Origin of the sequence: Streptomyces sp. NPDC059875 (genome assembly GCF_042731085.1) — a bacterium.
Taxonomy (GTDB): domain Bacteria; phylum Actinomycetota; class Actinomycetes; order Streptomycetales; family Streptomycetaceae; genus Streptomyces.
In genome coordinates this window covers 1-45104 of record NZ_JBHWJZ010000052.1, presented here as the reverse complement: position 1 = coordinate 45104, position 45104 = coordinate 1, and the positions used below count along the sequence as shown (strand labels likewise).

General features: G+C 71.8%; 33 protein-coding genes and 1 pseudogene. 22 read left to right on the top strand and 12 right to left on the bottom strand.

Annotation, left to right across the window (positions count from 1 at the left end):
- Positions 1 to 117: 117 nt before the first annotated feature.
- From ACFV9D_RS36350 to ACFV9D_RS36330, 5 genes are all read right to left on the bottom strand, one after another.
- A complete protein-coding gene (locus ACFV9D_RS36350) occupies positions 118 to 1521 on the bottom strand; it encodes a serine hydrolase domain-containing protein (RefSeq protein ID WP_385156429.1) in 1404 nt (467 codons plus the stop codon).
- 161 nt (positions 1522 to 1682) lie between these two features.
- Complete coding sequence (locus ACFV9D_RS36345; RefSeq protein ID WP_385156426.1) at positions 1683 to 2456, bottom strand: hypothetical protein; 774 nt, start codon at positions 2454 to 2456, stop codon at positions 1683 to 1685.
- 209 nt (positions 2457 to 2665) lie between these two features.
- Complete coding sequence (locus tag ACFV9D_RS36340) at positions 2666 to 3007, bottom strand: hypothetical protein (protein ID WP_385156423.1); 342 nt, start codon at positions 3005 to 3007, stop codon at positions 2666 to 2668.
- Positions 3008 to 3069: 62 nt separating this feature from the next.
- Positions 3070 to 4584 carry a carboxylesterase/lipase family protein gene (locus ACFV9D_RS36335; protein ID WP_385156420.1) on the bottom strand — a complete coding sequence of 505 codons (1515 nt, stop codon included), beginning with the start codon at positions 4582 to 4584 and terminating at the stop codon, positions 3070 to 3072.
- A 90-nt stretch (positions 4585 to 4674) separates the two neighbouring features.
- Positions 4675 to 7317, bottom strand: coding sequence for a SpoIIE family protein phosphatase (locus ACFV9D_RS36330; protein WP_385156417.1), 2643 nt, complete (start codon positions 7315 to 7317; stop codon positions 4675 to 4677).
- 170 nt (positions 7318 to 7487) lie between these two features.
- On the opposite strand from ACFV9D_RS36330, the gene ACFV9D_RS36325 reads away from it, so the two are divergent.
- Positions 7488 to 8852: an NAD(P)/FAD-dependent oxidoreductase gene (locus tag ACFV9D_RS36325; protein WP_385156414.1), complete on the top strand. Its 1365-nt coding sequence runs from the start codon at positions 7488 to 7490 to the stop codon at positions 8850 to 8852.
- 135 nt (positions 8853 to 8987) lie between these two features.
- On the opposite strand, the gene ACFV9D_RS36320 is transcribed toward ACFV9D_RS36325, so the two are convergent.
- Entirely contained in the window at positions 8988 to 10070 is a 1083-nt protein-coding gene (locus tag ACFV9D_RS36320; RefSeq protein WP_385156432.1) for a magnesium and cobalt transport protein CorA, read from the bottom strand.
- Positions 10071 to 10249: 179 nt separating this feature from the next.
- On the opposite strand from ACFV9D_RS36320, the gene ACFV9D_RS36315 reads away from it, so the two are divergent.
- The gene (locus ACFV9D_RS36315) at positions 10250 to 11608 is read left to right on the top strand and encodes a serine hydrolase domain-containing protein (RefSeq protein ID WP_385156411.1); all 1359 of its coding nucleotides are present in this window, start codon (positions 10250 to 10252) and stop codon (positions 11606 to 11608) included.
- Positions 11609 to 11701: 93 nt separating this feature from the next.
- Entirely contained in the window at positions 11702 to 12295 is a 594-nt protein-coding gene (locus tag ACFV9D_RS36310; RefSeq protein ID WP_385156408.1) for a hypothetical protein, read from the top strand.
- A gap of 50 nt (positions 12296 to 12345) precedes the next feature.
- On the opposite strand, the gene ACFV9D_RS36305 is transcribed toward ACFV9D_RS36310, so the two are convergent.
- The 4 genes from ACFV9D_RS36305 to ACFV9D_RS36290 form a co-directional block, all read right to left on the bottom strand.
- Complete coding sequence (locus ACFV9D_RS36305; RefSeq protein WP_385156405.1) at positions 12346 to 12942, bottom strand: hypothetical protein; 597 nt, start codon at positions 12940 to 12942, stop codon at positions 12346 to 12348.
- Between the two features lie 120 nt (positions 12943 to 13062).
- On the bottom strand, positions 13063 to 14013 hold the full coding sequence (locus tag ACFV9D_RS36300; RefSeq protein WP_385156402.1) for a tellurite resistance/C4-dicarboxylate transporter family protein: 951 nt from the start codon (positions 14011 to 14013) through the stop codon (positions 13063 to 13065).
- Between the two features lie 172 nt (positions 14014 to 14185).
- Positions 14186 to 15097, bottom strand: a complete 912-nt coding sequence (locus ACFV9D_RS36295) for a carbohydrate kinase family protein (protein ID WP_385156399.1) — start codon at positions 15095 to 15097, stop codon at positions 14186 to 14188.
- An 82-nt stretch (positions 15098 to 15179) separates the two neighbouring features.
- Positions 15180 to 15920 carry an alpha/beta fold hydrolase gene (locus ACFV9D_RS36290; RefSeq protein ID WP_385156396.1) on the bottom strand — a complete coding sequence of 247 codons (741 nt, stop codon included), beginning with the start codon at positions 15918 to 15920 and terminating at the stop codon, positions 15180 to 15182.
- A 138-nt stretch (positions 15921 to 16058) separates the two neighbouring features.
- Between ACFV9D_RS36290 and ACFV9D_RS36285 the strand changes: the two genes are divergently transcribed.
- The 4 genes and pseudogenes from ACFV9D_RS36285 to ACFV9D_RS36270 all read left to right on the top strand — a co-directional run bounded on the left by ACFV9D_RS36285 (position 16059) and on the right by ACFV9D_RS36270 (position 21481).
- Positions 16059 to 16985 (top strand): universal stress protein, encoded by a 927-nt coding sequence (locus ACFV9D_RS36285; protein WP_385156393.1) that lies wholly within the window; start codon positions 16059 to 16061, stop codon positions 16983 to 16985.
- Positions 16986 to 17170: 185 nt separating this feature from the next.
- Positions 17171 to 17703, top strand: a pseudogene (locus ACFV9D_RS36280) (glycoside hydrolase family 3 C-terminal domain-containing protein); the annotation flags it as partial.
- A 395-nt stretch (positions 17704 to 18098) separates the two neighbouring features.
- Positions 18099 to 18539: a hypothetical protein gene (locus tag ACFV9D_RS36275; protein WP_385156390.1), complete on the top strand. Its 441-nt coding sequence runs from the start codon at positions 18099 to 18101 to the stop codon at positions 18537 to 18539.
- Positions 18536 to 21481: a hypothetical protein gene (locus ACFV9D_RS36270; RefSeq protein WP_385156387.1), complete on the top strand. Its 2946-nt coding sequence runs from the start codon at positions 18536 to 18538 to the stop codon at positions 21479 to 21481. Before ACFV9D_RS36275 ends, ACFV9D_RS36270 begins: the two co-directional genes overlap by 4 nt.
- A gap of 256 nt (positions 21482 to 21737) precedes the next feature.
- On the opposite strand, the gene xylB is transcribed toward ACFV9D_RS36270, so the two are convergent.
- Positions 21738 to 23225 carry a xylulokinase gene (gene xylB / locus ACFV9D_RS36265; protein ID WP_385156384.1) on the bottom strand — a complete coding sequence of 496 codons (1488 nt, stop codon included), beginning with the start codon at positions 23223 to 23225 and terminating at the stop codon, positions 21738 to 21740.
- Positions 23226 to 23367: 142 nt separating this feature from the next.
- On the opposite strand from xylB, the gene xylA reads away from it, so the two are divergent.
- The 13 genes from xylA (at position 23368) to ACFV9D_RS36200 (ending at position 38399) form a co-directional block, all read left to right on the top strand.
- Positions 23368 to 24537, top strand: coding sequence for a xylose isomerase (xylA, locus tag ACFV9D_RS36260; protein ID WP_385156381.1), 1170 nt, complete (start codon positions 23368 to 23370; stop codon positions 24535 to 24537).
- A 235-nt stretch (positions 24538 to 24772) separates the two neighbouring features.
- Positions 24773 to 25414 (top strand): GntR family transcriptional regulator, encoded by a 642-nt coding sequence (locus tag ACFV9D_RS36255; protein WP_385156377.1) that lies wholly within the window; start codon positions 24773 to 24775, stop codon positions 25412 to 25414.
- 4 nt (positions 25415 to 25418) lie between these two features.
- Positions 25419 to 26327, top strand: a complete 909-nt coding sequence (locus ACFV9D_RS36250) for a dihydrodipicolinate synthase family protein (protein ID WP_385156375.1) — start codon at positions 25419 to 25421, stop codon at positions 26325 to 26327.
- Positions 26324 to 28066 (top strand): L-arabinonate dehydratase, encoded by a 1743-nt coding sequence (araD, locus tag ACFV9D_RS36245; protein WP_385156372.1) that lies wholly within the window; start codon positions 26324 to 26326, stop codon positions 28064 to 28066. The genes ACFV9D_RS36250 and araD overlap by 4 nt, the downstream gene beginning before the upstream one ends.
- A 91-nt stretch (positions 28067 to 28157) precedes the next feature.
- The gene (locus tag ACFV9D_RS36240) at positions 28158 to 29117 is read left to right on the top strand and encodes a carbohydrate ABC transporter permease (RefSeq protein WP_385156370.1); all 960 of its coding nucleotides are present in this window, start codon (positions 28158 to 28160) and stop codon (positions 29115 to 29117) included.
- Entirely contained in the window at positions 29114 to 30040 is a 927-nt protein-coding gene (locus tag ACFV9D_RS36235; RefSeq protein WP_385156367.1) for a carbohydrate ABC transporter permease, read from the top strand. The genes ACFV9D_RS36240 and ACFV9D_RS36235 overlap by 4 nt, the downstream gene beginning before the upstream one ends.
- Entirely contained in the window at positions 30037 to 31212 is a 1176-nt protein-coding gene (locus ACFV9D_RS36230) for a Gfo/Idh/MocA family protein (protein ID WP_385156364.1), read from the top strand. The genes ACFV9D_RS36235 and ACFV9D_RS36230 overlap by 4 nt, the downstream gene beginning before the upstream one ends.
- Positions 31209 to 32048 (top strand): PmoA family protein, encoded by an 840-nt coding sequence (locus ACFV9D_RS36225; RefSeq protein ID WP_385156361.1) that lies wholly within the window; start codon positions 31209 to 31211, stop codon positions 32046 to 32048. Before ACFV9D_RS36230 ends, ACFV9D_RS36225 begins: the two co-directional genes overlap by 4 nt.
- Positions 32045 to 33637 carry a family 43 glycosylhydrolase gene (locus tag ACFV9D_RS36220; protein WP_385156358.1) on the top strand — a complete coding sequence of 531 codons (1593 nt, stop codon included), beginning with the start codon at positions 32045 to 32047 and terminating at the stop codon, positions 33635 to 33637. The genes ACFV9D_RS36225 and ACFV9D_RS36220 overlap by 4 nt, the downstream gene beginning before the upstream one ends.
- Positions 33634 to 34974 carry an ABC transporter substrate-binding protein gene (locus ACFV9D_RS36215; RefSeq protein WP_385156356.1) on the top strand — a complete coding sequence of 447 codons (1341 nt, stop codon included), beginning with the start codon at positions 33634 to 33636 and terminating at the stop codon, positions 34972 to 34974. The genes ACFV9D_RS36220 and ACFV9D_RS36215 overlap by 4 nt, the downstream gene beginning before the upstream one ends.
- Positions 34971 to 35804 carry a rhamnogalacturonan acetylesterase gene (locus tag ACFV9D_RS36210; protein WP_385156353.1) on the top strand — a complete coding sequence of 278 codons (834 nt, stop codon included), beginning with the start codon at positions 34971 to 34973 and terminating at the stop codon, positions 35802 to 35804. The genes ACFV9D_RS36215 and ACFV9D_RS36210 overlap by 4 nt, the downstream gene beginning before the upstream one ends.
- Complete coding sequence (locus tag ACFV9D_RS36205; protein ID WP_385156350.1) at positions 35801 to 37093, top strand: polysaccharide lyase family 1 protein; 1293 nt, start codon at positions 35801 to 35803, stop codon at positions 37091 to 37093. The genes ACFV9D_RS36210 and ACFV9D_RS36205 overlap by 4 nt, the downstream gene beginning before the upstream one ends.
- Before the next feature lie 181 nt (positions 37094 to 37274).
- Positions 37275 to 38399: a pectinesterase family protein gene (locus ACFV9D_RS36200; RefSeq protein WP_385156347.1), complete on the top strand. Its 1125-nt coding sequence runs from the start codon at positions 37275 to 37277 to the stop codon at positions 38397 to 38399.
- Between the two features lie 114 nt (positions 38400 to 38513).
- On the opposite strand, the gene ACFV9D_RS36195 is transcribed toward ACFV9D_RS36200, so the two are convergent.
- Positions 38514 to 41414: a glycoside hydrolase family 48 protein gene (locus tag ACFV9D_RS36195; RefSeq protein WP_385156344.1), complete on the bottom strand. Its 2901-nt coding sequence runs from the start codon at positions 41412 to 41414 to the stop codon at positions 38514 to 38516.
- 262 nt (positions 41415 to 41676) lie between these two features.
- Between ACFV9D_RS36195 and ACFV9D_RS36190 the strand changes: the two genes are divergently transcribed.
- Together ACFV9D_RS36190 and ACFV9D_RS36185 are read left to right on the top strand one after the other, a co-directional pair.
- Positions 41677 to 43212, top strand: coding sequence for a cellulase family glycosylhydrolase (locus ACFV9D_RS36190; RefSeq protein ID WP_385156341.1), 1536 nt, complete (start codon positions 41677 to 41679; stop codon positions 43210 to 43212).
- Positions 43213 to 43227: 15 nt separating this feature from the next.
- A complete protein-coding gene (locus ACFV9D_RS36185) occupies positions 43228 to 44979 on the top strand; it encodes a glycoside hydrolase family 6 protein (protein WP_385156338.1) in 1752 nt (583 codons plus the stop codon).
- Positions 44980 to 45104: the final 125 nt, after the last annotated feature.

The following is a 45104-nucleotide window of genomic DNA, read 5'->3' as shown; positions in this document are numbered from 1 at the left end:
CCCTGGGGCGTTCGCCTCCTCTTTTTTTTATCACCCCCCCCCCCCCGGGTGTTGGGTCCCCCCGGCGGCCCGCCCCCCCCCCCCCCCGCGGGCGAGGCCGGCCGCTCGGTCGTGCCGTCACGCGGAGGCGGTGGAGACCCGGTTGAAGAGGCGGCCGCCGAGGTCGATGCCGGCGACGGCACCGCTCGTGTCGCGGGAGAAGAAGCCTCGCTGTCCCTGCAGTCCACCGGCGGTGACCACGAACTCGTCGTCGGCGGGCAGCAGGCCCATGGCGGCCGGCTCGTAGTCCGCGGGCATCTCGAAGTCGGCCGCCTCACGGAGCTCCGGCTTGATCACGGCCGCGATGGTCAGCCCCGCCCCGTCGCTGCCGACGGTGAGCGTCATGGCGTCGTTCTCGTAGTCCCCGACGACCTCCTGGGCGCGCGCCTCGTCGTACGGCAGCGGCTCCGGGTCCTTGTCCACGACGCCGAGGTAGTGCTCCAGGGCCCAGCGGACGGCGGACCGGTTGAAGGGAATGCCGTCCGTGCCCGAGTTGGACATGGCGACGACGGCGAAGTTCCGCTCGGGCACGATCAGCAGCTCGACGAACTGCCCGTTGGTCGAACCACCGTGCTCGATCGTCCGCGCGCCGTCCACCTCGCGCAGGAACCAGCAGATGCCGAAGCCGTCGCCGAGATTGCTGCCGCGCAGCTCGACCGTCTGCTTCCGCATCCGGTGCAGCAGCTCGGCGGGCAGGAGCTCCTCGCCGTTCTCCGTGCGACCGTCACCGAGCTGGAACCGCGCCCAACCGAGGACGTCCGCCGCCGAGGCCGCGAGACCCCCTCCGGGGTTGTTGCCACGGGTGAGCGGCCACTCCTTCGCGACGGCCAGGTTGCCCTCCTCGTCCGGGTTGTGTCCCACGGCGAACCGCCGTGTCATCACGTCGGCAGTCCCGAAGAAGCTGTTCGACAGTCCCAGCGGCTCGAGCAGGAGCGAGGCGATGGCCCGCTCGTACGTCAGACCCGTGACGTTCTCCAGGACGCGCCCGAGCAGGTTGAACCCGGCCTGGCTGTACGAGGCGCGCGCTCCTGGCTCGCCGATGAACTCCAGGTCGGCCATCTTCTCCACGAAGGCGGCCAGGGCGTCGTCGCCGTCACCGGTGTCGACGATGAGGTTCCAGTCCAGGCCCGAGGTGTGGTTGAGCAGGTTGAGGACGGTGATCTCGGCCGCCGCCTTCTCGTCGGACAGCACGAGCTCGGGCACGTACCGGCGCACCGGAGCGTCCAGCTCGACCCGGCCGTCGGCGACCAGGCGCATCAGCGCGGTCGCCGTGAAGGTCTTGGTCGCGGAGCCCAGCTGGAACAGCGTGTCCTTGTCGACGGGCAGCGGGTTGTCGAGGCTGGTCACGCCGTTGAACGCGTAGACCTCGCGACCGTCCGCCCACACGGCGAGGGCTGCGCCGGGGACACCGAACTTCGTGGCGGTCTGCTCGATGAACTCGGCCTGCCGGGCCTGGGACTGCTCGGTGGTGTGGGCACTCATCGTGGGCATCTCCTGATCGGATGTCGTCGTTCTCGATGAACACGACGATGCCCGAGCCCGCTGACAGCACGCCGATCACGCACTGACAGCGGACCGCCCCGGCCGTCAGGGGTTCGCGCCGCCTGTCAGCGGTTCGCGCGCCTGTGGGACGCCGCGGCCGATCACCGCGCGATCTCGGCGGCCGGGCCCATGACGATCACGGGCTTCTTGGCCGGGTCCAGTGCGCGCAGCAGCTGCCGCATCCCGTCGGCCGTCAGGGAGATGCACGCCTGGGTGGGGCCGCCGTGGTCGACGTGGATCCAGACGCCGCCGCCGCGCTCCTGGCCGAGCGGCCGTTCCTTGTCCAGGGGGGTCATGCCGGGGATCCGGTTGTAGTCGATGGCGACCACGTAGTCGAACGACCCTTCCAGGGGTTCGCCGAGGAAGCCGGTGCCCGGAGAGACGAACTCCTCGTCGTGGTCGTAGGGCAGCTTCGCCCCGGGGTCGGGCAGCCTTCCGCCCGCGTCGCCGAGCCCGAACACCCCGATCGGCGTGCGGAGATCGCCGGCCCAGTGCTCCTCCGTCCAGCCGCGCAGCGCGTTGTGCGCGTTCCACGGCCCGGCGGCGCGCCGCCACTTCCCAGCCTTGTCCCGCTCGTAGAGCACCGCTGTGGCCACGTTGGTGTCGCGGGTCTCCCCCGTGACCACGAATGCCTGGCTCGTGTCGTCCGGCATTCTCGTACGGGTGACGGGGCCGACACCGGGAGGGGCGGCGGGCACGGCGGGTACGGCGGGCCGGGCCGCGGCCCCGGGGCCCGCGTTCTTGGCGGCGGCGCGGGGCACCGCGGGTGGCGCGGAGTCCTCGGGTGACACCGTCATGTAGCCGACGACGGCGAGTGTCGCGCAGAGGGCGGCGGTCAGCACACGCGGGCCGGGGCGGACCTTCCTGACAGGCATGGGACGGCATCCTCCGACGCTGGGGGGCGTAAACGCGGCGATACGTACCCGGTCCGCGTCCGTCCCTGTCGGAAGTGCGGCGCACTCACCCGACCGGGGCAGAGCCGGCGGATCGCCGCGTCCGGTTGGCGGAAGACCGTCAGTGCGGCCCCCGCTCCGTACGGAGGTGGCGATCCGTCAGGAGGCGCCTGTGTCAGGCGATGCTTCTGTCAGGCGGTGGCGGGGGTCTCGTCGAGCTCCCAGGCGTGGCGCTTGAACTCGCGGGCGAAGTCGGGGTGGTCCTCCCAGTTGCGGGCGACACCCCGCAGGACGTCCCAGTTGTGCTCGAGGGCCTGGTCGATGATGTTGCGCATCGCCGGGTCGGCCGCCGCCCGCTGCTCGGCGAGGCCCTTGACGGCCGCCGCGGCCTTCACGGTGCCGAGGAGGGCGCGCAGGGCGCGGGAGGTGTCGTCCATGCCGAAGCCGTGGTCGCTGCCGGTCTCGGGGTCGAACAGCGGGCGGAGGCGTGCCTCGATGAACGCGGTGATGCGCTCGAAGTGCTGGACGTCCATCGGGGTCTCCTCTTTCGCTTCCATTCGGTGCGGGTGAACCGACGTCACCACGGCCGCCGCCATTATCCCCGGAACGCAGGCGGGTCCATCCGCACGTCGCGGAAAAGGGCGTGCGTGGTGACGGCGCCCTCGGTGCGGTCCTCGGGGACGGCCCACACATGGACGGAGGGGGCCTCGGAGGCGTTCGTGAGCGGGGACCAGCCCGGTTCTCCGGTGCCCGCGAAGGCGGCCCAGGCCCGGATCATCCGCTGCGACAGGGCCCGGTCGTCCGCGTCGGCGGGGCCGCCGGTGAGGAAGTCGACACCGGTGGCGTCCAGGGTGCCGAGGCCGAAGGGCACGTCGGCGGCGTGCCAGGCGCGCACGGGGCTGCCGTCGGGGCGGGTGCGCCGGCGGTCGAAGCGCGACAGATAGGTGCGGCCGCCCGCGCGGGCGTGGGCCTCGGCGAGGCGGACGGTGTGTGCGGCGAACACGGTGTCGCCCGCGAGCGCGAGGAAGACGTCGAGTACGGGCGCCTCCGGCATGAGGGCGCGGTACTGGGCGAGGAGGTCCCTGGGCAGCCCGTATGCGGCGGCGAACCGGGCGAGGCCGTCCTCGGTGGTGACCGAGGGCATGGAGCCGACCGTGTGCATGAGCCGGTACTCCTCGGTGGTGTGGCACACCAGGAGGTCGATCTGCCGACCGGCGCCGTCGGCGAGGGCGTCGAGCGGGTCCCTCGTCACCGTCTCGCCATCGAGGACGGGGCCGTAGAGGACGGTGTCGTAGTGCAGGAACCCCGCGGAGGGGTCGTCCGCGTAGCGCGCCACCACCCGGTCCGAGGCCTCGACGAGAGCCTGCGGGGACGCGGAGACCAGGCCCTGCGCGGTGGGGGCGAAACCGGCGGCGTCCGCCACCTCACGGGCGATCGCCGCGGCGAACTGCGGCGGGAAGGTGGCGTCGGGGACGCTGTGTGCGACGGCGCGGCGGAAGAGCCCCTCGGCCCGGGGACTGGTCATCAGGCAGGCGATCGAGCCGCCGCCGGCGGACTGACCGGCGACCGTGACGTTGTCCGGGTCGCCGCCGAAGGCGGAGATGTTGTCGCGCACCCACTCCAGCGCGGCGATCTGATCGAGCAGTCCCCGGTTGTCGGGGAAGCCGGGGACGTGTCCGAACCCTTCGAAACCGAGCCGGTAGTTGCACGTGACCACGGTGAGTCCGGCCCGCGCGAGGGCCGCCCCGTCGTAGTCGGGCTGGGCCGAGGACCCGAAGGTGTAGGCGCCGCCGTGGATCCAGAACAGCACCGGGCGGGGGCGCGAAACGTCCACGGGAGACCAGATGTTGAGGGAGAGGACGTCCTCCTGGTCCGCGCGCCAGACCGGGGCGCCGGGCAGCTCCGCCGACTGCGGGGGCACCGGCCCGAAGCGGGTGCAGTCCCGTACGCCCTCCCAGTCTGCGACCGGCATGGGCGCCCGGAAGCGGCCGGCGCCGAAGGGCGGTGCGGCGTACGGGATTCCCAGCGCGACGCGCAGCCCGTCGACCACCGTGCCCCGTACCGAACCCTGCTTCGTCACCACGATGTCGTCGGCAGCACGCGCATGCACAGGTGGAACTCTCCTTCTCGTCCCCGCCGGTGTCTCCGGGCGGGCAGGACACCCTCGCACGGGGCCGTCGGCCGGGCAATCGAATAAAGATCATTCCGGGGCGGGGGCATCCCGGTCCAGGGGCTGTTCGGCCCAGATCACCTTGCCCTCGGCCGTGTAGCGGGTGCCCCAGCGCCGGGTGAACTGGGAGATCAGGAAGAGGCCGCGGCCGCCCTCGTCGGTCGTCCGCGCGTGCCGCAGATGGGGGGAGGTACTGCTGGCGTCGAAGACCTCGCAGATCAGGGTGCGTTCGAGGATGAGACGCAGCCTGATGGGCCCCGAGGCGTGCCGGATGGCGTTGGTGACCAGCTCACTGACGACGAGTTCGGTGGTGAAGGCCAGCTCCTGCAGTCCCCAGGCGGCGAGTTGGCGTGCGGCCATCACCCGAGCGCGGGCCACGACGGCCGGGTCGGCGGGCAGGTCCCACACGGCGACCTGCCCGGCCGCCAGGCTGCGGGTCCTGACCAGCAGCAGCGCCGCGTCGTCGGTGTACGGCCTGTTGGGCGCGAGTTCGTGGACGACGCTCCGGCACAGCTCGTCGAGGGGAAGGTCCCGGGACCGGAGGGCGCGGGACAGTCCCTCCTTGCCGGCGCCGGGCGCGGCGATGAGGCCGTCGGTGTAGAGGGCCAGCACGCTGCCCTCCTCCAGGGGCAGCTCGACCGACTCGAACGGCAGCCCCCCGATACCCAGGGCAGGGCCGGGCGGCAGCTCCGGGAAGCCGACCGTTCCGTCGGGGGCGACGACGGCGGGTGCGAGGTGGCCCGCGCTCGCGAGGTCGCAGCGCAGGCTCACCGGGTCGTAGACCGCGTACAAGCAACTGGTGCCGACGGCCCCGGGGTTGGCCACGCCGCCGAAACCGGCCTCCTGCCCCTCACGGGTCACCCGGACGACGAGGTCGTCGAGGTGGGCGAGGAGTTCCTCGGGCGACAGGTCGAGGTCGGCGAGGGTCCGCACGGCGGTGCGGAGCTGGCCCATGGTGGCGGCGGCCTCAATGCCGTGGCCGAGCACCTCGCCGACGACGAGGGCGACCCGCGCTCCGGAGAGGGGGATGACGTCGAACCAGTCGCCTCCGAGGCCGGAGAGTTCGTCGGCCGGACGGTAGAAGGAGGCCGCGTCGACGGCCTCCTGCCGTGGGACGCCGTGCGGGAGGAGGCTGCGCTGGAGGACGAGCGCTGCGGCGCGCTCGCGGGCGTAGCGGCGGGCGTTGTCCAGGCAGACGGCGGCGCGGGCGACGAGCTCCTCCGCGAGCCGCAGGTCGTCCTCGTCGAAGGCCTCGTCCCGCCGCGACCGGAAGAACGTGGCCACGCCGAGGGTGACCCCTCGGGCGAGGATCGGCACGACCATGGCCGTGTGCGCGACGGGCTCGGCGGGCGGCCGCGGGATGGGGTCGGCGGTCGTGGGCGGTACGGGCTGGGCGGGTGCGGGCGGGGTGGAGTCGGCCGGCGTGGGCGGTACGGGCCCGGTTGGCGCGGGCGATACGGACCCCGCGGCGCCCTCCCCGGATGCCGTGGCCTCGCCCTGCCCGGATGCCGTGCTCGTGACGCGGTCCGCTTCGTCGCTGCCTGCCGGGCCCCGGACGGGGAGGGCCGACTCCCTGGCGGCGGCGTCCAGCCGGGCGGCGCGCCAGGACCGGCCGCGGGCCAGACAGTCGATCTGGGGCGACGACGGCAGGTAGCCGGCCGCCTCCCCCGGCTCCACCACCGTCTCGGGTGCGCCCGCCCGCGCCATCTGTGCACCCGCGCGCACCAGCCGTACGGCGGTGGCGCCTGCGGTCGGCCCGGGGGACGGCTCCGCGCCCCGGATCACGGAGTCCAGCAGGTCGACCGCGACGAAGTCCGCGAGGCCGGGCACCGCCACATCGGCGAGGTCCTGGGCGGTCCCCATGACGTCGAGGCTGCGGCCGATGCGTTCACTCGCCCGCGCCATCAGGGCGAGCCGGAGGCGCGCGCGGTAGCGGTCGGTGATGTCGACGACCGCGTAGCAGACCCCGAGGGCGCGGCCGTTGTCGTCGTCGAGCCGGATGAACGACATGGCGTGGGCGTGGTCCCGGCCGGGCTCCGCCCGGGTGCGGCCCACGTGTTCGTACCCCGTGACGGGTTCGCCGGTGTCGAGGACCTGGCGCATCTTCGACTCGACCCGCTCCGCGTCCAGGCCGGGCTGGATCTCAGCGAGCCGCCTGCCGCGGCGCTGGTCGGCGCGGCCTCCGCCGAAGTGCTCAAGCGCCGTGTTCGACCACACGCAGCGCAGCTCCGTGTCGACCAGCGCGAGCCCGACGGGTGCCTGGGTGACCATCCGCTCCAGCAGGGCGGGGCCCATGGTCCACCGCGGGGAGGGCGCCGCGCCGGCGGCGACGGCCAGCCAGCGTGCCGGGGCCGCGTCGCCGGGCAGAGAAACCACGGTGACGTCGACGGCGATGTCCCGGCCGTCCCGGTGTCGCGCCAGGAGGACACCCGACCATCCGCCGTCCGTCGCGCAGCTCTCCGCGATCGCGGGCAGGAGTGCGGCCTCGCGTGGCGCGAGGAGGGACTCTACGCGGCTGCCGCGCATCTCCTCCGGGGAGTGACCGAGGAGCCGCTCGTCCGCGTAGGGGTGTCCGACCACCACTCCGGCCTCGTCGAGGAGGAGGACGACGGAGTCCGCGACGCCGAACGCCGGCGCCTGCCCGGTGGTGTCTGTGCCCTCAGGTCTCCCCACGGCCGTCGGCTCCGTTCTCGGATCCCACCCTGTTTTTCCCTTTTATCACACTGTGCACTCTTCCTTCCGGGCTCGGTACCGGCGTCACCCCATCGGCCTACAGGCCGGGTTCCCGACCGGCCGGAGAGGTTAGTCAGCACCCAAGGACCGACGACCAGGGAGGCGGGCACGTGACTCGACCGAAGATCCTCGTGGTGGGCGCCGGCTTCGCCGGGGTCGCCTGCGTGCGGCGGCTCGAGCGACGGCTGACGGGCGGCGAGGCGCAGATCTCGCTGCTCACGCCGTTCTCGTACCAGCTGTACCTGCCGCTCCTCCCCCAGGTGGCGGCCGGGGTGCTGACCCCCCAGTCGGTCGCGCTGTCGCTGCGGCGCAGCAAGCGGCACCGGACCCGGATCATTCCGGGCGGCGCCATTGGTGTGGACACCGCGGCGAAGGTCTGCGTCGTCCGGACGATCACGGGCGAGCTCGTGAACGAGCCGTACGACCATCTCGTGCTGGCACCCGGCAGTGTGACGCGCACCTTCGACATCCCGGGGCTGCGCGAGCACGCGCGAGGGATGAAGACGCTCGCCGAGGCGGTCTACATCCGCGACCACGTGATCGCCCAACTCGATCTCGCGGACGCCGGCCACGACGAGGCCGAGCGGGCGGCGCGGCTGCAGTTCGTGGTGGTGGGCGGCGGTTACGCGGGGACGGAGACCGCCGCCTGTCTGCAGCGGCTCACACACAACGCGGTCAAGCGCTATCCGCGCCTCGATCCGAAGCTGATCAAGTGGCATCTGGTGGACCTCGCCCCCAAGCTCATGCCCGAACTCGGCGACAAACTCGGCGGCGCGGCGCTGGACATCCTGCGCCGCCGCGGGATCGAGGTCTCGCTGGGTGTGTCGGTCTCCTCGGTGGACGCCGACGCCGTGACGCTCACCGATGGCCGGGTGCTGCCGAGCCGCACCCTGATCTGGACGGCCGGCGTGGCCGCCAGCCCGCTGATCGGCACCCTGGGCGCGGAGACTCTGCGGGGCCGCCTCGTGGTCGGACCGGACATGGTCGTCCCCGGCGTGGACGGGGTGCACGCCCTGGGTGACGCCGCGGCAGTGCCGGACCTGGCCAAGAACGAGGAGGGGGCGATCTGCCCGCCGACCGCCCAGCACGCACACCGGCAGGGCAAGCAGGTCGCCGACAACATCGTGGCGGCGCTGCGGGGCGATCAGACCTACCCCTACTTCCACCGGGATCTCGGCCTGGTGGTGGACCTCGGCGGGCGGGACGCCGTCTCGAAGCCGCTCGGCGTCGAACTGCACGGGACGCCCGCGCAGGCGGTGGCCCGCGCGTACCACTGGGCGGCGCTGCGGACCAATGTGGCCAAGACGCGGGTGATGACGAACTGGCTGCTCAACGCCGCGGCGGGCGACGACTTCGTGCGTACGGGGTTCCTGGCGTCCCGGTCCGGAACCCTCGCCGACTTCGAGTACACCGACGTCTACCTCACACCTGAGCAGGTCCGGGCGCACACCTCGGCTCTGCGCGCTCAGGGCTGAGGCGGGCTCCCGTCGCCGCGGCGCGCGAGGGTCGTGAGCAGCGCGCTCGTCCACAGGGTCGCGCGGTGGCCGAGACCGGCGTCGATCACCACGCCGCCGAGCCATGGCGGTTTCGGCGGGACCGGCGCCGGTGGGTCAGAGCCAGCCGTTGCGGCGGAAGCTGCGGTGGAGGAGGAAGCAGGCGGTGGCCATCGCGCCGACGACGAGCGGGTAGCCGTAGGTCCAGCGGAGCTCGGGCATGTTGTCGAAGTTCATCCCGTACACCCCGCAGACCATCGTGGGGACGGCGATGATCGCCGCCCATGCCGTGATCTTGCGCATGTCCTCGTTCTGGGCGACGGTCACCTGCGCCAGATGGGCCTGGAGGATCGAGTCGAGCAGTGCGTCGAAGGACGTGATCTGTTCGGTGATCCGGGACAGGTGGTCGGCGACGTCCCGGAAGTACGGCTGGATGTCCGGGCCGACGAGCGACAGCGGCTGCGCGGCGAGGGCCTGCAGCGGGCGGTCGAGTGGGGCCACCGCCCGCTTGAGTTCGAGGAGCTCCCGCTTGAGCTGGTAGACGCGCCCGGCGTCGCCGCGGGACGCCTGCTCGCTGAAGACGGCCGTTTCGACGGCGTCGATGTCGTTCTGCACGGCGTCGGCGACGGCGAGGTAGTCGTCCACCACATGGTCGGCGATGGCGTGCAGGACGGCGGCCGGCCCCTTGGCCAGCTGTTCGGGGTCCGCCTCCAGGGCTTCCCGCAGCGGGCCGAGCGAGCCGTGCCTGCCGTGCCGGACGGTGATGACGAAGTCGGCTCCCGTGAAGACCATGAGCTCGCCCGTGTCGACGACCTCGCTGGTGGCGGTGAGCTCCTCGTGCTCGACGTAGCGGACCGTCTTGAAGACGGCGAAGAGCGTCTCGTCGTACCGTTCCAGCTTCGGCCGCTGATGGGCGTGGACGGCGTCCTCGACGGCCAGGGGGTGGAGCCCGAACAGCTCGGCGAGTCCGGCGAACTCCTCCACGGACGGCTCGTGCAGCCCGATCCAGACGAACCCGTCGCCGGACTTGCGCACCCTCCGCACCGCCTCCTCCGCGGGGCAGGCCCCCCGTTGCCGCGCCCCGTCCTCGTACAGCACACAGTTGACGACCGCGCTCCCCAGCGGCGAGCGCGCCGGGTGGCTGAGGTCGACGGTCCGGCGGTAGGCGCGGCGGACGGTGCGTCGGAGGTTGCGGATTATGGGCACGTGGGCTCCTCAGGACGATCAGCGGACAGTGTGCCACCGCCGGACCGCGGACGGGACTCCTGACAAATGTCACAGGTTCCTGTGCACAAGATCATCCCGAGGGTGGAGGGCGGGCCGGGAGACCGCGACAAGGATGGATCCACCGCACTCAACGAGGGAAGCAGGATCCACCCATGTCTTCATCCCGCAGGGCCCACCTTTCGGCCGTCGCCGCGGCCACCCTGATCGCGCTCTCCGCCTCGGCGTTACCGGCACAGGCCGTCGTCGCCGGGCCCGGCTCCCCCGGGGTCTCGTCCTCCGTCGACGCGCCTGCGACCGGCCGCGGTCTCGACCGGGCGGCGCTGCGCGGCTCACTCGACGCCTTCCACAAGGCGGGGATGTACGGCGCCTATTCGGCGGCCCGTGACGGCTCCGCGCAGTGGCGGGGAGCCACGGGCGTCGCCGACGTCGACACCCGCCGGCCCACGCGGCCGGACTTCGAGCACCGGGTCGGCAGCATCACCAAGACCTTCACGGCCATCGCCGTCCTCCAGCAGGTCGGCGCCGGACGCATCGACCTCGACGCTCCCGTCGGCCGCTATCTTCCCGACCTCGTGCCCGGCGAACGCGGCCGGCAGGTGACCGTCCGGATGCTGCTGAATCACACCAGCGGCATCCCCGACTACTTCCTGCCCGCCTTCCCCGGCCTCCTGGAGAACCCGGGCAAGGTGCTCGACGAGCACCGCCTCCGCCGCATAGCCCCGGAGGAACTGGCCCGCCTCGGCCTCGCGGCCCCGCCCGTCGCGGAGCGCGGGACGCACTCGTACTCGAACACCAACTACATCCTGGCCGGCTTGATCCTGGAGCGCGTGACCGGCCAGAAGGCCGAGACGTACATCACCCGGAACGTCATCCGCAAGGCCGGCCTCCGCCACACGTACTTCCCGAGTTCGCCGTCCATCAAGGGACCGCACGCCAGGATGTACGAATCGTTCTACGGCCTGATCGACCCGCCGCGCGACTACAGCGTCACCGACATGTCGTGGGCGAGCACCGCCGGCGCCCTCGTCTCGACGACGAGTGACCTCAACGACTTCTACCGCAAGCTGCTCAACGGCCGGTTGCTCGGTGCGGCGCAGCTGCGCGAGATGAAGACCACCGTCCCCGCCTACGAGACCCAGCCGGGCGAGGAACCGCTGATGCGCTACGGCCTCGGAATCTACACCCTGAAGATGCCGAGCGGCGGTTGGTACTGGGGCCATGACGGCGCCGTCTTCGGTGCCGGTACGTGGGCCCTGTCCACGGAGGACGGCAGTCGCCAGGTCGCCATCGGCTACAACCTGATGAAGTACCAGCGCTTCGACGAGCAGGGCCGCCCGCTGCCGGATCCCGTCACCGAGGCGCTGTACGCCCATGTCGACGGGGCGCTCGCCGGGACTCCCGCGTCGGCGGCCCGTGGTGTCGCGCCGCAGCGTGCGCAGGCGCTGCCCACCCTGCCGATCGGCCCGGACACGCTCCACCAGGCGTCGCTGCGGGAGTCGTCGCCGCGTTAGCCGTCGCTCCGGTGGGCCGGCCCGCGCTCCTCGAGCGTGGGCCGGCCGCCGGCGTTTCGCCATGGGCGAGGAGATGCGCCATGATCACCGGTCATGAGAGCTCTTGTAGGCATCGAACTGCCGGGCTTCCGACTCGTCGAGCCCGATGTCTGGGTCAGTGACGCGGGTGATGTGCTGTCACTGCACTTCTTCTCGCTGCGCCCGGACCTGCCCGCTTCACTGGACGACGGCCCGTCGTTGCGAGCCGCGCTGACCCGCCTCACCGCGGACGCCGGAGGCGGGCTGATAGAGGCGTCGGTGAAGTCGCTGGGAGACCTGCCCGCGCTACGGCAGATACTGAAGCTGCCGCTGCCGGGACAGCCCAACGGGCAGGTGTTCATCGGCAGTTTCACCGTCCCGCGCGCGGAGTGCAGCACCGTGGTGAAGATCCAGGCGCCCGAACGCGGGATGACCGGCATGCGCGAGGCGATGGTGATGGCGCAGGTCGGACCGGACGCCTTCTACCGGGCCCATCCCTATGCCCCGGAGGTCCAGGGCGGACTTCCGTTCCACGCCGCCGACCACGCTCGGTACGACGACCAGTTCCCCGACCATCCCCTGACCCGGGTCAGGGGTGTGCTCGCGGCGCTCGCCGAAAGCGTCGGTGTGGCGCCCGAGTTCGCGGCGCTGCCGGCCTACACGGGCTGAGCTGCCGGTTCCGGTACCCGGCCGCCCCCCGCGCGGCCGGGTGCCGGGGGTCATCGCGACTGCAGGGCGTCCAGTGCTACGGCCTGGGCTATCGCCAGGCGGCGGTCGAGCCGCACGTCGTCGATCTCCAGGACGTAGCGGTCCCGCAGACCGAACTGCTTGTTCACCGACATGACCGGCCGGCCGTCGGTGGCGAAGTCGAAGTGGTACGGCCAGGCGAACGGCAGCACGTCGACGAACGGGACGAGACCCCAGACCCTGCGCACCAGCGCCACCGTTCGGTTCCGCTCCACACCCGTGGTCTCGCCGGCAGCGCCCTCCTGGCTCATGTGCCAGGTGCTGCGCAGCAGGGAGGCGGCGAAGTTCTTGCGGAGCGTGCCGACGGGGCTGCCCGAGGCGGCGCGTATGTCGTAGGTCGCGCCGAGGTCCACGATCTGCCGGGCCTGGAAGGTGAAGAGGACCTGTCGCTGGGACTCATCCGTGTAGAAGGTGATCTGTTCCTTCAGGGCCATGCGCTTCTGGTGGGCGAACGCGACGATCTCCCCCTCGGCGCCGTCCGGTCCGGCCGTGTGCACCACGTACCGATTGGCCATGGGCGTGAGCTTCTGGCGGATGTGGAAGCGGTGCTGCGACTGCTCGAGACCCACGGTGCACTCCACGTTCGTCGTTGACTTCCCGACGATGATCACGTTCCGCGCGCCCCCGCCGCAGTCATCGAAAGTCGTTCCCCGTGGAGACGAACGGCTCGGGGCTCGGCGCCGGCGGACCTAGGCTCCGCGCGAGGCGACCGCATGCCGGGGAATCGCGTGGACCATCGCCACCAGGGTGACGAGCCATGCGGCCGCCGCGATCCACAACAGGACCTGCCCGAGGCCGTCGAGCCAGGCGATGTCCGCGGCCGCCGACGTGGACAGGCAGGCGACCGCCGTCATGCCCATCGGGAAGACGGTGGCCCAGCGCCGTACGTCGTAGTCCAGGCGGGGCCGCAGCAACTCGGCAGCGAACAGGACGAGGTACCAGCAGAGGTCGACGGCCAGCAGGAGCAGGGTGATGCTCCGCAGGGCGCCATGGGCCCAGCCCTCCCACACACCGGACGCGAGGAGCTTGGAGCCGGCCAGAGCGGAGATGGCCATGGCCCCGCCGGCCACCCACTGGTCGCCGGCGCCCCCGGTGACCTGGCCGAAGTCGAAACAGAGCAGGGCGGCCGCGTAGAGCAGCAGTCCGAGGACGAAGAAGACCAGCGCCGTCCGGGCGAGCCAGTCGCCCGCCGAGGGCGCGAGGGCGGAGCCGAGGACCACGAGCCCCTGGGTGGCGACGCAGATGAGGAAGACACCGCCCGGCATGCTGCCCCGCAGATGTTTCAGAACCGGCGTGAGCAGTACCGCCCACAGCACAGCGGCCAGCGCGAGGAGCGCGGCGGCCAGTGCGGTCCAGTCGAGGACGGCCACGCGGACCCCGAGCACGGTGGTGGCCGCGACGGCGGTCAGCGCGGGCGGGGTGTCGGCCTCGGCGACCCAGCGGCGACGGTTGCGCAGCAGTCCGGTCGCGAAGTCGAGGGCGAGCAGCAGCCACAGCGCGCCCGCGAGGCAGAGCAGCGTGCGGGACAGCGTCTCGCGGCCGGTCAGATGGAAGCCGACCGAGATGATGCCGGTGGCCATCACCGCGGAGCCCGCGGCGGGCGACAGCTTGTCCCACCAGCGGGCGGTGCGCTCGTTCATGATCCCTATCGCATCGGCTCTCCGCCCGGTGCGCCACTCGGCGCGGGTTTTCGGCGTACGGCGGCGGAGGCGGCATCGAGGCGGGCGCGGGAGACCGGGGTCGAGCGACCGGGGTCCCGGTGGACGGGCGCACGGTGCACGCGTGCACGCGTCCCGTCCACCGGGTGGGGGGTCAGCGGCCGGATGCGGTCAGGAGGGCCTCCGGGGTGATGAGGGCGGTGGAGCCCGGGGCCGTACAGGCGTGGGCTCCGGCCACCGCACCGAGGCTGGCGCAGTCCAGGACGTCCCGGCCGGCGAGCCTGCCGTAGAGGAACCCGCTGACGTACGCGTCGCCGGCCCCGTTCGAGTCGACGACCGGCGCGGGCGGGGCGACCGCCGGGACGTGCCGCGGGGTGGCGCCGCCGTCCCGGGTGAGGACGTACGAGCCGTTCGCGCCCGCCGTGGCGACGACGGTCTCCGCGCGGCCCTCGCGCAGGATCTCCCGCATCAGCTCCGGGGTGCCCTCGCCGGCCCCTTCCTCGCTGAGGAAGACGAGGTCGGAGCGGAGGGCGAACTCCCGGTGGTGATCGGCGAGTCCGTCCCAGTCGTGCACATCGGTGGAGACGGGTACGCCCAGGGCCTCGATGTCGTCGTACAGGAAGCGCGTGAAGTTCATGATGGACAGGTGCGCGTGGCGCGTGCGCCGCAGCCGGGGCAGGTAGAACTCCCTGGGCATCCGCAGGTCGGCCGGGTCCCTGGCGTCGTAGAACGACATCCGGCGCCCCGTCGCGTCCACGAGGTTGACGGCGCGGCGCGTGCCGGCGGGCGAGATCACCGGGGCGAACTCGACGTCTCCCTCGGCCATGCGTTCCCGGACGAGTGCCCCGGTCCCGTCGTCGCCGATGCAGTCGAGCAGCGCGACCCTGAGGCCGAGAGCCCGGGTGCCGAGGGCCACGTTTCCCCCGGTGTGCCCGGCCCACTCCTCAATGGGACCGACCTGGACCGAGTCGGCGAGCGGGACGGGCAGTGCGTCCACCCGGATGACGGTGTCCACGCCACTGCCGCCGATCACCAAGACGTCGTACCGCGCGTTCTGTTGACTCACTGTTCCGCCTCTCGGGTCCCGCCGCGTCCCAGTATGGCCGCACCGCTGGGAGGGGGTGCGTGCGGGGAGAGGCAGACGGCCTTCAGGGTCTGGGGGCCGCGTCAGGTAGCTGCAGGGCGAAGCGGCGGACGGCATCGGTGAAGGCATCCGGATCGTCGAAGTTCGCGAGATGCCTCGCACGCGGGATCAGTTCGACGCGGGCGCGCGGATGCGCGCGGACGAAGTCCCTCTCGCCGGACCGGAAGACGATGTCCTTTTCGCCGTTCAGGACGAGCACGGGAGCCGCCACATGGCGCATCGCATCCGCGTCGAAACGGCCCAGCACCTCGCCCCAGGCGGCCGGCAGCGTATGGAAGGCGTAGCCGGAGCGGATGGTGGCTTCCACCACCTCGGGAGGATAGAGCCGGCGCAGCAGCGTGTCGTTCCACCGAGCCAGCCGGTCCGCCGGTAGGCGAGGGACGAGCCCGGCGATCCACCGATACGGCGTGGCCCACGGCCCACGCGTCGAGGCGCTGGCTCCCGCGAGGACCAGCCCTCTCAGCTGTTCCGGGCAGCGCCGTGCGAACTCCAACGAGGCGTATCCGCCGAGCGAGTGCCCGACGACCAGAGCCGGCCCGTGGTCGAGCGTGCGCACCGCAGAAGCGATGATCTCCGTCGCCGCGCTCAGACTCCACGGTTCGGCGGAGCGGGCGCCGTGGCCCGGTAGGTCGATGGCCGCCACACGGAAGTCGTCCTGGAGTGCGGCGAGCTGCGGGCTCCACTGTCCCGCGCTGAACCGCGTCCCGTGCACGAAGACGATGGGCGGTGCGTCCGCTGCAGTCATGATTCCCCCAGATCGCGCAGTCCCCGGACCGACTCTACTGGCGGTCGTCCCTGGCCCGCGCTACGGACTCGGCGCACCGGCCTCGTGGCCCTCGCGGCCTTCCGGCGTGGCATCACATACGGGGGTAATAATTCCGATATGAGTGCAAAGTCGGTAGTTGTCGGTGTGGACGGGTCCGAGCACAGTCACCGCGCCCTGGAATGGGGTCTGAGCACCGCCCGCGGGCTCGACGCCCCGCTCGTGGTGGCGCACGTGCGCTCCGAGGCGCTCCAGCTGGGAGCCGCGCGCATCGCCTCGCTCGGCGAGACCTCCGAGATCCCCGACACCGTGCTCGACGGCGTCCGCGCGTGGATGGAGGAGCAGGGCGCGAGCGTGCCCGTACGGTACGCGTCGCTCGACGGCTCCGTGCCGGATGCCCTGCTCGCCGAGGCCCGGACCGCACGGCTTCTGGCGATCGGTTCCCGTGGGCGCGGCGGCTTCGCGAGTCTGCTGCTCGGCTCCACCAGCCGGGCCCTGGCTTCGTCCGCACCCTGCCCGGTGGTCGTCGTGCCGCACGAGGCGCGGGACGCCTCGCTGGAGGGCGGGGCGAAGGCGGGCCGGGTCCTGCTCGGTCTCCACCCGGAGGAGACCGCCGACGACGTCCTCGACTTCGCCTTCCACGCCGCCCGGCAGCGGGGCGTGGCCCTCGAGGCGGTGACGGCCTACCGGCTCCCGCCCTCGCCGGTCATCCTGGTCGGCCCGCCGGCGCCCGCGCTCCAGGTCCCGCCGCCGGTCCCCGTGGACGAGATGCCCGAGCTCGTCCAGGAGACCACGCGGCGCCAGGAGGAGCGGCTCCAGCCCTTCGCCGAGCAGTATCCGGACGTCGAGGTCGTCCCCGCCGTCGTCCCCTCGGACGCGGCAGGCCGACTCGTCGAGGGGTCGCGGAGCGCGGGCCTGGTGGTCGTGGGCCGCCACCGCCGGCACCGGGTCGAATCCCTGCTCATGGGCTCGGTCGCCCATGCCGTCCTGCACCACGCCCACTGCCCGGTCGCGGTGGTCCCGCCCGCACCTCCCACGTCGTCCTGAGCCGAGGAGCCCTTCGCACGCCATCACATCGAAGCGCTTCGACTTCTTCTCGTCATGTACTGGACACACCTCAGGGCCCGAGATACGGTCTTCCCGTTCAGAGCAGCTGATCCATCCGCACGCACCGTCATTGAAGCGCTTCACACAACCGGAGGTGTGGATGGTCACCCGCGGTTCCCGAGACCGTCGCCGCGCTGCCCGCCCTCCTCTGGACGGCACACGGCGGCCAGGCGGCCGGCGCGGCGCTGGCGCGGGTGCTCGCCGGGGACGTCTCCCACGCCGACCGGCTGCCGCAGACGTGGTACGGCTCCGACGCCGATCTGCCGGGCATCCTCGACTACGACGTCATCGGCAGCCGCCAGACGTACCTCTACTTCGACGGAACCCCGCTGTTCCGCTTCGGCCACGGCCTGTCCTACACCTCGTTCGCCTACGAGGAACTGTCGGCGCCCGCATCGCGGCCGAGGGCGAACTGGTCTTCCGGAACTGCGACTTCGGGGACGGCATGACGGAGGTGACCGTCGAGGTCGCGGGCGAGGGCCGGGTCGAGTTGTCACTCGGCGGCCGGACTGCGTGGACCGGGATCGACGTCCCGGCGACCGGCGGCTCGTACACGTACACCACCCTCGGTGCCGGGATCGTCGCGCGGGGCGTGACGGACCTGCACATCAGGCTGCGTGGGCCGGTTCGGCTCGCGCGGGTCGACTTCGCCGGCTGAGGGTCCGGCCGAAGTCGACCGGCGGGGGCCGGCCCCCCCAGGGGGGGCGGGGCGGGGCCCCCCCCGGGGTGGGACCGGGGCCCCGCCCCAGGCGCCCCCCCGGTTGGGGGGGGCGTGCCGCCCCCGCCCACCCGGCGGGGGGGGCGGTTTCGCCGCGCGGGGCCCGACTCCGCGGGCTGCGGGCCCGGCCCCAGTCCCCCGGCGGGGCCCGGCACCGGATGGCTTCCGGTGCCGGGCCCCGCGCTGTGTGCGACGAGAGCGCCGGCCTCTGGCGCACCTGAGTTGCCGGGACGACAGGCACGAACCTCACCACTCCATCGGGGGAATCGAGGGGGGAACACCCCGGATCGTCACTAGTCTGAATCGGGCAACTTCAGCGAGTGACGGGGACTCTGATGTCGGATCCGATGACTGTCCTGGCCATGACCGGGGCGACCACTCTCGTGGCGGCGATGGCCACCAACGTCTGGGAAGGCACACGGGACCGGGTCGTGGAACTCTTCCGGCGCCGGGACGCGGATCGAGCGGCGGCTCTGCGGGCCCAGTTGGACGGCGACGCCGACCTCGTCCTCGAAGAGGGGGAGGACAACGACGGCGTCCGCGACGACCTGGTGCGTCCCTGGGCCCGTCGGATCGCCGCGCTGCTGCGCGACCACCCCGAGGCGGCCGACGAGCTGCGGGCCCTGGTCGAGGAGGCCGCCCTGCCCCGCGCCGCGCAGAGCTGGTCGCAGCACATCACCGCACACGCGGGCGGCGCTGCCTTCGGAGCGCAGGGGCCCGGCAGCAGCGTCCACGTGCACCATCATCGCCCGGCCTCCGGCGACGCCTCGGCATGAGCGGTCAGGACCCCTCCGCCGCACGCCAACGCGTCAGCGCGAAGGGCGGGTTCGCCTACGCGGTGATCGGGGGTGACATCCACGTCTATGTGGACGGGCTGCCCGTCTACGTACTGGAGAACTGGCGCCCGGCCCCGGACCCGGATCCGGAGTGGCTGCAGGAGCTGCCCAGCCGCATGCTGAGCGCGCGCCACGAGATCGTGCCGTTCACCGGCCGGGCCGAGGAGCTCGCCGATCTGCACGCCTGGCGCTCCTCGAGGCGCCGCCTGGCGGTTCGGTGGCTTCAGGGGCCGGGCGGCCAGGGCAAGAGCCGTCTCGCGGCGGCCCTCGCCCGGGAAGCCGTCGCGGACGGCTGGAAGGTGGTCAGGGCCGTCCACGGCCCGGGCAACGTGTTGGCGTCGGCCGCCGACGGGAGCGTGGATCTGCGGACCGACGACGCGGCCGGGCTCCTCCTCGTCGTCGACTACGCCGACCACTGGCCTCTGCCGCATCTGACCTGGCTCCTGAGCAACCGGCTCCTCCACCAGCAGCAGCTGCCGACGCGCGTGCTGCTGGTGGCCCGTGGTTCCGACATGTGGCCGGCCGTGCAGGCCACCCTCAGCGACGTCGGGGCCGCCACCTCCACCCAGATCCTCGAGCCGCTACCGGGCGGGGAGGACGGGCCGCGCGCCGAGATGTTCCGGGTCGCCCGGGACACCTTCGCCGCCTGCCGCAACCTGGCGTCCGCCACGGAGGTTCGGCCGCCGATGTCCCTGGACGGGGGCGACTTCGGTCTGACGCTCAGCATCCACATGGCCGCCCTGGTGGCCGTCGACGCCCATGTGAGCGGCGAGCGGCCACCCACCGACGCCGCCTTTCTGGTCACGTACCTCCTCAACCGGGAAAGGTCCCACTGGGCCCGGCTCCACACCCAGGACGCGGGGCGCCGCCCCGCCGCGGTCGGGCGGACCTGGAGCACGCCGCCCGAGCTGATGAACCGGACGGTGTTCGCCGCTGCCCTCACGGGGCCGGTCGCCCGGCGGGCCGGCCTCGGGGTCGCCGCGCGCATGGCCGCGAACCCTCCGGTCCTGAACCACCCCGCCGAGCGGACCCTCACGGACCACACGACCTGCTACCCGCCCCCCGAACCCGACCGGTCCACCGTGCTCGAACCCCTGCTGCCCGACCGGCTCGCCGAGGACTTCCTCGCCCTCACCCTCCCTGGGCACAGCGCCGAAACCGCCTATCCCTCGGCCCCATGGGCTCCGCCGGCCCTCCGCACGCTGCTGTCGCTCGGCGCGGACCGGACGACGGCCCCCTGGGCACCACGCGCGCTGACCTTCCTGGCCGCGTCCGCCGCGCGCTGGCCGCATGTGCGCCGCCACCACCTGTACCCGCTGTTGCGCCGCGCCCCTTGGCTCGCCGTCGCGGCCGGAGGCCCGGCGCTCGGCACACTGCTGGCCCTCGACGACATCGACCCCGGGCTTCTGGAGGCCGTCGAGGCGGAGCTGCCCACCCATGAGAGCGCCGAATTCGACCCGCACCGCACCGTCCTCGTCGAACGGCTCGCCCCCCACTGGCTGGCCACCTCCGACGACCCGGCCAGGCACGCCGAGGTGCACACCACCCTCGCCTTCGCCCTGACGGGCTCCGGACGGCTCCTGGAGGCACACGCCGCCACCGTACGAGCCGTCGAGCTGTACAAAGACGTGGCGGCACGGGACCCGGCGGCGCACACGGCAGGTCTGGCGATGGCGCTGGACAACCTCTGTGCGAGCTTCAACCAGCTCGACCGGCTGCCGGAGGCGGTCGAGGCGGGCGGCAGAGCGGTCGCCGTCCGGCGCCTTCTGGCGTCGACCGACCCGGGCACCCACCGTGCTCCGCTGGCCACTGCCCTGACCAACTACGCGGCAGTGCTTCGGCAGAGCGGGCGGGACATCGAAGCGCTGCGTGCGCACACCGAATCGATGGAACTGGTCACCCGACTGGTCGAGGAGCGTCCCGGCGCGTACGAGCACACGCTGGGTCTCCAGTTCCTCGGCCTGGGTGTCACCCTGCTGGCCGCGTTGCGGGAGCCGGCCGCGCTCGCCGCGACGCACGCCGCGGTCCTCCTCCTCGAGCGCGAGACGGGCAGCGGTTCGACGGTCCGCGAAGGACCACTGTCGACGGCCCTGACCAACCTGGCACGTCTCCTGCTGACCCAGAGCCCGGCCATGGGGGCCGGGGCCGATTGGCGTGAGCGGGCCCTGGAGGCGAGTGCCCGCGCGGTGGAGATCAACCGTCGGCGGGTGAAGGCGAATCCGTTCGCGTTGGCGGAAGATCTCGAGCAGTCCCTCCGGATCCACGCCAGGGCCCTCGCAGCGGCGGGCCGACCCGCGGCCGCACGGACGGCGCTCGACGAGGCCGACCTGCACTTCGTCGGTACGCGTCCGCCGGGCCGTCGCACGCACCTCCCTTACGTGGAGTACGACCCTCAGGAGGCTTCCGACGTCGTGGACGCCGTGGAACTCTCGGTGTTCCGGTACATGGCCCGCGTGGACGTGGCGAGGTACGGGGAGCATCTCCTGCCCCGCCTGTACAGGGCTCTCCCGCGTGGTGGCGAACCCGCGGACATCAATCTGTTGGAGGAGGTCGCCGACGTGCAGCGGGGTCTGTCCCTGCACGATCACGATCCGTCCTCGCGTGCCGGCCATACGTTCCTGCTCGCCTCCACGCTGCTGTCGATCAGCCAGGAGCAGTGGCGTGCAGGCCGCTGTCCGGAGGCCCTCGAAGCGATGGAGCGGGCGGTGGAGGCCCACCGTCGACTCGCGGCGATGAACCCGGGCAGGTACCGCAAGGGGTTCGTCGGGATGCTGAGGATGCTGGCGGCCCGTCAGAAGACGGCGGGCCGGCACCGCGACGCGCGTGCGAGCCGTCGCGAAGCCCGTCGTCGCCGATGGCCCTTCCTTGGAACTGCCGGCTGACCGGCGCCCGTGTCGTGTGGGGGGGGGCCGAGGCCGCCTGCCGGTGTGCCGGGCGCGCCAACGTCAACCCGTCCGGACCGTGACCTCCACGCTGCCCGATGCCGATCCGCCGCCCCACCACCCGGACCTCGAAGGGGCGGTCGGTGTCGGGCGTGGACGCGCGGACCGCGTCTCCGTGGCGTACGCCTTCGCGCATCAGCCAGAAGCCGTCGATGAACTTCATCGTGGTCCTCGGAGGGGTGCGAAGGGATGCGGGTCAGGTGAGGAGGCTGGGGGCGGCGCGGTCCAGGACACCGGAGATCCGCTCCCAGGTCTCCTCGTCCCGTGCGACGGGCGGCAGCGTCTCGCCGTGGCCCGTACCCCAGGAGGTGGCGAGCGCGACCGGGTCCTCGCCGGTCGCGGCGGACGCGGCGAGCGCGGCGGCGCCGAGGGCGACGAGTTCGGTCGCGGGCGGGACGACGAGGGGGCGGCCGGAGAGGCGGCGGATCGTGTCCGTCCAGGCGCGGCCCTGCGCGCCTCCGCCGATGAGGCGCAGCGGACGCTCCCGTACCCGGGGATCGGCGGGGTCGAGTCCGCAGGCGGTGAGGAGTTCGTCGAGGGCGCGCAGGACGGTGAAGGCGGCGCCCTCGTAGGCTGCGCCGAGGATCGCGCGCGGGGTGGTGGTGTGGCGCAGGCCCGTCAGGAGCCCGGTGGCGTGGGGCAGGTCGGGGGTGCGTTCGCCGTCGAGGTACGGAAGGACGACCACACCGTCCCCGGGGTCGACGGCCTCGCGGTCGAGCCCGAGGAGTTCGGCGAACCGGTCCACGGCGAGGGTGCAGTTGAGGGTGCAGCCGAGCGGGAGGTACGTACCGTCCGCGGCGGCGAAGCCGGCGAGGCCCGGGGCGGCCGGGCGGGTCCGGGTGGCGGCGAAGACGGTGCCCGACGTGCCGAGGCTGACGACCGGGTGGTCGAGGAGTCCCGCGCCGCCGAGTCCGAGTCCGACGGCGGCCGCCATGTTGTCCCCGGTGCCGGCGGCGACGGCGACCGTGCCGGGGAGGCCGAGGAAACGGCCGGCGGCGGGGGTGAGCGTGCCGACGGGGGTCGCGCCGCCCGGGGCCACGGTGGGCAGCGCTGCCGGATCGAGGCCGAGGAGGTCGAGGAGGTCGGTGTCGTAGGCGGACTTCGCCGTGCTGTACCAGCAGGTGCCCGAGGCGTCCCCGGGGTCGGTGACGGCGACACCGGCCAGGCGTTCGGTGAGGAAGTCGTGGGGCAGCCGCACCCCCGCCACAGAGGCCGCGACGGAGGGCTCGTGGGCGCGCAGCCACTGCCACTTGGCGGCGGTCATGGAGGCGACGGGCACGGATCCGGTCCGCGCGAGCCAGGGGCCGGGACCGCCGAGCGCGGTGGTGAGTTCGGCGGCCTGAGGGGCGGAGCGGGTGTCGTTCCAGAGCAGGGCGGGGCGCAGCGGGCGGCCCGCGGGGTCGAGGACGACGAGTCCGTGCTGCTGGCCGGCGACCGCGATGCCGATCACGGACGTCGGGGGCACGCCCGCCTCGGCGAGGGCCGCGGCGATGGCGTCTCGCAGTGCGGACCACCAGTGCTCGGGGTCGCTCTCCCGGGCGCCGTCCGTCCCCGTGACGGTGTGGTGGGCGCGCCCGACGGCGAGCAGTGCGCCGGTGGCCGGGTCCACGACGGCCGCCTTGGTGGACTGCGTGGAGCTGTCCACACCGATCACGACCGGGGCCGCGGTCCTCGTCGCCGCCATGGGCCTCACCTTTCCTCGGGCTGTGTGGCCACTCTGGCGCGGAGGTGCGCCGTGGCGTATTAGTTATCTCAGAAAACAAATAGCGCGGCCAGGCCTCGCCGGGCTTCACTTTTCCCGCGGAACGACAGAAGAGGGACCGACCATGTCGCACGGCTTCTCCCCCACCCCCGACGACCGTTTCACCTTCGGCCTGTGGACCGTCGGCTGGCAGGGCCGCGATCCCTTCGGCGAGGCGACCCGCCCCGCGCTCGACCCGGTCGAGTCGGTGGAGCGCCTCGCCGGGCTCGGGGCGTACGGCGTCACCTTCCACGACGACGACCTCATCCCGTTCGGCGCGCCGGACGCCGAGCGCGAGGCGCTCGTCAAGCGCTTCCGGGCCGCGCTCGAGCGCACCGGCCTGAAGGTGCCGATGGCCACGACGAACCTCTTCACTCACCCCGTCTTCAAGGACGGCGGCTTCACCGCCAACGACCGTGACGTGCGCCGCTTCGCGCTGCGCAAGACGATCCGGAACATCGACCTGGCCGTGGAGCTCGGCGCCACGACCTATGTGGCCTGGGGTGGCAGGGAGGGCGCCGAGTCGGGCGCGGCCAAGGACGTCCGCGTGGCCCTCGACCGGATGAAGGAGGCCTTCGACCTGCTCGGCCAGTACGTCACCGAGCAGGGCTACGACCTGCGCTTCGCCATCGAGCCCAAGCCGAACGAGCCCCGCGGCGACATCCTCCTGCCGACCATCGGGCACGCCCTGGCGTTCATCGAGCGCCTTGAGCGGCCCGAACTGGTGGGCGTGAACCCGGAGACGGGCCACGAGCAGATGGCCGGACTCAACTTCCCGCACGGCATCGCCCAGGCGCTCTGGGCCGGCAAGCTCTTCCACATCGACCTCAACGGCCAGTCCGGCATCAAGTACGACCAGGACTTCCGCTTCGGCGCCGGCGACCTCCGCCAGGCGTTCTGGCTGGTGGACCTGCTCGAGACGGCCGGATACGAGGGGCCGCGGCACTTCGACTTCAAGCCCGTGCGCACCGACGGCTTCGACGGAGTGTGGGAATCCGCGAAGAACTGCATGCGCAACTACCTCATCCTCAAGGAGCGGGCCGCCGCCTTCCGCGCGGACCCCGAGGTCCGGGAAGCCCTCGAAGCCTCCCGTCTCCCCGAACTGGCCACCCCCACCGCCGCCGACGGTCTCGCCGGCCTGCTCGCGGACACCACCGCCTTCGAGGACTTCGACGTGACGGCGGCGGCCGAGCGGTCCATGGCCTTCGAGCGCCTCGACCAGCTCGCGCTCGAGCACCTGCTGGCGGTCCGCTGACCGCGCCACCCACCTGCCTCCCACCCGCGACGGGCGCCCGGTCCACGGACCTGGCGCCCGTCGCCGTTGCGCCGTGCTCCCCGTCACCGTACTCCCCTGCCCGGAGAAGGTAGCAAGCGCTTTCCAAGAATCCTGCGCGAAGCATTGACGAAACATCAACGCCCCCTTAGCTTCATCGGCGTTGCACTTCGTACGTCATATATGAGACGCGATACATGAGATCTGAGAGTGCGTCATGACCTTCGCCCCCAGTCCCATCCCGTCCCGCACCCAGTACGTCCTGGAGGCGATCAAACACGACATCCTGACCGGCGGCCTGAGCCCCGGCCAGGCCCTGGTCGAGACCGAACTCGCCGCCCGTTTCGGGGTGTCGAAGACCCCGGTGCGCGAGGCCTTGAAAACGCTCGCCGGCAGCGGTCTCGTGGTGATGAGCCAGTACAAGGGCGCGACGGTGCGGATGGTGGACGCCGACATGGCCCGCTCGGTCTACGACGTACGGCTGCTCCTGGAGCCGGAGGCCGTGCGCCGCACCGTCGCCGCCGGCTCGCCGCTCGACGAGGCGCGGGACGCGCTCAGCCGGGCCGCGAGCGCCGAGGACCCGGCCCAACGCTCCCTGGCCAACCGGGACTTCCACCGCGCCCTCTATCTGCCCTGCGGAAATCCGCTGCTCGGCCGGATGCTGGACGAGGTCCGCGACCAGGCCGCCCTGGTGTCCACGGTGGCATGGGCCGCGACGCCCTCCTGGGAGCGCGAGGCGGCCGAACACGAGGAGATCCTGCGGCTCGCGGTGGCCGGCGACTCCGCCGGCGCCGGTCTCGCCGTGTACGACCACATCGCCTCGTTCGTCGAGCGCGCCTTCCCCGAAGACGGTGAGTGACCGCGTGACCAGGAATTTCGAGACCGAGAAGGCCGCGCTCGCCGATGTGGTGGCGATCCCGGTGACGCCGTTCGCCGAGGACGGCTCCCTGGACACCCTCACCCATCGCGCGCTGCTGCGCCGGCTGCTCGACGGCGGCGTCCGAACCCTCACGCCGAACGGCAACACCGGCGAGTTCTACGCCCTGACGCCCGAGGAGCGTCGCCTGGTCACCGAGGTGACCGTCGAGGAGGCCGGCGGCCGCGCCGCCGTCCTGGTCGGCGTCGGCCACGACGTACCGACCGCCGTGGCGGCCGCCCGGCACGCCCGGGAGGCCGGAGCCGGAATGCTGATGGTCCATCAGCCCGTGCATCCCTACGTCTCCGAGGGCGGCTGGGTGGACTACCACCGGGCGATCGCCGACGCCGTTCCGGAGCTCGGCATCGTGCCGTACATCCGTAACGCGTCGCTCGCCGGTGTGCGGCTCGCGGAGCTCGGTGCGGCCTGCGCGAACGTCATCGGCGTGAAGTACGCCGTCCCGGACGCCTCGCGCTTCGCCGGCTTCGCCCGCGACGCCGGCCTCGACCGGTTCGTCTGGGTGGCCGGGCTCGCCGAGCCGTACGCCCCCTCGTACTTCGCGAGCGGCGCCACCGGATTCACCTCTGGTCTGGTCAACGTCGCACCCACGGTGTCCCTGGAGATGCTCACCGCCCTGCGGGCCGGCGACTATCCCGCGGCGATGAAGGTGTGGGAGCAGATCCGCCGCTTCGAGGAGCTGCGGGCCGCCAACGGCAGCGCCGACAACGTCACCGTCGTCAAGGAGGCGCTGGCCGCGCTCGGACTGTGCCGTCGCGCCATCCGCCCGCCGAGCCGCGAACTGCCCGAGGAGAACCGCGCCGAGGTCGCCGCGATAGCCGCCGGGTGGCAGGCATGAGCGCGGACGAGCCCCAGGGCGGGCGAAGCCCCGAGGAGCTGCGCAGTCACCGCTGGTACGGGACGGACGGCCTACGTTCGTTCAGCCACCGGGCCCGCACACGGCAGCTCGGCTATCTGCCCGAGGAACACCTGGGCAAGCCGGTCGTCGCGATCCTCAACACCTGGTCCGACATCAACCCCTGCCACGTCCATCTGCGCGAGCGCGCGCAGGCGGTGAAGCGGGGCGTGTGGCAGGCCGGCGGCTTCCCGCTGGAGTTCCCGGTCTCCACGCTCTCGGAGACCTTCCAGAAGCCGACGCCGATGCTCTACCGCAACCTCCTGGCGATGGAGACGGAGGAGCTGCTGCGTTCTTATCCCGTCGATGGGGCGGTACTGATGGGCGGCTGCGACAAGTCGACCCCGGCCCTGCTGATGGGCGCGGCCACGGTGGACCTGCCGACGGTCTTCGTGCCCGCGGGTCCGATGCTGCCGGGGCACTGGCGGGGGGAGACCCTCGGCTCCGGCACGGACATGTGGAAGTACTGGGACGACCGGCGGGCCGGTCTGATCGGGGACTGCGAGATGGCCGAGCTGGAGAACGGGCTCGCCCGCTCCCCCGGCCACTGCATGACGATGGGCACGGCCTCCACCCTCACCGCCGCGGCGGAGACCCTGGGGGTGACGATGCCGGGCGCCTCGTCCGTCCCGGCCGTGGACTCCGGCCACGACCGGATGGCGGCCGCGTCGGGGATGCGGATCGTCGAGCTGGTGCGACAGGACCTGCGGCTCTCGCGGATCCTCACCCGGGAGGCGTACGAGGACGCGGTCGCCGCCGTCCTGGCGCTCGGCGGGTCGACGAACGCGGTGATCCATCTGATCGCCATGGCCGGGCGGTCCGGGGTGAAGCTGACCCTGGACGACTTCGACCGCATCGCGCGGACGGTGCCGGTGCTGGCCGACCTGCGCCCCGGCGGGCGGTACCTGATGGAGGACTTCCACTTCGCCGGTGGCATGCCGGGCTTCCTCTCACGGCTCACGGATCTGCTCCATCTCGACCGGCCGACGGTCGCCCACCCGACGCTGCGGGAGCAGCTCGACGGCGCCCTGGTGCACAACGACGAGGTCATCAGGGAGCGTTCGCGCCCGCTGGCGAACGAGGGCGGGGTCGCGGTGCTGCGCGGCAACCTGTGCCCGGACGGCGCGGTGATCAAGCACATCGCCGCCGAGCCGCACCTGCTCAAGCACACGGGTCCCGCCGTGGTCTTCGACGACTACCGCACGATGCAGCGGACGATCGACGATCCGGAGCTCGGGATCACCCGCGACCACGTCCTGGTCCTGCGCAACTCCGGGCCCAAGGGCGGCCCGGGGATGCCGGAGTACGGCATGCTGCCGATCCCCCGTCACCTGCTGGAGCAGGGGGTGCGGGACATGGTCCGGATCTCCGACGCCCGGATGAGCGGGACGAGTTACGGCGCCTGTGTGCTGCACGTGGCACCGGAGTCGTACGTCGGCGGCCCGCTCGCCCTCGTCCGCACCGGCGACCTCATCACCCTGGACGTCGAGGCACGCACGCTCCATCTGGACATCGACGAGGAGGAGTGGGAGCGCCGGCGGGCCGAGTGGACTGCCCCTCCGAAGCGTTACGAGCGCGGCTACGGCGCGCTGTACTCCGAGCAGATCTCCCAGGCCGACACCGGGTGCGACTTCGAGTTCCTGGCCAGGCCGGGAACAACCCCGGATCCGTACGCGGGCTGACGCCCGAGGCAGATCCACCCCAGTTCCACCTGTTCGACATTTCGAACACCGTCTGCGAAGCGCTTCGCGCGCCGAGAACGGAGCCGCCGTCATGGCCACAGCCGTGACCCCACCGCCCAAGGCACCCGCGACACCCGAGACGTCCCAGGCACCCGCTCGTCGTCGCCGCACGGGAGTGGCACCACGCCGTCTGCCGTATCTGCTGATCGCCCCCGCCGCGCTGCTGATGCTGGGCTTCATCGCCTACCCCGTGCTCAGCGTCTTCTACTACAGCCTCCAGCACTACAACCCGACGAAGCCGTGGCGGAACGGCTTCGCCGGCTTCGACAACTTCACTCGGATCTTCACCGACGACCCGCACTTCTGGGGAACGCTGACCTTCAGTCTGAAGTGGGTCGCCGTCGAGGTGACGCTGCAGCTCCTCTTCGGGCTCGCGCTCGCCCTGATCGTGAACCAGACCTTCGTCGGCCGGGCGCTCGGCCGGGCGCTGGTCTTCTCCCCCTGGGCCGTGTCCGGGGTGCTCACCTCGGCGATCTGGGTTCTGCTCTACAACTCGCAGACGGGCATCACCCGCTACCTCGCGGACATGGGCCTCGGCGAGTACGGCACGTCCTGGCTGTCCGACACGTCCACGGTCTTCTCCGCGGTCGTCGTCGCCGATCTGTGGCGCGGGGTGCCGTTCTTCGCGATCCTCATCCTCGCCGACCTCCAGTCCGTACCGAAGGACCTGTACGAAGCGGCTGAGGTCGACGGGGCCGGGCGCATACGGCAGTTCGTCCACATCACGCTGCCGCACCTGAAGGACGCGATCATCCTCTCCACCCTGCTGCGCGCGGTGTGGGAGTTCAACAACGTGGACCTGCTCTACACCCTGACGGGCGGCGGCCCCGCGGGCGAGACGACGACGCTGCCGCTCTACATCGCCAACACCAGCGTCGACGCGCACAACTTCGGCTACGCCTCCGCCCTGACGACGGTGGCGTTCGTGATCCTTCTCTTCTGCTCGATGGTCTATCTGCGCCTGAGCAAGTTCGGAGGCGAGAGCAAGTGATAGCCCAGGACGACACGTCCACGGCACCGGCGGCGCCGGCCACCGAGGCCGACACGGACGCCGCACCCCCGACCCGTACCCCTCCGACCCGGACCCGCAAGCGGCGGCACGCCTGGGACGAGGCCCCGCGCTGGCAGATCTACCTGCCGCTCGGCATCTACCTGCTCTTCACCCTGATCCCCTTCTACTGGATCCTCCTCTTCGCGGTCCGCCCGGCGGGCTCCACCTCGCTCCTCCCCTGGCCGATGACGACCGCGCACTTCGAGAAGGTGTGGACCGAGCGCAGCTTCGCCACCTTCTTCCAGAACAGCCTGCTCATCGGCCTGGCGACGCTGGTGACGACCACGGTGGTCGCACTCGCCGGCGGCTACGCGCTGGCCCGGTTCGACTTCCGGATCAAGAAGGGCTTCATGCTGGCCCTGCTCTGCTCCCAGTTCGTGCCCGGCGCCCTGCTGCTCGTCCCGCTGTTCCAGATCTTCGCCAACCTGAGCATGATCAACTCGCTGGGCAGCGTCATCATCGCGGAGACCGTCTTCCAGCTGCCGCTCTCGATGATCCTGATCAGCGGCTTCATCAGGAACGTGCCGTACTCCTTGGAGGAGGCGGCCTGGGTCGACGGCTGCAGCCGGTTCAGCGCCTTCCGCATCGTGGTGCTGCCGCTGCTGCGCCCGGGTCTCGTGGCGGTCGGCTCGTTCGCCTTCGTCCACTCCTGGAACCACTTCCTGTTCGCGCTGATGTTCCTCAGCAGCCAGGAGAAGCAGACCATCCCGGTCGGCCTCAACACGCTGATGGGCGCGGACAGCGTGGACCTCGGCGCGCTCGCGGCGGGCGGGGTGATCGCCGCTCTGCCCGTGGTGATCGTGTTCGCCTTCATCCAGAAGTGGCTGGTCACCGGCTTCAGCGCGGGGGCGGTGAAGGGATGACCACCGTGACCACCGCCCACGAACCCTTCCCGGTCGTCCTGGCGGGCGCCCGCGGCCACGGCCGCTCCCACCTGGTCAACATCCGCCGGCTCGAACGCCTCGGACGGGTGAGGCTCGCCGGCATCTGCGAGCTGCGACCGCTGGACGCCGAGGAACTGGACGGTTTCGGGACGCCCGAGCAGTCCGACGACTTCGGCGCGCTGCTCGCTTCGACCGGCGCCCGGATCGCGATCGTCTGCACCCCGATCCAGACCCACACCGACCTCGCCCTGACCGCCGCCCGCCACGGGGCGCACCTTCTGCTCGAGAAGCCTCCGGCGCCGTCGTACGCCGAGTTCCGGCGGATGGCCGATGGGGTCGCCGCGGCCGGGGTGGCCTGCCAGATCGGCTTCCAGTCGCTCGGCTCGCATGCCGTTCCCGCGATCCGGCGGCTGATCGGGGAGGGCGCGATCGGCGAACTCCTCGGCGTCGGCGGAGCGGGGGCCTGGGTCCGCGACGAGGCGTACTTCCGGCGCGCTCCCTGGGCCGGGCGGCGGCGGATCGGCAGCGTCGACGTGGTCGACGGCGCCCTGACCAATCCGCTGGCGCACGCCGTGGCGACCGCGCTCGCCCTGGACGGCAGCGGCCGCGCCGAGGACGTCGAGTTCATCGAGACGGAGCTGCTGCGGGCCAACGCGATCGAATCCGACGACACCTCGTGCGTGCGGATTCTGACCACCCACGGAACTCAGGTCAGCGTGGCCGCGACGCTCTGCGCCGAGACGTCCACGGAGCCGTACGTGGTCGTGCACGGGACCCGGGGCCGGATCACCTTCTGGTACAAGCAGGACCGCGTGCTGCTCCAGCGCGCCGGGCACGGCCCGGAGGAGTCGGTGCACGGGCTGACCGACCTTCTGGAGAACCTGGTCGACCATCTCACGGACGGCACCGAGCTGCTCGTACCGCCCGAGGCGACCGGCGCGTTCATGCGGGTGGTCGAGGCGGTCCGGCTCGCTCCCGACCCGGTGGAACTCCCGGCGGACGCCTGGCGCTCCGAGCCCGACGAGAGCGCACCGCGCCGGGTGGTGCACGGCATCAACGGCCTGGTGGCCGCGAGCGCCGACACCCTCAGCCTCTACTCCGAACTCGACGCCCCCTGGGCGCCGCTGTCCGCGAAGGCGGTATCCCGATGAACGCCCCGACGGTGCTGCGCTGCGCCGGCCGCGCGGTCGCCCGCTACGTCCTGCGGCCGGAGCTCGCCGCCGACCACTCCCCGCGCCCCTATCTGCATCCCGTCTCCACCCTCGGCGGCGTCACGGTCACCGAGCAACTGCCCGAGGACCATCCGCACCACCTGGGCGCCGGGGTCGCCGTCCCCGACGTCGCCGGGTTCAACTTCTGGGGCGGGCGTACCTTCGTCCGCGACCGGGGCCCGACCGAGCTCGACAACCACGGGGTCCAGCGGCACGAGGGGTTCAAGCTCCGCGACCCGGACGGCTTCGTGGCGGAGCTGAGCTGGGCCGCCGGGGATCGCGTCCTGCTCCGTGAGCACCGGACGGTCTCCGCCACCCCGCTCGACGACACCGCCTGGGCGCTGGACCTCACCTTCTCGCTGGCCAACACCTCGGGCGAGGAGCTGTCCGTCGGCAGCCCGGCCACCAACGGCCGGCCCGGCGCCGCCTACGGCGGGTTCTTCTGGCGGGCACCGCTGGAGGCCACCGCCCCGGACGTCTTCGGCGCGGACGCGGAGGGCGAGCGGGCCGTGCACGGCGCGCGCGCCGACTGGGTCGCGCTCAGCGGCCGGAACTGGACCCTGGTCTTCGCCGGGGCCACCGAGGAGACCCGGCGCGACCCGTGGTTCGTGCGCGCCACCGAGTATCCGGGCGTCGGCTCCTCCCTCGCCGTCGACGAACGGCTGGTCATCGCGGCGGGCGGGACGCTCGTACGCCGGGTGGTCACCGTTGTCGCCGACGGCCGGCTCGACCGGGACGCGGCCGCCGCGCTCGTCCGCAAGGCGGTGGCCAGGTGAGCGGGGCCGTACGGACCGGGGACCTGGGGAACGGGACGTACCGCAACCCCGTCCTGGCCGCGGACTGGTCCGACCCGGACGTCGTCCGGGTCGGCGAGGACTTCTACCTCACCGCGTCCAGCTTCGGCCGGGCACCCGGCCTGCCGATCCTGCACTCCCGTGACCTGGTCAACTGGACGCTGGTCGGCCACGCCCTCCAGCGGCTGCTTCCGGAGACGTCCTTCGCCACGCCGCAGCACGACCGAGGGGTGTGGGCGCCCTCGCTGCGCCACCACGACGGCCGGTTCTGGATCTTCTGGGGCGACCCGGACCACGGGATCTGGCAGACCAACTCCCCCTCCGTACGCGGAGAATGGAGCACTCCGCATCTGGTGAAGGCCGGCCGGGGCCTGATCGACGCCTGTCCGCTGTGGGACGACAGGACGGGCGAGGCGTACCTCGTCCATGGCTGGGCCAAGTCCCGCTCGGGCGTCAACAACCGTCTCACCGGGCACCGGATGAGCCCCGACGGCACCGAACTCCTCGACGAGGGCAGGACGATCGTCGACGGCGATCTCCTCCCGGGCTGGTTCACCCTCGAAGGCCCCAAGCTGTACCGGCACGACGGCTGGTTCTGGATCTTCGCCCCCGCCGGGGGCGTGGCCATCGGCTGGCAGGGCGCCTTCCGCTCCCGGGCGTTCTTCGGCCCGTACGAGGAGCGGGTCGTCCTGGAACAGGGCGGTACGGACGTCAACGGTCCGCACCAGGGCGGCTGGGTCCGCACCGGGCAGGGCGAGGACTGGTTCCTGCACTTCCAGGAGCGCGGGGCGTACGGCCGGGTCGTCCATCTCCAGCCACTGAGCTGGGACGACGGCGGCTGGCCGGTGCTCGGCGACGAGGGCGTCCCGGTCCTCGTCCACCCCAAACCATCGCTACCGCCGCAGCCACCGTCCGCTCCCGCCACCGACGACGACTTCCCCGGCGGCCGGTTCGGGAGGCAGTGGCAGTGGACGGCCAACCCGCGCGACGGCTGGACGACCCAGCACTCCGCCGACGGGCTGCGGCTGGGCTGCGGCCGTACGGAGGAGCCCGACGACATCCGCCGACTGCCGCACGTCCTCACCCAGCGGCTGCCCGCAGAGCCGTGTGTCGTCGAGGTCGAACTGCGCCTCGACAGTCAGGAGCCGGGCGCCCGCGCCGGGATCGCGGTGCTCGGCGACGCGTACAGCTGGATCGGGCTGCGGCGGGAGACGGACGGCACGTGCCGGCTGGTGCACCGCTTCGCGCCGGTCTCGGCCGACCGGGAGAGGGACGCGGCCTTCGGCCGGCCCGCACCCGAGGGCCGGGCTCGGCTGAGGATCGAGATCGGCGCGGGGGCCCGCTGCCGGTTCTCGTACGACACCGGTGAGGGCTTCGCCCGCTCCGGTCAGGTCTTCGCCGCCACCCCCTGGCGCTGGGTCGGCGCGCTGATCGGCCTGTTCGCCGCCGCTCCGACGGGCACGGGCCCCGCCGGAACAGCCGACTTCACCACGTTCCGCATCACCCCGAGCGACATCCCCCCGAGTGACCCGAAAGACCTGAGAGACCCGAGAGAAGAGAGCCGACGATGACCATCTTCCGCAGCGGGCGGCGCAGAGCCGCCAGTGCCCTCGCCCTGACCACCGTCCTCGCGCTGACCGTCACCGCCTGCGGCGACGACGGCAGCGGCGCCGCAGGTGACAAGGGCACCGAAGGGTCGGGCAAAGGAGAGATCACCTTCTGGGACAACAACGGCGGTGTCCGCACGGACGTCTGGAAGGAGATCATCAAGGACTTCGAGACGGCGAACCCCGACATCAAGGTGACGTACGTCGGGGTCGCCTCGACCGAGGTGCAGTCCAAGTACGACACCGCCATCCAGGGCGGCGGCCTGCCGGACGTCGGCGGCGTCGGGGCCGCCATGCTCGCCGGTATCGCCGCGCAGAACGCCCTGGAGCCGCTCGACGCCCGGATCGAGTCGAGCGCGCTGAAGGGCAAGCTGAACGCGGGCATGGTCGACAGCGTGAAGTCGGCGGGTGGCCGGGGCAAGCTGTTCACCGTTCCCACCTCCGCGAGCAACGGCGTCCTCTACTACCGCACCGACCTGTTCAAGGCGGCCGGTCTGGAAGAGCCCACCACCTGGTCGAAGTTCTACGCGGCGGCGGACAAGCTGACGGCCAAGGACAAGAACAAGTTCGGCTACACGATTCGCGGCGGCGCCGGTTCCATCGCACAGGCACTGGACGCGATGTACGGCCAGAGCGGCATCACCAGCTTCTGGAACGGCGACAAGACCACGGTCAACGACCCGAAGAACGTGGCGGCCCTGGAGAAGTACGTCGGTCTCTTCAAGAAGAACACGCCCGCGGCCGACGTCAACAACGACTTCACCAAGATGGTCGCCCAGTGGGACAGCGGCGAGATCGGCATGCTCAACCACAACCTGGGCTCCTACAAGGACCATGTGAAGGCGCTGGGCACCGAGAAGTTCCGCGGCATCCCCAACCCGACCACGGACGACGGCACCCGGGTGCAGGTGTCCAACCCGGTCGACGGTCTCGGACTGTTCTCCTCCAGCAAGAACAAGGCAGCGGCCTGGAAGTTCATCGAGTTCGCCGCCTCGCACCAGTCCAACAGCAAGTGGAACGAGTCGGCCGGCGCCATCCCGGCCAACACCGAGGCGGCGAAGGACGCCTGGCTCCAGCAGGCCGAGCCGACGAAGCTCGCCGCCGAGGTGCTCTTCAGCGGCAAGGCCACCATCGTGCAGCTGCCCTACTACCTGCCCGACTGGAACACCATCTCCAAGGCCGACAACGAGCCCGCGTTCCAGAAGGTGCTGCTCGGCAAGTCCACCGCCAAGGAGTTCCTGGACAGCCTGGCCGAGCAGCTCGACACGGCGCAGGCCGAGTGGAAGTCGCAGAACAAGTGACGCCCGCTCCCACCCGCCGTCAGGTGGTCGCGGCCGGGGCGGGTCTCGCACTCGCCCTGGGCGCGGCACCCGCCGCGGCGGCCGCACCCCGCTTCCCCCGAGGACACCACCGCATGCGCACGCTCTACATCGCCGGCGACTCCACCGCCGCCCAGAAGTACGCCGACGCCGCGCCCGAGACCGGGTGGGGCATGGCGCTCCCCTTCTTCCTCCACAAGGACATCACGGCCGCCAACCACGCGATCAACGGCCGCAGCACGAAGAGCTTCCTCGACGAGGGCCGGCTGGACGCGATCCTGGCGGCGATCCTCCCCGGCGACCTGCTGGTGATCCAGTTCGGCCACAACGACCAGAAGGTCAGCGACCCGACCCGCTACACCGAACCCTGGGGCAGCTACCAGGACAATCTGCGCCGGTACGTCGCCGGGGCACGGGAGCGCGGGGCGCTGCCCGTCCTCGCCACCTCCGTCGAGCGGCGCAAGTTCGACGCGGACGGGATGGCTCTGCGGACCCTCGGGGAGTACCCGGCCGCCATGAGGGCGGTGGCCCAGGAGGAAGGGGTCGACCTGCTCGATGTCCAGGAGCTGTCCCTGGCGCTGTGGCAGAAGCTCGGCCCGGAGACGACCAAGACGTACTTCAACTGGACGCCTGCCGAGCAGGACAACACCCACTTCAACCCGCCGGGCGCGATCGCCGTGGGCCGGCTGGTCGCGGCCGAGCTGCTGCACACGGGGGTGCTCGCCCCGCGCGACACCCGCCGTCTCGACGAGGAGATCCCCGCCGAGTGGATCACCTGGCCCGATGCCGACCCCGAGGAGAACCGACCATGACCAGACGCAGGAACGTGTGCCTGACGGGAGCGACCGCGCTCGCCCTGGGCCTCACGGGCGGCCTGATGGGGCCGGCCACCGCCCAGGCCGCTTCCGACCCCGCCCGCCGGACGCTGCCCGCGGGGGACGGCTGGGGCTCGGCGGGCACGGGGACGAGCGGCGGAGCGTCGGCGGTCGCCTCCCGGGTCTTCACCGTCACCACCTGGGAGGAGTTCCGGGCCGCTCTCGCCGTCCCTGGCACCGAGCCCAGGATCGTCAAGGTCGTCGGCACGCTGAACGCGACCGCCGCGGGCTGCTCGGCGTTCGAGGCACCCGGCTACGACTTCGACCGGTACCTCGCCGACTACGACCCGGCGGTGTGGGGTTACGAGAACGAGGTCAGCGGCCCTCAGGAGGACCTGCGGGCGACCTCCGCGAAGGCGCAGGGCAAGGCGATCAAGGCGTACGTCCCCACCAACACCACGATCGTCGGCGTCGGCAGGGACGCCGGAATCGTCGGCGGGAGCGTGCAGATCCAGGGGGTCGACAACGTCGTGATCCGCAATCTGAGCGTCGAGAGCCCGCTCGACTGCTTCCCGCAGTGGGACCCCACCGACGGCGTCACCGGGGCGTGGAACTCCGAGTACGACAGCATGGTCGTGTACGGCTCCACGCACGTCTGGATCGACCACAACACCTTCACCGACGGGGCCCACCCGGACAGTTCGCTCCCGAGGTACTACGGCGAGGTGTACCAGCAGCACGACGGCGAGTTGGACATCGTGCGCGGCGCCGACCTGGTCACGGCGTCCTGGAACGTCTTCGCCGACCACGACAAGACGCTGATGATCGGCAACAGCGACAGCGCGGGCGACACCGACCGCGGCAAGCTGCGGGTCACCCTGCACCACAACCTCTTCAAGAACGTGATCGAGCGGGCGCCGCGGGTCCGCTTCGGGCAGGTCGACGCGTACAACAACCACTTCGTGGTGCCGGCCACGGGATACGCGTACAGCCTCGGCATCGGCCAGGAGTCCCAGCTCGTCGCCGAGAAGAACGCGTTCACCGTGCCCGCGGGCGTCGGTGCGGGCCGGATCCTCAAGAAGTGGAAGGACGCCCCGGTGACGACCGCGGGCAATCTCGTCAACGGCAGGTCCGTCGACCTCCTCGCCGTCCACAACGCGGAGTTCCCCGACGAGGTCCTGCGTGACGGCGCCGGCTGGACGCCCACGCTGCGCGGTCGCGTCGACGTCCCCCAGGCCGTTCCGGGACTGGTCGACCACTGCGCGGGCGCAGGCAAGCTCCGCTGACGCGGGCCGGGGCGGCCCCACCGCGGCCACCCGTCCGGCCGCGCCGCCCCGGCCTGTTGCCTCCCCGCGTCCCCGCATCCGCGTCCCGCCTCCCCGCGTCCCCGCGTCCCCCGGCATCCCGCATCTCCCTCTGCCGCTCCCCTGGCTCTCTCTTTCCTCCCACCCGCGAAGGAGTCTTGTCATGTCTCCGCTCAGTCGTCGTGCCCTGCTCACGGCGGGCGCCGGCGCGGCGCTCTCGCTCGGCCTGGCGGCCGCCCCGGCGGCGGCCGGGTCCCGTGGCCCGTTCTGCCCGTTCGGCCGTTTCGGTTCGCCCTCCGCGCGGCTCACCCCGCGCACGCTGTACGTCCACCCCGGCGGCCTCGGGGACCACACGAGCGTCCAGGAGGCGGTGACCGCCACGGGCGGCCCCGGCTGGACGCTCGTCGTCGCCCCCGGCACGTACCGCGAAACCGTCTCCGTCGGGGCGACCCGGACCGGCATGACCTGGATCGGGGCGAGTGAGAACCCCCGTGACGTGGTCGTCGTGTACGACAACGCGGCCGGCACGACCCGCCCCGACGGCACCACCTACGGCACGAGCGGCTCGGCGACGACCACCGTCCAGGCGGACGGCTTCACCGCGCGGTGGATCACCTTCGCCAACGACTTCCTGCGCACCGACCTCCCCGGGAACCCCGGCACCCAGGCGGTCGCGCTCAAGGTGCAGGGCGACCGGTCCGCCTTCTTCCACTGCCGGTTCCTCGGCCACCAGGACACGCTCTACGCCGACTCCATGGCCCTGGCCGCCGTCGCCCGCCAGTACTTCGCGCACTGCTCCGTGGAGGGCGACGTCGACTTCGTCTTCGGCCGGGCCCGCGCGGTCTTCGAGCACTGCGACTTCCGTACGCTGTCGCGCGCCGACCTCGCGTCCGCTCCGTACGGCTTCGTCTTCGCCCCGTCCACGGCCCGCGCCAACCCGTACGGCTTCCTGGCGGCGCGCTGCCGGGTGACGAGCGAGGCGCCGGACGGCTTCTACAAGCTGGCCCGTCCGTGGGTGCCCAGTTCGGACACCACCGCCCGGCCGTCCCTCGTCGTCCGCGACAGCGTGCTCGGTCCGGGGATCGACGCCGTGGCCCCGTACGCGAACATGCGGGACGCCTACCCCTGGCAGGCCCAGCGCTTCGCCGAGTACCGCAACACCGGCCCCGGGGCCGCGATCGACGTGCCCGAGAACCGTCCGCAACTCACCGCCGCGGAAGCCGCGTCGATCACTCGCGAGAGCTACCTCGGGGACTGGCGGCCCGGAAGCCGGACGGCTTCCCACTGAGTTCCGCCGGCGCCGACCACGTGGATGAACCCGACGGATGTGGGGCCGGGCCCACCCGGGGAAGCGGGTGGGCCCGGCCCTGTCGTACGCGGAGCTGCCTCCCGCGGGGCGCTGCTATTCGAGCAGCTCCGCGTACGCGCCCATGGCCAGGGCGATGTCCGCCTGGGCCCAGAAGCGGTGGTACGTGAAGACGGGCGCGGCGCCGCCCGCGAGATAGGCCTCGATCTTCGGCCAGGCCGGGTCGTCCTGGTAGAAGGAGCGGAGCGAGGAGAAGGTGGAGTTGGCGTTCACCGCGTCGCCGTTGGGCATGGTGCCGGTCCAGCCGCTCGGTACGTACACGGGGTCGTCGAAGCGGTTGTAGTCGGCGCGGGTCTCCGGGACGGCGACGCCCAGCGGGTCCTGGTGGTGGGTCCACATGCCGTCGAGGAGGGCTTTGGCGATCCGTCCGGCCTCCGCGTGCCCGGACTTGGCGGCGTAGTAGGTGAGCGTCTTGGCGTAGGCGGCGGCCACACCGACGTCGTCGGTGTAGTCGGTGACGGTGACGTGCAGTCCGGCGTTGGCGCCGGGGTTCGCGGCGTTCCAGGTGTCCGGTGCTCCGGACCACTGGAGGGTGGAGGGGATGCGGTAGGTGCCGTCGGGGTTGATCGTGGTCTTCGACAGCGCCCAGCCGACCCACTTGTCGAGCACGGTCTTCGCGGCGGAATCGCCGGTCTGGCGGTAGTACTCGGCGACGCGCTCCATGGACCAGGCCTGGAACCCGAACCATTGGTTGGACGCCGGGTCGTGGTAGACCGGCTTCTCGTCGTAGAAGAGGCCGTGGAAGGTGGGCGTTCCGGCCGGGGGCTGGGCGTAGCGCCCCTGCCAGCTGTTGGTGGCGCCGCCGGCGATGGCTCCCTCGTCGGACTGGAGCCAGCGGTAGAACTCCAGCTGCCGGTCGAGGCTGGTCGCCCAGTCCGCAGCTCCGGTCGCCGACTTGGGCTTGAGCGGGGCGTACTCGCTGAGCGCGTAGGCGGCGATCGGGTTCTGGTAGCCGCCGTGGGCGTGGCTGGAACCGATCCGCCAGGACCAGCCGGCGGCGGTGTCGGTGGCGCCGCCCCAGGCGTAGTACCAGGACATCAGGTAGTGGGCGCTGTCCTTGCCGGTGCCGGCGGGGCAGGCCGTCGGTCCGACGCAGTTCCCGGACTTCTTGAAGTACTTGTCGAACATGGCGTACCGCAGGTAGTCGCCCATCTTGGCCGCCTTGGCGACGGTCGCGGTGACCTGGGCTCCCTTGCCCTGCTCCTTGGCCCAGATGTCGGCCCAGTAGGCGGCCTGGACGGCGCGGGCGTCGGCGTCGGGGGCGTTGGTGAACTTCCACTGCTTGGCGTAGGAGGCGTCCCCGGTGAAGAGGTCGAGGTAACCGTTCCTGCCGCCGAAGGAGAAGTTGTCGCAGGTGGGGTGGGGGACGGTCTCCCAGACGGACTCCTGTGGGCCGCGCTGGAAGGTGTTGATGTACGAGGGTCCGGTCGCCGTCGGTCCGGCGGAGCACTTTCCGGGCTCGTTGCCGTAGCCGTAGACGTTGTCCACGTCCTGGAGCCAGTGCATCCCGTAGATGTCGTCGGTGCCGTACGCGCTCTTCAGCTCGGCGGCGATCGGGTCGGCGCCGGCCGTGACACCGGAGTCGAGCCGGGCCGGGTACTGCGAGGGCAGGTCGTGCTCGGGTGCGTAAGTGGCGGGCTTGGAGGCGTTGTAGCTGCCGGTCGTGGGCTGGTCGGCATGGGTGGGGATCATGAACTTCTCCATGGTGTCCCACGCGCCGTTGAACTTGGTCCAGTCACCGGTGATCTTGCCGTACATCGCCTGGAGCCAGATTAGATAGCTGTACGCCTCCGAGGTCGTCTCGTGCCCGTGGTCGGGGGCCTCGACGATCAGCGTCTCGACGGAGTGGTAGGGGACGCCCTCGGGCGAGAAGTAGCCGTTGGCCGGGTTCGTGATCTTCCCGTGGAGGTCGAGGAAGCGGGCGTCGTAGGTGGAGTCGGCGGCCAGTTGGGTGACGGTGACCTCGGCCTTGGTGTGGCCGGGGGCGGTCGCGGCGAAGACGGCCGAGCCGGTGCCGGTGGCCGCGGCGGCGACGGTCACCTTCTGGGCGGTGTTCCAGTTCGCCGGGGTGAAGGTGAGGGAGCCTCCTCCGGAGACCGTGAGGCCGCTGTTGCCCGAGGTGCGCGCGGTGGTCACGGTGACGTTCGCGGATGGCTGGGTCGAGAGCCTCAGGTCGAAGGTGGCGGCGGCGCCCTGGCGTACGGCGAGCTGGGCCGGGGTGGCGACGAGGGCCGGACCCGCGGCGACGGTGATCCCGACCGGGGCCGACTCCGCGGTGGCGCCGAGGCTGTCGTACGCCTTGGCGTAGAGGGAGTGGGTGCCGGCGGCCAGGCCGGTGGCCCCGAGGGAGAACGGGGCCGTGGTGTCGGTGCCGAGCAGGGTGGTGTCGCTGTAGAACTCGACCTTGCTGATGGTCGCCTGATCCGCGGCGGCCGCGGTGGCGGCCAGCGGGACCGGGTCTCCCTGGGTGAAGACGGCTCCGGGGGCGGGGCTGGTGAGCACGGCGACCGGTGGCTGGTGGGCGCCGGTGCAGGAGGTGCCGTTGACGGCGAAGGCGGTCGGGGCGGTGTTGGCGCCGCTGTACGTGAACTGGGCGCCGGTCGTGACGGCCGCTCCGGCCGCGACGGTCCTGTTCCAGTCGGCGGCGGCGACCGTGACGGTCTTCCCGGACTGGGACCAGGTGCCGTTCCAGCCGTTGGTCAGCTTCTGGTCGCCGCTGTAGGCGTAGGTCAGGGTCCAGCCGTCGAGCGGGGTGGTGGCGCGGTTGGTGAGGGTCAGCTCGGCGGTGAAGCCGGAGCCCCAGTCATTGGTCCGGTAGTCGACGCTGCACTGCACCGCCGCGGCGTGGGCCGTGGTGCCGACGGCGGTCAGACCGAGGGGCAGTGACAGGGCCGCGACCAGCGCGGTCAGCAGTCGACGCGATCGTCCTGGTGGCATATGGGTGGTCCCCTCGCGGCTCGGGAGGTGGGGGTGTGCAAGGGCATGGGCACAAGCTCTGAACCAGTGGGAGCGCTCCCACAATGCAGAAGCGACGGAAGGGCGTCAAGGTGCTCGAAGAGTCGAAGACATTCGACGGCCGACTTCGTCAACTCCTCTTTTCCTTGGCGTCAGTTGGCGCTACGGTCTGGGCCGACCAGTGGGAGCGATTCCGTCAGTCGGCGCGTCGTCAGGTACGCGCCCTCGCTGCAAGGAGTCGCTCATGCGACATCCCCCACGTCTGTCGGCGCTGTTCGCGGGAGCGGCGCTCACGATGGCGAGCACCGCACTCGCCGTCGTCGGTACGGCCTCAGGAGCAGTGGCCGCACCTCCGTGCACGGTGAAGTACGAGGTCGTCGGCCAGTGGGCGGACGGCTTCCAGGGCTCCGTCACCGTGACCAACAACAGCGCCGCGCTGAGCGGTTGGAGCCTCGGCTTCGCCTTCCCTGCCGGCCAGAAGGTCGGCCAGGGCTGGGGCGGGAAGTGGTCCCAGTCCGGGGTGGCCGTCACGGTCGTCAACGAGACCTGGAACGGTGCGCTCGGCACGGGCGCGAGCGTGACCGCCGGCTTCCTCGCGTCCTGGTCGGGTACGAACAGCGCGCCGACGGCCTTCACGCTCAACGGCACCGTGTGCAACGTCGATCCGGGCCCGGAGCCGACGACACCCACCCCGACACCGACCCCCACCCCGACACCCACGCCGACGCCGACGCCGACCGATCCGACCGACCCTCCCGATCCCGTCTCCGGCGCGCCCGAGCTGTCCGTCGCCGGAAACCGGCTCACCGACCAGAACGGCGCCACCCGTCGCCTGCTCGGCGTCAACCGCTCCGGCGGTGAGTTCATGTGCGTGCAGGGCCACGGGATCTTCGACGGCCCCGTCGACGACGCCTCGGTCCGCGCGATCGCGGACTGGCAGGCCGACACCGTCCGTATCCCCCTCAACGAGGAGTGCTGGCTGGGCCTCGACAACATCAAACCGGAGTACCGGGGCACGGCGTACGTCACCGCGGTCAAGGACCTGGTCTCCCGCGTCCTCGCGCACGGCATGACCCCGATCGTCGAACTGCACTGGACGTACGGGCAGTACACCGGCAACTCGGCGGGCTGCTCCGACGTCCATGCCTCCTGCCAGAAGCCGATACCGAACGCGCGGTACACCCCGGCGTTCTGGACCTCGGTCGCCGACACCTTCAAGACCGACCGCCGTGTCGTCTTCGACCTGTTCAACGAGCCGTATCCGGACCGGGCGACCTCCACCGCCGCGCAGGCCTGGACGTGCTGGCGCGACGGCGGCACCTGCCCGGGCATCGGCTACGAGGTCGCCGGCATGCAGGACCTGGTGGACGCGGTCCGTGCGACGGGCGCCCGGAACCTCGTCCTCGTCCCGGGTCTCGCGTACTCCAACGACCTGAGCCAGTGGCTCGCGCACCGCCCCACCGACCCGGCGGGCAATCTGGCCGCCGCCTGGCACGTCTACAACTTCAACACCTGCTCGAACGAGGCGTGCTGGGACAGCACCCTCGCGCCGGTCGCCGCCCAGGTGCCCCTCGTCGCGGGCGAGATCGGCGAGAACACCTGCGGACACGCCTTCATCGACCGCGTCATGAAGTGGTTCGACGACCGCGGGCTCTCCTACCTCGGCTGGACCTGGAACACCTGGAACTGCTCATCGGGCCCGGCCCTGATCACCTCGTACGACGGCACACCCACCGCATTCGGCATCGGGCTGCGCGACCATCTGCGCGCCCTGAACTGAAAGGCACCTCACGACATGAGCCGCACAACGAGCCGCACCGCCCTTCTGGCGGCCATCGGACTGATCACGGCGTCCGGCGCCACGGCCACCGTCATGACCAGCACGGCCGGAGCCGCCGCAGCCGGCTGCCGGGTCGACTACCAGGTCACCAACCAGTGGAACAACGGCTTCGGGGCCAACGTCACCGTCACCAACACCGGTGACCCGCTGAGCTCCTGGACGCTGGAGTGGTCCTACGCGGGCGGCCAGCAGGTCACCCAGGGCTGGAACGCCACGATCACCCAGTCCGGCGCCGCCGTGACCGCGAGGAACGTCTCGTACAACGGGAGTCTGACCACGGGAGGTTCGACCTCCTTCGGCTTCAACGGCTCCCACACGGGGACGAACCCCGTCCCCGCGACCTTCACGCTCAACGGAGTGGTCTGCAACGGCACCACCCAGCCGCCGACGACACCGCCCACGACCCCGCCCACCACTCCCCCGACGACACCCCCGACCACTCCGCCGCCGGCGGGCACCAAGGCCGACAACCCGTACGCCGGCGCCCGGGTGTATGTGAACCCCGAGTGGTCGGCGAAGGCGGCGGCCGAGCCCGGCGGCACCAAGGTCTCGAACCAGCCCACCGGCGTCTGGCTGGACCGCACGGCCGCCATCGCGGGCGTGAGCGGCGGCATGGGCCTGCGCGACCACCTCGACGAGGCCCTGGTCCAGAAGGGCAGCGGCGAACTCGTCGTGCAGTTGGTCATCTACAACCTGCCGGGCCGCGACTGCGCCGCGCTCGCCTCCAACGGCGAACTCGGGCCGACGGAGATCGACAGGTACAAGACGCAGTACATCGACCCGATCGCCGCGATCCTCGCCGACCCGAAGTACGCGGGCCTGCGGATCGTCACGACCGTCGAGATCGACTCGCTGCCCAACCTGGTCACCAACGTGTCCGGACGCCCGACGGCCACCGCCAACTGCGATGTCATGAAGGCCAACGGCAACTACATCAAGGGCGTCGGTTACGCCCTGAACAAGCTGGGCGGCATCGCCAACGTCTACAACTACGTGGACGCGGGACACCACGGCTGGCTCGGCTGGGACGACAACTTCGGCGCGTCCGCGGAGCTGTTCAAGCAGGCCGCGACCGCCGAGGGCTCCACGGTCGCCAACGTGCACGGCTTCATCGTCAACACGGCCAACTACAGCGCGCTGAAGGAAGATCACTTCAAGATCGAGGACTCCGTCAACGGAGTATCCGTACGCCAGTCGAAGTGGGTGGACTGGAACCGGTACACGGACGAGCTCTCGTACGCCCAGGCGATGCGCACCAAGCTCGTCTCCCTCGGCTTCGACAGCAAGCTCGGCATGCTGATCGACACCTCACGCAACGGCTGGGGCGGAACCGCCCGGCCCACCGGACCGGGGGCCCTGACGGACGTCAACACGTACGTCAACGGCGGGCGTTACGACCGGCGCATCCACCTCGGCAACTGGTGCAACCAGTCGGGTGCGGGCCTCGGCGAACGGCCGCAGGCGGCCCCGGCTGCGGGCATCGACGCGTACGTGTGGATGAAGCCGCCGGGCGAGTCGGACGGCGCGAGCAAGGAGATCCCGAACGACGAGGGCAAGGGCTTCGACCGGATGTGCGACCCGACGTACACGGGCAACGCCCGTAACGGCAACAGCATGTCGGGCTCGCTCCCGGACGCACCGCTCTCCGGGAAGTGGTTCTCGGCCCAGTTCCAGGAGCTGCTGAAGAACGCGCACCCGGCGCTGTGACACCCCGCGCCGGCCGGGACCCCCGGTACCGGCGGCGCGGGGCGGGGGGGGATAAAGGACAAGGAGCTCGGGTGCGGGGGCAAGGGCCAGCAAGGGGGCGGGGCCCGCCCCCCCCACCCCCGATG

What these genes read in the sequence shown, in the direction of transcription:
- xylB (WP_385156384.1), bottom strand. Translation starts at nt 23,225, where the DNA reads ATGGCGGCGACGAGGACCGCGGCCCCGGTCGTGATCGGTGTGGACAGC.
- ACFV9D_RS36315 (WP_385156411.1), top strand. Translation starts at nt 10,250, where the DNA reads ATGTCTTCATCCCGCAGGGCCCACCTTTCGGCCGTCGCCGCGGCCACC.
- ACFV9D_RS36215 (WP_385156356.1), top strand. Translation starts at nt 33,634, where the DNA reads ATGACCATCTTCCGCAGCGGGCGGCGCAGAGCCGCCAGTGCCCTCGCC.
- ACFV9D_RS36205 (WP_385156350.1), top strand. Translation starts at nt 35,801, where the DNA reads ATGACCAGACGCAGGAACGTGTGCCTGACGGGAGCGACCGCGCTCGCC.
- ACFV9D_RS36225 (WP_385156361.1), top strand. Translation starts at nt 31,209, where the DNA reads ATGAACGCCCCGACGGTGCTGCGCTGCGCCGGCCGCGCGGTCGCCCGC.
- ACFV9D_RS36190 (WP_385156341.1), top strand. Translation starts at nt 41,677, where the DNA reads ATGCGACATCCCCCACGTCTGTCGGCGCTGTTCGCGGGAGCGGCGCTC.
- ACFV9D_RS36195 (WP_385156344.1), bottom strand. Translation starts at nt 41,414, where the DNA reads ATGCCACCAGGACGATCGCGTCGACTGCTGACCGCGCTGGTCGCGGCC.
- ACFV9D_RS36350 (WP_385156429.1), bottom strand. Translation starts at nt 1,521, where the DNA reads ATGAGTGCCCACACCACCGAGCAGTCCCAGGCCCGGCAGGCCGAGTTC.
- ACFV9D_RS36345 (WP_385156426.1), bottom strand. Translation starts at nt 2,456, where the DNA reads ATGCCTGTCAGGAAGGTCCGCCCCGGCCCGCGTGTGCTGACCGCCGCC.
- ACFV9D_RS36340 (WP_385156423.1), bottom strand. Translation starts at nt 3,007, where the DNA reads ATGGACGTCCAGCACTTCGAGCGCATCACCGCGTTCATCGAGGCACGC.
- ACFV9D_RS36270 (WP_385156387.1), top strand. Translation starts at nt 18,536, where the DNA reads ATGAGCGGTCAGGACCCCTCCGCCGCACGCCAACGCGTCAGCGCGAAG.
- ACFV9D_RS36290 (WP_385156396.1), bottom strand. Translation starts at nt 15,920, where the DNA reads ATGACTGCAGCGGACGCACCGCCCATCGTCTTCGTGCACGGGACGCGG.
- ACFV9D_RS36310 (WP_385156408.1), top strand. Translation starts at nt 11,702, where the DNA reads ATGAGAGCTCTTGTAGGCATCGAACTGCCGGGCTTCCGACTCGTCGAG.
- araD (WP_385156372.1), top strand. Translation starts at nt 26,324, where the DNA reads ATGAGCGCGGACGAGCCCCAGGGCGGGCGAAGCCCCGAGGAGCTGCGC.
- ACFV9D_RS36300 (WP_385156402.1), bottom strand. Translation starts at nt 14,013, where the DNA reads ATGAACGAGCGCACCGCCCGCTGGTGGGACAAGCTGTCGCCCGCCGCG.
- ACFV9D_RS36255 (WP_385156377.1), top strand. Translation starts at nt 24,773, where the DNA reads ATGACCTTCGCCCCCAGTCCCATCCCGTCCCGCACCCAGTACGTCCTG.
- ACFV9D_RS36275 (WP_385156390.1), top strand. Translation starts at nt 18,099, where the DNA reads ATGTCGGATCCGATGACTGTCCTGGCCATGACCGGGGCGACCACTCTC.
- ACFV9D_RS36285 (WP_385156393.1), top strand. Translation starts at nt 16,059, where the DNA reads ATGAGTGCAAAGTCGGTAGTTGTCGGTGTGGACGGGTCCGAGCACAGT.
- xylA (WP_385156381.1), top strand. Translation starts at nt 23,368, where the DNA reads ATGTCGCACGGCTTCTCCCCCACCCCCGACGACCGTTTCACCTTCGGC.
- ACFV9D_RS36240 (WP_385156370.1), top strand. Translation starts at nt 28,158, where the DNA reads ATGGCCACAGCCGTGACCCCACCGCCCAAGGCACCCGCGACACCCGAG.
- ACFV9D_RS36230 (WP_385156364.1), top strand. Translation starts at nt 30,037, where the DNA reads ATGACCACCGTGACCACCGCCCACGAACCCTTCCCGGTCGTCCTGGCG.
- ACFV9D_RS36185 (WP_385156338.1), top strand. Translation starts at nt 43,228, where the DNA reads ATGAGCCGCACAACGAGCCGCACCGCCCTTCTGGCGGCCATCGGACTG.
- ACFV9D_RS36200 (WP_385156347.1), top strand. Translation starts at nt 37,275, where the DNA reads ATGTCTCCGCTCAGTCGTCGTGCCCTGCTCACGGCGGGCGCCGGCGCG.